Source organism: Rubrivivax sp. A210 (assembly GCF_904426505.1).
Taxonomy (GTDB): domain Bacteria; phylum Pseudomonadota; class Gammaproteobacteria; order Burkholderiales; family Burkholderiaceae_C; genus Rubrivivax.
The window spans coordinates 1-57216 of record NZ_CAJGBN010000004.1 but is presented as its reverse complement, the minus strand read 5'-3'; the positions used below and the strand labels follow the sequence as shown (position 1 = coordinate 57216).

The following is a 57216-nucleotide window of genomic DNA, read 5'->3' as shown; positions in this document are numbered from 1 at the left end:
GCCCTGGGCGGCGGCGAGGTCGATGTCGCTCTTGGCGTTCTTCATCGCCTCTTCGGCGATCTTCTTGGCTTCCAGCGCCTTGGCCTCGTCGAGATCCTTGCCGCGGATGGCGGTGTCGGCCAGGACGGTAACCGTGCCCGGCTGCACTTCGAGGATGCCGCCGGCAACGAAGACGAACTCTTCCTCGTCATTGTCGGCGCGCTGGATGCGCACCGCGCCCGGCTTGATGCGCGTGATCAGCGGCGTGTGGCGCGGCAGGATGCCGAGCTCACCGTTCTCGCCCGGCAGCGCGACGAACTTGGCCTCGCCGCTGAAGATGCTCTCTTCGGCGGAGACGACGTCGACGTGAATGGTGGCCATGTTTGGAATCCCGCTACTGTTGAAAAAGGTTCAAGAACCAAGCAGACGGATGTCTGGCTAGGCGCGCCCCGCAGCCGTACACCCGTACGGCGAGGAGCGCAACGACGCCAGGCGCCCGTATGCGCCGGTTATTGAATCTTTTTCGCTTTCTCGAAGGCCTCGTCGATGGTGCCGACCATGTAGAAGGCCTGCTCGGGCAGCGCGTCGCACTCGCCGGCCGCGATCATCTTGAAGCCGCGGATGGTTTCCTTCAGCGGCACGTACTTGCCCGGGCTGCCGGTGAACACTTCGGCGACGTGGAAGGGCTGGCTCAGGAAGCGCTGCATCTTGCGTGCGCGGCTCACGGCCAGCTTGTCTTCGGGGCTCAACTCGTCCATGCCCAGGATGGCGATGATGTCGCGCAGTTCCTTGTAGCGCTGCAGTGTCGATTGCACGGCGCGGGTGGTCTCGTAGTGCTCGGTGCCGACCACGTTGGGGTCGATCTGGCGGCTGGTGGAGTCCAGCGGGTCGACCGCGGGGTAGATGCCCAGCGAGGCGATGTCGCGCGACAGCACGACCGTCGCATCCAAGTGGGCGAAGGTGGTGGCAGGCGACGGGTCGGTCAGGTCGTCCGCAGGCACGTAGACGGCCTGGATGGAGGTGATGGAGCCCACCTTGGTGGAGGTGATGCGCTCCTGCAGGCGGCCCATTTCCTCGGCCAGCGTCGGCTGGTAGCCCACGGCGGAGGGCATGCGACCCAGCAGCGCGGACACCTCGGTGCCGGCCAGCGTGTAGCGGTAGATGTTGTCCACGAAGAACAGCACGTCGCGGCCTTCGTCGCGGAACGACTCGGCGATGGTCAGGCCGGTCAGGGCCACGCGCAGGCGGTTGCCCGGGGGCTCGTTCATCTGACCGTAGACCATGGCCACCTTGGACTGGCTCAGGTCCTCCTGCACCACGACCTTCGAATCACTCATCTCGTGATAGAAGTCGTTGCCCTCGCGGGTGCGCTCGCCGACGCCGGCAAACACCGACAGGCCGCTGTGCGCCTTGGCGATGTTGTTGATCAGCTCCATCATGTTCACGGTCTTGCCGACGCCGGCGCCGCCGAACAGACCCACCTTGCCGCCCTTGGCGAAGGGGCAGATCAGGTCGATCACCTTGATGCCGGTTTCCAGCAGTTCCTGGCTCGGGCTCAGCTCGTCGTAGGCCGGGGCCTTGCGGTGGATTTCGGCGGTCAGCGTCTGGTCGACCGGGCCGCGCTCGTCGATGGGGTTGCCCAGCACGTCCATGATGCGGCCCAGCGTGGCCTTGCCCACCGGCACGGTGATGCCGGCGCCGGTGTTGGTGACCATCAGGCCGCGGCGGATGCCGTCCGACGAACCCAGCGCGATGGTGCGCACCACGCCGTCGCCCAGCTGCTGCTGCACTTCCAGCGTCAGCGCCGTGCCTGCGAGCTTCAGGGCGTCATAGATGCGGGGCATGGCGTCACGCGGAAATTCCACGTCGACCACCGCGCCGATGCACTGGACGATCTTGCCTTGTGCTTGAGTGCTAGCCATTTTTCGTGTCCTTCAAACTTGATTCGCTGAATTCGGTGTTCGGTTGGCGTGGCATCAGCCGCTGATGGCCGCCGCGCCGCTGACGATCTCGGACAGTTCCTTGGTGATCGCCGCTTGCCGGGTCTTGTTGTAGATGAGCTTGAGCTCACCGATCAGCGTGCCGGCGTTGTCGGTGGCGGCCTTCATGGCCACCATGCGCGCGCTCTGCTCGCTGGCCATGTTCTCGGCCACCGCCTGGTAGACCAGGGCCTCGATGTAGCGCGTGAGCAGGTCGTCGATGACGGTGGGCGCATCGGGCTCGTAGATGTAATCCCAGCCGTACTGCTTCTTTTCGGCCGCCGTCTGCTCAAGGCGCTGCGGTGCCAGCGGCAGCAGCGGCTCGACCATGGGCTCCTGCTTCATCGTGTTGATGAACTTGGTGAAGCAAAGGTACACGGCGTCGAGCTTGCCGGCGACGAAGGCGTCGAGCATCACCTTCACCGGGCCGATCAGCTTCTCGAGCTGGGGCGCATCGCCCAGCTGCGTGGCGTGGCTGATGACGTTGCCGCCGATGCGGTTGAGGAAACCCAGGCCCTTGTTGCCGATGGCCACCGCCTGGATGGCGTTGCCGGCGGCCTGCACTTCCTTCATCTTGTTCGTGACGACGCGCAGCACATTGGTGTTGAGGCCGCCGCACAGACCCTTGTCGGTGGTCACGACGATGAAGCCCACCGCCTTGGCCGCCGGCCCGCCCTTGGCCACGTCGCGCATGTACGGGCTCTTGTACTCGGGGTTGGCCTCGGCCAAGTGGGCCGTGATGTTGCGGATCTTGTCGGCGTACGGACGCGCCGCGCGCATGCGCTCCTGCGCCTTGCGCATCTTCGAAGCGGCGACCATTTCCATGGCCTTGGTGATCTTCTTGGTGTTCTCCACCGATTTGATCTTGCCGCGTATCTCTTTGCCGACCGCCATGGTCTGTGCTCCTGGGTAGGGTCGGGGGCTTTAGGCGAACGACTTCTTGAACGCCGTGATGGCGTTCGTCAGCTCTTCCTCGGCGCCCTTGTCCATGGCCTTGTCGTTCTCCAGCTTGGCCAGCAGGGCCGCGTGGCTGCTCTTGAGGTGCTGGTGCAGGCCGTGTTCGAAGGCCAGGACCTTCTTGACCTCGAGGTCATCCACGAAGCCCTTGTTCACCGCGAACAGCGTGGCCGCCATCAGGCTGATGGGCAGCGGGCTGTACTGGGGCTGCTTGAGCAGTTCGGTGACGCGGGCGCCGCGGTCCAACTGCTTGCGCGTGGCGGCGTCCAGGTCGGAGGCGAACTGCGCGAAGGCGGCCAGTTCACGGTACTGCGCCAGGTCGGTACGGATGCCGCCCGACAGGCTCTTGACCAGCTTGGTCTGGGCGGCGCCGCCGACCCGCGACACCGAGATACCGGCGTTGATGGCGGGGCGGACGCCGGCGTTGAACAGGCTGGTTTCCAGGAAGATCTGGCCGTCGGTGATGGAGATCACGTTGGTCGGCACGAAGGCGGACACGTCACCGGCCTGCGTCTCGATGATGGGCAGCGCGGTCAGCGAGCCGGTCTTGCCCTTGACCTCACCCTTGGTGAAGGCCTCGACGTAGTCGGCATTCACGCGGGCGGCGCGCTCCAGCAGGCGGCTGTGGAGGTAGAACACGTCGCCAGGGTAGGCTTCGCGGCCCGGCGGGCGGCGCAGCAGCAGCGAGACCTGGCGGTAGGCGACGGCCTGCTTGGACAGGTCGTCATAAATGATCAGCGCGTCCTGGCCGCGGTCGCGGAAGTACTCGCCCATCGTGCAGCCCGAATAGGCCGACACGTACTGCATGGCCGCCGATTCCGAGGCCGAGGCGGCGACGACGATGGTGTAGTCCATCGCGCCGTGCTGTTCGAGCGCGCGCACCACGTTCTTGATCGACGAAGCCTTCTGGCCGATCGCGACGTAGACGCAGGTCATGTTCTGACCCTTCTGGTTGATGATCGTGTCGATCGCCACCGCGGTCTTGCCGGTCTGGCGGTCGCCGATGATCAGCTCGCGCTGGCCGCGGCCGATAGGCACCATCGAGTCGATGGACTTGAGGCCGGTCTGCACCGGCTGGTCGACGCTCTTGCGCGCGATCACGCCCGGGGCGACCTTCTCGATCACGTCGGTCATCTTGGCGTTGATCGGGCCCTTGCCGTCGATGGGCTGGCCGAGCGCGTTGACGACGCGGCCGATCAGCTCGGGGCCGACCGGCACCGAGAGGATCTGGCCCGTGCACTTGACGGTGTCGCCTTCGGAGATGTGCTCGTATTCACCCAGGATCACCGCGCCGACCGAGTCGCGCTCAAGGTTGAGCGCGAGGCCGTAGGTGGCCACGCCGGCTGCCGTGGCGGGGAATTCAAGCATTTCACCGGCCATCACGTCGGACAGGCCGTGTACGCGCACGATGCCGTCGGTGACGGACACCACGGTGCCCTGGTTCTTGATGTCGGCCGAAACGGCAAGGCCCTCGATGCGGCTCTTGATCAGCTCGGAAATTTCTGCGGGGTTCAGATTCATGTTGTTTCCTTCACGTCACGCGCACGGGGCGTCAGCGACCTTATGCGGTCAGCGCGACCTTCATTTGTTCAAGACGGGCCTTCACCGAGGTGTCGAGCACCTCGTCGCCGACGACGACACGGATGCCGCCGATCAATTCGGGAACGATCTCGACGCGGGCTTTGAGCTTGCGGTCGAAGCGCTTCTCGAGCATGGCCACGACTTCGGCTAACGCATCGCCCTCGATCGCGAAGGCGCTGTAGATGGTGGCATCCGACGAGCCCGAGCGCGCATTGACCAGGTGCTGGAACTGCGCCGAGATCTCGGGCAGCGCCGCCAGGCGGCCGTTCTCGATGACCACGCGCAGCAGGTTCTTCACGCGCTCGCCGAGCTGCGTCTTCGTCGCCGTCGAGACGATGCCGAAGACCTGGTCGACGCTGACACGCGGGTTGTCGGCGAAGCTTCGCAGCGCTTCATCGGCAGCCACCTGGGCCGCTTCGGAAAGCTGCGTCACGGTCGATTGCGCGTCGGTGATGGACACTGACTTGAACAGCGCCTCGGCGTAGGGGCGCGCCAGGGTTGCCAGCTCGGCCATGGTTACAGCTCGGCTTTCAGGCGGCCGAGCATGTCGGCGTGCGCAGCGGCGTTGACTTCCTTGCGCAGGATGGCCTCGGCGCCCTTGACGGCGAGCCCGGCCACCTGCTCGCGCAGGATCTCGCGCGCCTTCATCGACTCCTGCTCGGCCTCGGCACGGGCAGCAGCGACGATCTTGGCGGCTTCTTCGCTGGCGCGGCCCTTGGCGTCTTCCACCATCTGCTGCGCCAGGCGCTCGGCATCGGCCAGACGCTTGGCGGCGTCGTCACGGGCAGCGGACAACTGGGCTTCGACGCGCTTGTTGGCCGCGCTCAGCTCGGTCTTGGCCTTGTCGGCGGCGCTCAGGCCGTCGGCGATCTTCTTGGCGCGCTCGTCGAGCGCGACGGTGATCGGTGGCCACACGAATTTCATCGTGAACCAGACCAGGATCAGGAACACGATCATCTGGACGATGAGGGTACCGGTGATGCTCACTTTTATGCCTCGGTCACGGTGACGGGAGGGCAGCGAAGCCGTGCGGCTTCGGCGCCCACGATTGCGGCAAGCTCAGCGCTTACTTCGCACCGCCGGCGGCAGCCACGGCCGCCGCGATCTGGCCCAGGAAGGGGTTGGCGGTGGCGAACCACAGCGCGATACCGGTGCCGATGATGAAGGCCGCGTCGATCAGGCCGGCCAGCAGGAACATCTTGGTCTGCAGTTCGCCCATCAGCTCGGGCTGGCGGGCAGCCGATTCGAGGTACTTGCTGCCCATGATGCCGATGCCGATACAGGCACCGACGGCGCCCAGACCGATGATCAGGCCGGCGGCGAGGGCGACAAAGCTGATGACTTCCATGATGACTCCAGTTGAGTGAGTTTGAGTTGGGAAAGGGAAAACGGAAAACAGCGAACAGCAGGGGGAGAAAAGGAAAGCCGCAGCTCTCAGTGGTGATCGTGGGCCTGGCCGATGTACACGAGCGTCAGCATCATGAACACGAAAGCCTGCAGGGTGATGATCAGGATGTGGAAGATGGCCCAGGCCGAACCGGCAATGACATGGCCGATGGCCAGCGCGATGCCGGTGCCCAGGCCGACCGAGGCGAAGGCCCCGCCCATCAGCGCGATGAGCAAGAAGATCAGCTCGCCGGCGTACATGTTGCCGAACAACCGCATGCCGTGCGAGACCGTCTTGGCGACGAACTCGATGATCTGCATCAGGAAGTTGAAGGGAGCCAGCGCCCAGTGGGCACCGAAGGGCGCCGAGAAGAGCTCGTGAACCCAGCCGCCGAAGCCCTTGATCTTGACGTTGTAGACCAGGCAGGTGATGAGCACGCCCAGCGACAGGCCCATGGTCACCGAGAGATCGGCCGTAGGCACGCTGCGCATATAGGCATGGTGCGGGTCATGGCCCATGGCGCCGTAGATCTTGGTCCAGATGAAGGGCAGCAGGTCGACCGGCAGCAGGTCCATCGCGTTCATCAGGAAGATCCAGACGAACACCGTCAGGGCCAGCGGCGCGACCAGCTTGCGGCTCTGCGCGTTGTGGACGATGCCCTTGGCCTGGGTCTCGACGATCTCGACCAGGATCTCCACCGCGGCCTGGAAGCGGCCCGGCACGCCCGAGGTGGCCTTGCTGGCAGCGCGCCACAAGAAGAAGCAGCCGAGCACGCCAATGACGATGGAGAAGAGCATCGAGTCATAGCTCACCACCGACAGGTCGAAGGGGCCCACCAGCTCCTTGTTCCGCCAATGCGTCAGGTGGTGAACGATGTACTCGCCGGCCGTCGGGCCGTGCTCGGTAGCATGAGATTCTGCTGCCATGTGTTTTCGTCTCGTCCGTTCAGCCGTTGATGCGGCCGCGCCAAGCCAGCGCGACCCAGTACACCTTGATGCACAGCACCAAGCCCACCAGCAAGGCTGGCCAGCTCAGGGGCTGCACGAGCTTCGGGGCCAGCACCAGCATGACCACCGAAACCGCGATCTTGACAAACTCCCACAACATGAAACTGACGGCGCTGCCACCAGGCGACATGCTGCTGAGCCGGCTGGTCATGCCGCGCGCCATCAAGGCCCCCGGCACCACCACCGTGGCGGCGCCGTAAAGCACCGACCACGCCAGCTCCAATCTTTGTGTGACCAGCGCCGCCAGCAGCGCCGCCACCACACCCACCGCAACCTGCACAGCCACCACCCGCCACGGCGACAGTGACGGCAGGCGCTTGCGCAACTGCGATGCTTCCTCCTTCGTCAGCGGCTTGAACCGCGCCGCCCCTCCCTGGCCGTCTGCCTCATCTTCGTCCCAGCGTTCGTTGCGGAGCTTCCGGTCGATCGCCATGGTGGGTGAGGTCAGCAAAGCCTCGGAATTATACGAACAAACCCGCAGCCCTCTGCTTTCCATCAAAGATCGAGGGATTTCTTGGCGGTCAGGCGGCCCTTGAGGGCCCGGCAGGCTGCGACCGGGCGGCGGACAATGCAGGGCTCGACGGAACCCGCACCGCCGCCCCGCATCCAAGCCTTCCGCATGAAGACCACCCTCGCCGGCCTCGCCCTCTTCGTCGCCCTGGCCGCCCTCGCCGGCACCGGCGCCCATGCCAGCCCCGGCGCCGTCGTCACCACGCCGCAGGTGCGCGCCGAACTCGTGGCGCACGCGCCCGAGGGCGTGCAGGCCGGCAAGCCCATGTGGCTGGGCCTGAAGATCGAGCACCAGCCGCACTGGCACACCTACTGGAAGAACCCGGGCGACTCCGGCCTGCCGACGACACTGAACTGGCAGCTGCCCGCGGGCGTTGCCGCCGGCCCCATCGAGTGGCCGACGCCGCTGCGCCTGCCCATTGGCCCGCTGATGAACTTCGGCTACGAGGGCACGCTGTTGCTGCCGGTGGCGCTCGCCGTGCCGGCCGGCTGGAAGGGCGAGGCGCTGGACATCAAGCTGCAAGCCACCTGGCTGGTGTGCAAGGACGTCTGCATCCCCGAGAACGGCGACTTCGCACTGCGCCTGCCGGCCCAGGCCGCCACCGCCGGCCATGGCGCGCTCTTCGAGGCCGCACGCGCCGCCACGCCTCAAACGCTGGCAGCGGCGCAGGCCACGGCCACGGTTGAGCCCGGTGCGCTGCTGCTGCGCGTGGCCGGCCTGCCCGCGGCCTGGCAGGGCCGCGAACTGCGCTTCTTTCCCGAGACTTCGGGCTTGATTGCCAACGCGGGCCTCCAGCAGGGCCGCTGGCAGGGTGCCGAATGGACCGCCCGCGTGCCGCTGGACGAGCAGCGCACCGACGCGCCCAACGCCATCCCCGCCGTGCTGGCGGGCGACGGTGCCGCCGGCGTGCAGTTGCAGGTGGCGGTGACCACGCCCTGGCCGGCTGCCGCCGCGCCTGGAACACCGGGCGCGGCACCCGCGCCAGCGGCCGCACCCGCACCACCGCCGCAAGCCGACGCCAGCCTGGCGCTGTCGCTGGGCCTGGCCCTGCTGGGCGGCATGCTGCTCAACCTGATGCCCTGCGTCTTTCCGGTGCTTTCGCTCAAGGTGCTGGGCTTTGCCGCCCATGCCGCCGAGCCCGATGCGCGACGGCGCCTGCTGGCCGGCGGCATCGCCTACACGGTGGGCGTGGTGCTGTCCTTCGTCACGCTGGCCGCCCTGCTGCTGGCGCTGCGCGCCGGCGGCGAGCAGCTCGGTTGGGGCTTCCAGCTGCAGCAGCCGGCGGTGGTGGCGGTGCTGGCGGCGCTGTTCACGCTCATCGGCCTCAACCTCGCCGGCGTCTTCGAGTTTTCGTCCGTGCTGCCCAGCGCCTGGGCCAGCGCAAGGGCGCGGCATCCGGTCGTCGATTCGGCGCTCACCGGCGTGCTCGCGGTGGCCGTGGCCTCGCCCTGCACGGCGCCCTTCATGGGCGCCTCCCTGGGCGCGGCCGTGACCCTGCCGACGGCGCAGGCGCTGGCGGTGTTTGCCGCCTTGGGCCTGGGCATGGCCCTACCCTATCTGGCGGCCAGCGCCTGGCCGGCGCTGGCGCGGCGGCTGCCGCGGCCAGGGGTGTGGATGGCGCACTTCAAGTCGCTGATGGCCTTCCCGATGTTCGCCACCGTGGTCTGGCTGGTCTGGGTGCTGGGCCAGCAATCGGGCATAGACGGCGCCGCGGCGCTGCTGGGCCTGCTGGTGGCACTGGCCTTTGCGGCCTGGGCCCTGGGCTCGCCGGCGCTGGGGCCGCGCGCCCGCGCCGGTTTCGGCGCCACCGCGCTGGCGCTGCTGGCGGTGGCGCTGTTCTGGGCCGTGCCGACGCTGCGCCACGAGGCCCAGGCCCAGGTGACGGGCGCGGCCGACGAGTGGCAGCCCTGGTCGGCCGAGCGCGTGTCCCAGGCCCTGGCCGAGGGGCGGCCGGTCTTCGTCGACTTCACCGCCGCCTGGTGCGTGACCTGCCAGTTCAACAAGCGCACGGCGCTGGCCGACCGCCAGGTCAAGGCCGATTTCGCGGCCGCCCGCGTGCTGCTGCTGCGCGCCGACTGGACGCGCCGCGACGCCGCCATCAGCGCCGAACTGGCGCGCATGGGCCGCAGCGGCGTGCCGGTCTACGTCTTCCACGCTCCGGGCGCGCCGGCGCCTGTGCTGCTGAGCGAAATCTTGAGCACCGACGAACTGCGCCGCACGGTCGCTGCCCTGCCCCGCACCTGACCCGGAGACCGAGCATGAAGACCCTGATCGCCGCCACCGTGCTGGCCGTGGCCTTTGCCCAAGGCAGTGGCGCCCGAGCCGCCGCCGCCGTGGGCCAGCCCGCGCCCGCCTTCAGCGCCGTCGACACCACCGGCAAGACGGTTCAGCTGTCCGACTTCAAGGGCCGGCATGTGGTGCTGGAATGGGTCAATCCCGAGTGCCCCTTCGTCGACAAGCACTATGGCGCGGCCAATATGCAGGCGACGCAGAAGGACGCCACCTCCCAGGGCGTGGTCTGGCTGGCGATCAACTCCACCACCCCCGAGCATGGCGACTACAAGAAGCCGGCCGAGATGGCGCAGTGGATGAAGGCACAGAAAGCCGCCGCCAGCGCCACGCTGATGGACAGCGACGGCCGCATCGGGCGCGCCTATGGCGCCCGCACGACGCCGCACATGTACATCGTCGACCCGCAGGGCAAGCTGGTCTATGCCGGCGGCATCGACAACCGTCCCACCGCCGACCCGGCCGACATCCCGGGTGCCACCAACCACGTCAAGCTGGCGCTGGCCGAGGCCCTGGCCGGCAAGACCATCAGCCAGGCGGCGACGCGGCCTTATGGCTGCTCGGTCAAGTACTCGAACCTCTGAGGCCTGGCGGCCTCAACCCCGGGCGAAGTTCACCGGCAGGCCTGGCACGTCCACGCGCGTGGCCAGCACGCAGCCGGCCAGCGGCTGGGCCGCGAGTTCGGCTGCGGGGCGGTTGTGGCGGGCGGTGGTGATGTAGAGCGTGCGCAGGTCGGGCCCGCCGAAGCAGGGCATGGTGGGACAGCGCACCGGCAGCCTCAGCTCCTGCAGCAAGCGGCCGTCGGGCGCCAGGCGCAGCAGGCGCTGGCCCTCGAACATCGCGCACCAGTAGGCGCCCTCGGCGTCGACCGCGGCGCCGTCGGGGCGGCCGCCGTAGCTGGCCAGCTCCTGGCCGGGTTGCCGCAGCGCAAACTCGGCCAGCACGCGCTGGCGCGAGATCGTGCCCTCGGCGCCATCGAAATCGAAGGCGAAGATGCGGTGCGAGGTGGTGTCGCTCCAGTACATCGTGGCGCCGTCGGGGCTGAAGGCCAGGCCGTTGCCCACCGTGATGTCGCCGGCCATGCGCGCGAGCTTGCCGGCGGCCCAGCGGTAGAGCGCGGCCCGCGGCGGCTGGCGCGGCTCATAGAGGGTGCTCACCCACAGCCGGCCCTGGGCGTCGGCCTTGCCGTCGTTGAAGCGTTCTTCCTGGGGCTGGTAGGGCGGCTCGGCCAGGGGCTCGCGCTGGCCGGTCTCGGGGTTGAAGCGGTGCAGGCCGTCGCGCTGGGCCAGCAGCAGGTCGCCGCCGGGCAGGGGCGCGCAGCAGCCGGCCTCGCTATCCAGGGGCCACATCCGGTGGGCAGCGCTGGGCGGGTGGTAGCGGTGCAAGGCCTTGCCGGGGATGTCGACCCAGTAGAGGCAGCCCTGCTCGGGATGCCAGAAGGGCGATTCGCCGAGCAGCGCCGGCGCCAGCGGCAGGGCCTCGAACGCCATCGTCAGGCCTTGTCGATTTCCAGCTTCATCCAGGCGTCGAAGGTGGTTTTCGGCGCCAGCGCGCGCAGGCCATGGGCCGCCGGGTTGGACATGTGGATGGCGTTGCTGACGTGGCTGACCGGCTCGACGCAGTAATAGGGCTTGGTGTCGGGCGTGTAGACCACCAGGTAGGGCAGCGACGACGTGAGGCGCAGCGAGAGCTTCTCGTCGCGGATGCGCGCCGGGCCGCGCCAGCCTTCGAAGCAGTTGTCGAAGGCCAGGTGGGCGACATCGCCGTCGATGCCGGGCTGGGGCACCTGTCGCGTCGGCAGGCCGCTGGCATCGCTTTCCCAGCGCTCGCTGATCTCGATGTGCAGGCGGCTGCGGTGGCGCTTGGGGAAATACGGGTGCCAGCCCAGGCCGGCCGGCTGGGGCTGGTCGGCCAGGTTGGTGAAGGACAGGTGTACCTCCAGCGATCCCGGCGTCAGCACGAAGCGCTGGCGTGCCTCGAAGGCGAAGGGCCAGTGGGCGTCGGCGGCATGGGCGTAGCGCAGCTCGGCCTGGTCATCGCTGGCCGAGACGCGCTCCCAGGCGCGCAGCCAGGCCACGCCGTGCAGCGAATGCGGGCTGTCGTCGAAGTTGGGCGCCGTGGTGTGGTCCTGGCCCTGCCAGCGGAAGCGCCGGTAGCCCAGGCGGTTGGAATACGGCGCCAGCGGGTAGCAGGCCGAGGCGCGCGCCGATGCCAGATCGGCCGCTTCGCTGCTGCGCAGCACCTCGGTGTCGCCCAGCCAGAGGCCGGCAATGGCGCCACCGAGTTCGGGCCGCAGGGCCAGGCGAAGCTCGCCCTGGCGCAATTCGAGAGGGGGGATGCTCATCCCCCGATGATGCCGCAAGCCGCAGGCGGCCCCGCCGCTACCAGCGCGAACCGAGCGCGTCGAGCTCGGCCTTGAGGTAGTGCGCGCCTGGAATCGGGTTGAAGTAGTAGGGTGGAATTTCCTCGAAGCCCAGCGATTCGTAGAGGCCGCGAGCGGCCTCCATCTCATCCAGCGTGTCGAGCAGCATGCAGGAATAGCCGGCCTGCGCGCCCAGGTCCATCAGGCGCTGTGCGATCAGGCGACCCAGGCCCAGGCTGCGAAAGGCGCGCGGCACGTAAAGCCGCTTCATCTCGCAGGCGTTGACGTGGTCGGTGTCGCGCAGAGAGCGCAGCGCACCGCAGCCGGCCGGCCGGCCGTCGACCAGGGCCAGCAACAGCGCCCCGGCCGGCGCCGCGTACTCGCCGGGCAGCGCCGCAAGCTCTTCATCGAAGCGTTGGAAGCACAGGTCCACCGTCAGCGTGCCCGCGTATTCGCGGAACAGCGCGCGCACGTCGTCCAAACGGGCCGCGGTCTCGACCTGGAGCACCTCGATGCGGGGCTGCACGATCCGCGCGTCACCCTTCACGGCCTCATCCTCCCTGCACCGCCACCCAGTAGGCCCCCACCGCGCACAGCGCGACGATGAGCACCGCCAGCACGCGCTGCGGCGTGCCGTCGGCGCTGGCCGGCGTGCCCGGCGGCAGGCGCTTGTCGCCCAGCACCATGGGCCGGACCAGGTTGACGCGCTTGCGGCGCAGGTAGTAGACGATGGCCGCGATGTGCAGCGCCACCAGGCCGAGGATGATCCACTGGCCCCAGGTCTTGTGCCAGCTCGTCGCCACCTCGGCAGTGGCGGTCTCGACCAGGCGGTTGAGCGGGCCGGAGTAGGCGATCTCGTCGTCGGCCACCAGGCCGGTGGCCACCTGCAGCGCGAGGATGGCAAGCAGGCCGAAGACCGAGAAGCTGCCCAGCGGGTTGTGGCCCACGTCGAGGTGCTCGCCCGGCTTGACCTGGCCGCGCAGGTAGCGCAGCACCGTGGCCGGCGCGTAGATGAAGCTGGCAAAGCGCGACCAGCGCCCGCCCACCAGGCCCCAGACGACGCGGAAGGCCAGCAGCGTGAGCACGACATAGCCGCAGCGGAAATGCCAGTCCATGGCGCCGCCGCCGATCTTGGCCGTCACCACCGAGGCGACGATGCACAGCGCCAGCACCCAGTGGAAAAGGCGGGTGGGCAGATCCCACACGCGCACGGGCTGGTAGGAGCGTTCGGGCATGGTGGCGGATCGGTACGGTGAGGGGCGCAACCATACCGCGACTTGGGTGCGGCGCGCACTCCCTCACCGCTTACCGGGAGTTACCCTTGGTCCTGAAATTGATGCGCTGCCCCGGGCGTAAACGCTCCGTACACTCGCGCCGGGTGTGCCAAGCAGCACGCAGTTCACCTACCCAAACACCTTTCTTTCGGAGTATCCCGATGCAGCGTTTCATCCTGGCCGCCGCCACCGTGGCCGGCCTCGCCACCGCCCTGCCCGCCGCAGCCCAGTTCCAGAAGCCCGAGGACGCCGTCAAGTACCGCCAGAGCGCGATGTTCGTGATCGGCCAGCACTTCAGCCGCGTCGGCGCCATGGTGCAGGGCAAGGCGCCTTATGACGCCGCCGCCGCCGCCGCCAACATCGAGGTCGTGGCCAGTCTCGCCAAGCTGCCCTTCGCCGGCTTCGTCGAAGGCACGTCCAGCACCGAGAAGGGCAAGGCCAAGGCCGCCATCTGGAGCGACCGCGCCAAGTTCGACAGCGGCGCCAAGGCGATGCAGGACGCGATGGTCAAGCTCGTCGCTGCCACCAAGTCCAACAGCCTGGACACGCTGAAGCCGGCCTTCGGCGAAGTCGGCAAGACCTGCAAGGGCTGCCACGACGACTTCCGCAATCAGTGATCGCGGCGCGCCTGCGTCGGCGCTGAACCGGGCCCGCTTCGGCGGGCCTTTTCGTGCCGGCTCCAAAAGTCTTAAGCACAGCGTGACAAAAATGCCTTGTGGCGGCATCAGAATCGTGTTGAGCCCGCAACCGACAGCCCCGGAGAACCCATGAAGCCCGATCTCGCCTCCCTGCCCCGCCGCCACCTGCTCGCCGGCAGCGCCAGCGCCCTGGCCGCGGCCGGCCTGGCCACCTTTGCGCGCGGCGCCGCCGCCCAGACCGCCGCCGCTGCGCCCAAGCCGCTGCCGCCCTTTGCCGGCTGGAAAGACGCCGCGAGCATGATCGTCCACAGCGGCACCACCATCGAGACCCGGCGCAGCGCCTTCGGCAACGGCGTCATCACGCCGGCCGACCAGCTCTACATCCGCAACAACCTGCCCGCGCCCGATGCCGCCATCGTGGCCGACCGCAATGCCTGGGAGGTGAGCATCGCCGGCGTCAAGAACCCGCGCACGCTGACGCTGGCCGAACTCAAGACCCTGGGCGTCGAGAGCGTGGCCATGGTGCTGCAGTGCTCGGGCAATGGCCGCGGCTTCTTCCCCAGCAAGCCCAGCGGCACGCCCTGGCAGGTGGGCGCCGCCGGCTGCGTGATGTGGAGCGGCGTGCCGCTGCGCTGGGTGGCCGAGGCCCTGGGCGGCGTCGCCGACGGCATGAAGTTCATCACCGGCACTGGTGGCGAGAAGCTGCCCGCGGGCGTGGACCCCAAGAGCGTGGTCGTCGAGCGCTCGGTGCCGCTGGCCGCGATGGCCGACGCGCTGCTGGCCTGGGAGATGAACGGCGCGCCGCTGCCACTGGCCCACGGCGGCCCGCTGCGCCTGATCGTGCCGGGCTATACCGGCGTCAACAGCATCAAGTACGTCAAGCAACTGGCCTTCACGGCGCAGGAGACCGACGCCCGCATCATGTCGCACGGCTACCGCCTCTCGCCCCCGGGCGGCAAGGGCGATCCCAGCCAGCCCTCGGTGCAGGAGATGGGCGTCAAGTCCTGGATCAACACGCCCACGGCCGAGAGCGGCACGCTCAAGGCCGGCCTGGTGCAGGTGCTGGGCGTGGCCTTTGGCGGGCTGAATCCGGTCGCCAAGGTCGAGGTCTCGCTGGACGGCGGCAAGAGCTGGAGCGTCGCCCGCTTCGTCGGCCCCGATCTCGGCCGCTACGCCTGGCGCCAGTTTGCGCTGGCCACCAAGCTGCCGGCCGGCAGCTTCGTGCTGGCCAGCCGCGCCACCGACAGCGCCGGCAATGTGCAGCCCGAACAGCGCTTCGAGAACGCCGGTGGCTACAACAACAACAGCTGGGCCGACCACGCGGTGAAGGTGACGGTGGCGTGAAGCTGGGCGCAGCCGCTTTCTCGTTGATCCTGGCGGCGGCCTGCACGGCGCCGGCCGTGCAAGCCACCGATGCCGCCGCCCAGATCGAGCTGGGCCGCCGCCTCTTCACGCAGGACGCCGTGCCGCCCTGCGCGCTGTGCCACACGCTGGCCGATGCCGGCAGCGCCGGCGCGGTGGGGCCGGTGCTGGACGAAATCAAGCCCGATGCCCGCCGCGTGGCCACCGCGCTGCGCAACGGCGTCGGCGCCATGCCCTCGTTCCGCGAGCGCCTGAACGAGGCGCAGATCGAGGCGCTGGCCGCCTACGTGTCGAAGGTGACGGGCGGGGCGCCCTGACGCCGGCTCTGGCCGGCGACGCTCAGTTGAGGGCCGGATGGCTCAGCAGCAGGATGCGGGTGGATTCGTTCCGGGCAGGATGGTCGATGCGGTCGCGCACCGCCAGTTGCCCGGGCGGTCCAGCCACCAGGATGCGGCGTGAAGCCTGGTTGTCGGTGGGCGCATGCAGCCTGGCCAGCAGGCTGCTTCGGCCGGCATCGGCCACGAGCAGGTCAAAGTCAGATCCGAAGGTGTGCGTGATGCAGGCCAGCTTCGGTGCGGCCAGCGGCCAGCATTCGGCCGCGCCACTGATCTGGCCCAGCGGCGCTAGGCTGCCCTCGGCATACAGGCGGTTGCCCAGGACCAGCCCGCTGGCGCTCCTCTGGAGGGACCGCAGGTAGAACTGCGGCACCGCACTTGGAAGCACCTGGCGCTCGGCCAGACCGTCGGCCAGCACCTCGATGCGTCGCAGGCCGAATTCGGTGGTCTCGTTGTTGAGGCCATACAGCCAGCCGCCGTCGGCGCCGAACGCGATGACGTTGGATCCGGTGTGGCCGGCTGTGCGTTGCGGCATAGCTTGCAGGTTGCGCACCAGCAGCACACCGGCATGGCGCGGGCTCGAGCCGGTGTAGGCCAGCGACACAGCCACCACCCGCGGATCCACCGGGGATGCGGCCAAGGTCTCCGTGACATAGGGTCCGAAGATGGAATCGGCCGGCAGCCGCACGCGGCCGATCTCGGTAAGGCCGGGCAAGGCCAGATGCAGCAACTCGCTGCTGCCGTCCAGCGCCACGTAGAGCGAGGCGCCATCGGCCGCCAGTGCCATCGCACCGGGCTCCGAGCCCACCACGGCCGAATAGTTGACGGCGCCGCTGGCCGCATCTATCACCGCGATGCGGTTGCCTTGTCCCAGCACGCTGCCGGGCACGCTGGCGTAGTAGCGCAGGCGCGCGGCGTCGTACACCAGATCCCGGTTGGTGACAGCCAGCGACCGGATCTGGCTGATGGCGTTGACATCCAGCGGATCTGCCCCGCCTATGCGCACCGACGCCAAAGCCAGTGTGTAGGGCGGAAAGACATCGTTGCCGTCCGCTCCCAGCGAGCGCACCCGCTCGCGCACCAGGCCCGCGCCTTTGACCAGCCAGTCATCCACCTCCACGCGGGCCGTCGCGTTGGCACTGCCGCGCTTGGACGGAATCACCGTGAGCAGCAACTCGTCGCGGATGTGCAGCGCCTCGACCTCGCCGTAGGGGCCGGCAACCGCTTCGTAGCCCAACATGGTTTGGCGGAACTGGAATTCGAAACTCTCGTTGACACCATCACCGTCCAGGTCGCGCCCGAAGTCGCCACTGCGAAACTGCACGCGGGTGGACCCGATACCGTGGAACGGGCTGGGGTACTGCGTGATCTCGCCGATGACCGCAATGGCGCCGGCCGGCAATTGCGTGTTGGCCAGACTGGCCAACACCCAACCGGCCGCATCCAGCCTGTAGGTGGTGGAGTCGGGCGCGAAACCTTCGTCGGTTTCCACCACCTGCAGGCTGTCGCGACCCGGCGTGGATTCAATCCTTGTGCCACCCAAGCGCTGGCCGGCGTCATCCAGGCGGTTGTAGACCCATTGCCCGGCGGCACCCGTAGGCAAGAAATCCGCCGGCCCCAGCGCCATGCGCGCTGCGGTGGGATTGTCGTCGCGAACCACCGTGGCCTGGGGCTGACGCGGGCCGTTGTCGACCGCGGTCGAGGCCTCGACGGAAGCACCCCCGCCACCGCCGCAGGCCACCAGCGCCAACAGGCCTGCGACCGACAACAGTGCCTTGACATGAGCTCGAAGCAGCAGCATGGATCCTCCGTTCGGGCCCGATCCATCCACCCCGATGGCCGGCCTCTAACGGCGATTGTGTCAGCCCCGGCCTGCGGCCGGCTCGGCAAAGCCGAGCACGACCCTGCGGGTCATGGCTGACTTCTTCTGGTGATCGCTCACATCCGCTGCGCGGATATGAGCGCTCCCCGATATCGTCAGCCCCGGCCTGCGGCCGGCTCGGCAAAGCCGAGCACGACCCTGCGGGTCATGGCTGACTTCTTCTCAATCTTGGTGACCACCACGTCGCCGATCTCGGCCGTGTTGTCGACGTGCGTGCCGCCGCAGGGTTGTTCGTCGACGCCCTCGATCGCTATCACGCGCACCCGGCCTTGGCCCGATTCGGAACGCGGCGGCTGCACGCGCATGCTGCGCACCAGCTGCGGGTTGGCGTCGAGCTCGGCCTCGCTGATGGACCGCTGGTGCACCGGATGGGCCTCGGCCACCAGGCGTGCGATGCCGGCGCTGAGCGCCTCCCTGTCCAGCGGCTCGGCCATGTGGAAATCCAGCCGCGCATAGCCGGCGGTGATGGAGCAGCCGTCCACCGGATGCGGCACCAGGGCGCACAGCAAATGCGTGGCGGTGTGGAAGCGCCGGTGGGCCTGGCGCCGCGCGCCATCAATGCGCGCCACGACGCGGGTGCCGGGCGCAAAGGCGGCGAGATCGGCGCCGGCCGCCGGCACATGGGCGATGTCGCCGGCGCGCGCCTTGTGCTTGCGCGTGTCGACGATGGCCAGTTCGGCGCCGCTGTCTGCGGCCACCAGCACGCCGGCATCACCGGCCTGGCCGCCGCCCAGCGGGTAGAAGACGCTGCGGTCCAGCACCAGGCCCTCGTCGTCGATGGCGACGACCGTGGCCTCGCACTTGAACAAGTTGGCATCGTCGCGGAAGAGTTCTTCGGTCATGCTCGATTGTGCAGAGTGATCTCGCCGCGCGGCGTGGCCAGAGTGGCCTGCAGTGCCGGGCCGGGGCCGGCGGCGTGAGGCACGCCGCTCACCTGCAGCAGCGCCTGCGCCGCCGCCGGCACGCCGCGCAGTTCCAGCCCCCGCAGCGCGACGCCGGATGGCGCCATGCGCGCCGTTGGATGCACGCCCTGCCAGGCGATCAGCGTGGCCAGCGCGCCGCCGCACAACAAGTGGCCATCGGCGCGCAGAACAATCGTCCAGGCCAGGCGGCCGGTAGGTGTCTCGCGGCTGGCGGCCACCGGCTCACCCGGGTCCAGGCCCAGCGCCGCCAAGCCCAGGCGATGCTCGTCGAGCCGCTCGCTGCGCGCGACGAAGTGGACGAGCCGCGGCGCCCGCGCCAACTGCGCCTGCAGCGCCGGCTCGTCGAGCCCGAACCAGCGCACGCGGCCGGGCGGTGGCGCCTCGGGGTCGATGGCGATGATCTCCAGGTAGCAGGCGGGAAAGTTGGCACTCGAAATGTCGAGCAGCCGGTTGTGCGTACTCATCAGCGCGTGCCGGCCGCCGGGGCCGGGTGTCGCGCCCAGCGTGGCCTCGCACCAGGCCACGCCCTGCTCCAGGCTGGCCGCGGCGACGACCAGGTGGTCGACGCGCGCCGGCGCCATCAGAGATCGACCTCGCCGGCGATGCAGGCGACGACGTCGCCGCCGATCCAGATGTCGGCGCCTTCGCGCTCGACGAAGACGCGGCCGGCCCGGCCCAGCGCCGCGCCCTGGGCCGCGACGTAGCTGGCTGGCGCGAGGCCAGCGCCAATCAGCCACTGCGCCAGGCTGGCATTGAGGCTGCCGGTGACAGGGTCTTCGGACACACCCAGCGAGGGCACGAAGGCCCGCACCTCGAACAGCGTGTCCTGGCCGGCCGGCTGAGCGCCCACGAGTCCCAGCTTGAGATCGCCCAGCACCGCCCAGTCGGGCCTGACGGCCAGCACCTGGGCGGCCGAGCGCAGCATCACCGCGCACCAGCCAGGGCCGTTGTCGACCCACTGGTGCTGCAGGATGTCGTCCAGGCCCAGGCCCAGGCCGCGTGCAATGCACGCCAGCAGGTCGGGCTCGACCGGCCCCGTGCGACGCAGCGGCGGTGCCGCAAAGGCCAGCCGGCTGCCGCTGCGCCTGATGCGCACCAGGCCGACGCCGCATTCCTGCACCACCACGCCGGCCTCGCGCGGCTGGCCGCCGCCCGCCAGCCAGGCGTGGCAGCTGCCCAGCGTGGGGTGGCCGGCAAAGGGCAGCTCGCCGCCGGGGGTGAAGATGCGCACGCGGTAATCGGCCCCAGCGGCCGCCGCTGCTTCAGTGGGCGGCAGCAGGAAGGTGGTCTCGGAAAGATTGGTCCAGCGCGCGAAGGCGGCCATCTGCGCCTCGCTCAGGCCCTGGGCGGCATGGACCACGGCGAGCGGGTTGCCCTTGAGCGGCACGGCGCTGAAGACATCGAGCTGGTGGAAAGCGCGCTTCATGATGCAAGGGTCTCCTTCAACACCTGGGCGAGGGCGGCGATGCCGGCTTCGATCAGCGCGGGCGCCACGGTGACGAAACTCAGGCGCAGCGTGTTGGCGTGGCCGCCGCCGGCAAAGAAGGGCGCTCCCGGCACATAGGCCATGCCGGCGGCGACGGCGCGCGGCAGCAAGGCGGTGGCGTCCAGTTGCGGCGGCAGCTCGACCCAGAAGAACATGCCGCCGGCCGGCACGTTCCAGCGGCAACCCGCGGGCATGTGCTGTTCCAGCGCCACGCGCATGGCGTCGCGGTGACTCTTGTAGCGGGCGCGGATGGTGGGCACATGGCGCGCCAGGAAGCCGTCCTTGATGACCTCGTACACGACGCGCTGGTTGAAGCCCGGCGTGTGCAGGTCGGCCGCCTGCTTGGCCTGCAGCAGCTTGGGGTAAAGCACCGCAGGTGCCAGCACATAGCCCAGGCGCAGGCCCGGCACCAGCACCTTGCTGAAGGAGCCGAGGTAGACGGCGCCATCGCCCAGGCGCGCCGCGATGGGCGGCGGCGGCGGCGCGTCGTACCAGAGCTCGCCATAGGGGTTGTCCTCCACCACCGGCAGCCCGATTTCCAGCGCCCGCTCGGCCAGCGCATCGCGCCGCGCCGCGCCCAGGCAGCGGCCGCTGGGGTTCTGGAAATTGGGCAACAGGTAGAGAAAGCGGGCGCCGCGCGCCGCGTCCAGCGCCGCCGGCGTCGGGCCTTCGGCATCGCCCTCGATCTCGGTGAACTCGGGCTCGTAGGGCGCGAAGGCCTGCAGCGCGCCCAGGTAGGTGGGGGCCTCCACCGCGACGCGGCTGGCGGGGTCGACCAGCACCTTGGCCACCAGGTCCAGGCCCTGCTGCGAGCCGGTGGTGATGAGCACGCGGTCGGCGCTGGCGCTCAGGCCCTGGGCCGAGAGTTCGTCGGCGACCCAGGCGCGCAGCGGCGCAAAACCTTCGCTGGCGGCGTACTGCAGCGCCTCGCGCGGCGTCTCGCGCAGCACGCGGGCGGTGGCCTCCTGCAGCGCCGCGACCGGAAAGCTCTCGGTGGCCGGCAGGCCGCCGGCCAGCGAGATGATGCCGGGCCGCTCGGTGATCTTGAGGATCTCGCGGATGGTGGAAGGATTCAGCCGCTCGGCGCGGCGGGCCATGTGCCAACTCGTCATGCAGGACGCTCCCCAGGAAGAACACGCACCGGCGGCGCCGGCACGCGGACCGGCATGCGCCGGCCGACAAAGACGACGGCGATCACCGCCAGCGAGAACAACAAGGTCAGGGGCTCCAGTGTCTCGCCCAGCACCGGCACCGCGAAGAGCAGGGCCAGAAAGGGCTGGAGCAACTGCACCTGGCTCACGCGCACCACGCCGCCCAGCGCCAGGCCGCGGTACCACGCGAAGAAGCCCAGCCACATCGAGAACACCGAGGCATAGGCAAATCCCAGCCAGGCCGAGGCGCGCACGGTGGCCTGCGGCCACAGCATCAGCATGGCCGGCAGCGTGAGCGGAAGCGCGCCCACCAACAGCCAGCAGATGACCTGGGGCGCCGGCAGCACGGCCGAGACGCGTGCGCCAGCCACATAGCCCACCGCGGCCGAGCCCACCGCCAGCAGCAGCCAGCCGTCGGCCGGCACCAGTTGGCCGCTGCCCTTCCAGGCCGCGAAGGCCAGCACCAGGGCGCAGCCGGCTACCGCGCAGGCCCAGAACCCGGCCGAGGGCCGCTGGCGCAACGCCAGCGCCGCCACCACGGCCGTGGCCAGCGGCAGCACGCCGGTGACGACGGCGGCGTGCATGGCATCCACCTGCCTCAGCGCCAGCGACAGGAACAGCGGAAAACCCAGCACCGTGCCCAGGGCGCTGAGCACCAGCGCCGGCAGGTGGCGGCGCTGCGGTCGGGGCGCGCGCACCGCCAGCAGATAGAGCACGCTCAGCAGCCCGGCCACCGCGGCGCGGCCAGCGGTGACGAAGGCCGGCGGCAGCTGCGGATCGTCGCTGCCGCCCACAGCCAGACGGGTCATCGGCAGCGTCATCGCGAAGATCACCACGCCCAGGGCGCCCAGCGCGTAGCCGCGGCGGAGGTCGGTCTGGGCAGGATCGTGGGCGCTGGGCATGGCCTCAGTTTAGGCGACAGCATCGATACAGAAGCAGTACATTAACAGCCACAGATCAGCAATCTGTACCGATGATGACAACCACACAGAGCGCGCCAGACACCCCCAGCCCTTCCGATCACCCGCTGCTGCCGCGTGCCGCCGGGGCCACGCTGGCCGAGCAGCTGGCGGCGCGCATCGCCGAGCGCATCGCCCAGCGCCTGCTGGCACCGGGCGCCCGCCTGCCCTCGGTGCGCGACTGCGCCACGCGCCAGGGCGTGAGCCCCAGCACCGTGGTCGGCGCCTACGACCTGCTGCAGGCGCGCGGCCTGGTGCAGGCGCGTCCGCAGCGCGGCTTCTTCGTGCGCGAGAGCACCGCCCCGGCGGCGCCGGCCGCGGCACGCTCGGCCCTGCCGGCGCCGGTGGACGCCACGGCGCTGATCCGCGGCATGTTCCAGGCCCAGGGCAGCCTTTCCGCGCCCGGCATGGGCACCCTGCCCGAGGGCTGGCTGGACGCGCCGCTGCTGCAACGCGCGCTGCGCCGCGTCTGCGCCGATCCGGCGGCGTGGCTGCGTTATGGCGAGCCGGCCGGCGACGCGACGCTGCGCAACGCGCTGTCGCGCCGCCTGGCCGACATCGGCATCGCCGCCGCGCCCGGGCAGATCGTCACGGCCGTGGGCGCCACGCATGCGCTGGACCTCGTCGCCCGCACCCTGCTGCAGCCGGGCGACGCGGTGCTGGTCGACGAGCCCGGCTGGGCTGTCGAGTACGCCCGCCTCACGCGCATGGGCGTCAAGCTGCTGCCGGTGCCGCGCGGCAGCGGCGCCGACGGCGGGCCCGACCTGGCGGTGATGGAGGCGCTGCTGCGCGAGCACCGGCCGCGCCTGTACGTCACCGTCTCGGTGCTGCACAACCCCACCGGCCAGACGCTGACGCCGGCCCAGGCCCACCAGGTGCTGCGCCTGGCCGAGGCGCACGACTTCACCGTCGTCGAGGACGACACCTACAGCTGGCTGGCGCCGGCCCACGCCACGCGCATGGCCCAGCTCGACGGCCTGCGCCGCACGGTCTATGTCTCGGGCTTCTCGAAAATCCTGGTGCCGCAATGGCGCGTGGGCTATGCCGCCGCCGCGCCGGCCCTGGCCGAGCGCCTGATCGACACCAAGCTGGTGACCACGCTGACCACGCCCGCGCCGCTGGAACATGCCGTGGGCCTGTGTCTGCAGCAGGGCAGCCTGCGCCGCCATGCCGAGCGCGTGACGGCGCGCCTGGACGCGGCGCGCGAGCGCACGGTGGCGCTGGCGCGCGGTGCCGGCTGCCGCTTCGTCACGCCGCCGGCCGGGCTCTTCGGCTGGATCGACGTCGGCTGCGACACCGAGGCCCTGGCGCTGGTCCTGCTGGACGAAGGCTGGCTCACCGCCCCCGGCACCCTCTTCCACGCCACGCCAAGGCCGACGACGCTGATGCGCATCAATTTCGCCAGCGCGCAGGAGCCACGCTTCTGGCAGCGGCTGGCGGCGCTGCGGGCGGGATAGTTGCGTTGACGGCCGGCGCCGTGCTTGCCGTGAGCCGACACGCGGGCGATGATGAGAACCACCGGCCAGGGTAAAGCGCAGAAGGAGCAGGCAGTGACGGCAGTCGAGGCACAGTTGATCGAGCGGCTGAAGAAGCTGCCGCCCAGCCGCGTGGCCGAGGTGGCAGACTTCGTCGAGTTCCTGGCCGCTCGCGAGGAACGCGCGGCAGCGGCGCAGCGACTCACCGAGGGCCTGGCGCGTCTGGACGCGCTGAGTCTGCCTGGCCTCAGCGAAGACGAGGTCGAGGCCGAGATTCAGGCGGCGCGGCAGCAAGGGCGCACGACGCTGGCCACCTGACCCGGTCCTCGCCCGTGCGCATGGTGTTGGACACCAACCTGCTCGTCTCGGGCGTGATCGCCGCCGGCTTGCCGCGGCGGCTGATCGATGGTGCAAAGGCCGGCGAATTCGAACTCTGCACCAGCGAGGCGCTGCTTGCCGAGTTGCTGCGGGTGCTGATGCGCACCAAGTTCGCTGCCAGGCTGGCCCAGGCCGGGCTCACGCCGCAGGGCCTGGTCGACGATCTGCGGCGCATTGCCGTCGTGGTCTCACCCGCGGAGACCCCGCGCATCGTCCCCACCGATCCTGATGACGATCACGTCATCGCCGCGGCCGTCAGCGGACAGGCCGATCTCATCGCCTCGGGCGACAAGCGCGACCTCCTGCCGTTGGGCAGCGTGCAGGGCATTGCCATCGTCACCGCCGCAGAGGCCGTCGCGCGACTGGCGGCGCGTGGGTCGCCGCATCGGGGCTGAACAGCGCCGCCACGCGCTCGCGCATGCGTGCCGGCACGCTGCCGGCCAGGGCCACGGCGGGCGGGCTGGCCAGCAGGGTGGCAAAGGTCTGCTGCACCTGATCGGGCGTCACCGCCTGCAGGCGCGCCAAGTGTTCAGCCGTGCTGCGCGGGCGGCCGTGGGTGTAGACCTCCTGCACCGCCGCCTCCAGCCGCCGCGCCGGCTGCTCGTGAGCCCGCAGCGCGCGCACGACGAGCTGCTGGCGGGCGCGCTCGAAGGCCACGGCGTCGGGCGCCTCGGCCTGCTGGCGCAGCAGGCGGGCGATCTCGCCCAGGCATTCTCCGGCGCGCTCGGGCGCGGTGCTGGCCTCGACCACGAACTGGCCAGTCAGCGCCAGCAGATCGGCCGAGCAGGCGGCGTAATAGGCCAGGCCGCGGCGCTCGCGGATCTGGTCGAGCAGGGGCGAGCTCATGCCCTCGCCGAAGACCGCCGCCGCCATCACATAGGGCAGATGGGCGTCATCGGCGAGCGTGGGCGCCTGGAAGCCCAGCACCATGTGGGTCTGACCACTGCCGGCCATGCGGCGCAGCTTGAGCCCGCCATGCCAGGCGGGCGCGGCCACCGCGTTTTCGGCACCTGCGGCCATGGCGCCGAAGCCGGCCTCCACCACGCGCAGGCAGCGGTCAGGATCGAGGTCGCCGGCCAGCGCCACCACCACGTTGCGCGCCGTGTACTGGCGCGTCACGTAGGCCAGCAGGTCGTCGCGCGTGAAGCGGGCGATGTTGGCGCGCCGGCCGATGACCGGCTGGGCCGCCGCGTGCAGGCCCCAGCAGGCGCGGTCGAAGAGCTGGAAGGCGATGGCCTCGGGGTCTTCGTCGTACTCGGCCAGCTCCTGCAGGATGACCTGGCGCTCGCGCTCCAGCTCGTCGGCCGGGAAGGTGCTGTCCAGCACGATGTCGGCCAGCATGGGCACGAAAACCTCGAGGTCGCGCGCCAGTCCGTCGATGTGGAAGGCCGTGTGATCCTTGTCGGTGTGGGCATTGACCTCGGCGCCCAGGCGCTCGGCGTCGAGGTTGATGCACTGGCAGTCGCGCGTGCGCGTGCCCTTGAAGGCCATGTGCTCGACGACGTGGCTGATGCCGTTCTGGCCCGGGGCCTCGTGGTGGCTGCCGGTGCGCACGAAGAGACTGAGGCTCAGGGTCTGGCGCCAGGGCTGGGCCAGGGTGACGACGCGCAGGCCGTTGGCCAGGGTGGCCAGCTGCGGCTCCGAGGCCGGGATGTCGATGCCGCCGCTCATCCCTGGCGGCTGCCCAGCAGTTCCCAGCGCTCCAGCGCCGCCATCAGCTCGCCCTCGATGGCCTCGGCGCGCTGGCCCAGCGTGGCGGCGCGCTGGGGCTCGCGGCCGTAGAGGCTGCCGTCGGCGAGCTGGGTGTGGATCTCGCTCTGCTCGGCCTCCAGCGCTTCGATGCGCGCCGGCAGGCCGTCGAGCTCGCGCTGCTCCTTGTAGCTGAGCTTGGCCTTGGCCGGCGCCGCCGAGCGCGCCGGGGCCGCGGCAGCGCCGGGAGTGGACGCTGACGGCGCCGCCGCGGCTGCCACCTTGGCGCGGCTGCGCTGCAGCTTCCAGTCCTCGTAGCCGCCCTCGTACTCGCGCCACAGGCCCAGGCGGCCGCCGAAAGCGGCGTCGCCTTCCCAGGCGATGGTGCTGGTGACCACGTTGTCGAGAAAGCGGCGGTCGTGGCTGACCAGGAAGACGGTGCCGGCATAGCTCTGCAACAGCTCTTCCAGCAGCTCCAGCGTGTCGATGTCGAGGTCGTTGGTGGGCTCGTCCAGCACCAGCACATTGGCCGGCAGCGCGAACAATCGCGCCAGCAGCAGGCGGTTGCGCTCGCCGCCCGAGAGCGTGCGCACCGGCGAATTGGCGCGCTCGGGCGAGAACAGGAAGTCGGTGAGGTAGCTCATGACGTGCTTGCGCGTCGCCTTGGGCCCTTCGCCGATCTCTATCCATTCGCTGCCCGGGCTGATGGTGTCGGCCAGCGTGGCGTCGAGGTCGAGCGCGGCGCGCATCTGGTCGAAATAGGCCACCTGCAGCCGCGCACCCTGGCGAATCTTGCCGCTGGTGGGCTGCAGCTCGCCCAGGATGAGCTTGAGCAGCGTCGTCTTGCCGCTGCCGTTGGGGCCGATGAGGCCGACCTTGTCGCCGCGCAGGATGGTGGCGGTGAAGCCCGTGATCAGCTGCTTGTCGCCGAAGCGCATGCCCACATCGGTGAGCTCGGCGACGATCTTGCCCGGCGGCAGGCCGCTGCCCACCTCCAGCCTCACCTGACCCAGGGTGTCGCGGCGCGCGGCGCGCTGCTCGCGCAGCTTCACCAGGCGCGCGACGCGGCCGACGCTGCGCGTGCGCCGCGCCTCGACGCCCTTGCGTATCCACACCTCTTCCTGCGCCAGCAGCTTTTCGGCGCGGGCATTGGCCAGCGCCTCGTCCTGCAGCTCGCGCGCCTTGGTCGCCTCATAGGTCGCGAACGAACCCGGATAGCTGCGCAGCTGGCCGCGGTCGAGCTCGACGATGCGCGTGGCGACGGCGTCGATGAAGGCGCGGTCGTGCGAGACCAGCACGAGGGCGCCGCGCCAGTCGCGCAGCAGCTCCTGCAGCCATTCGATGGCGTCGACGTCGAGGTGGTTGGTGGGCTCGTCCAACAGCAGCAGCTCGGGCGCGGTGACGAGGGCGCGTGCCAGCGCGACGCGCTTGCGGGTGCCGCCCGAAAGATCGTCCACCACCGCCTCGGGAGGCAGCCGCAGGCGCTGCAGCGCCTGCTCGACGCGCTGCTCCCAGGTCCAGCCGCCCAGAGCCTCGAGCCGGGTCTGCAGGGCGTCGAGATCGTCTTCCGGCGCGTGGCGCTCGAAGCGTTCGCGCAGCTCGCGCGCCTCGGCCACGCCTTCCGACACCGCCTCGAAGACCGTGTGGCCGGGGTCGAACAGCGGCTCCTGCGCCACGTAGACACGGCGCAGCCCGCCCTGGAGCTGGAGCTGGCCATCGTCGGGCTTTTCCAGCCCGGCCAGGATCTTGAGCAGGCTGGACTTGCCGGCGCCATTGCGGCCGATCAGCGCGACGCGCTCGCCGGCCTCCAAAGCCAGCGCGGCGCCGTCGAGCAGGGGAACGTGGCCGTACGCGAGATGGGCGTCGGCAAGGGTGAGCAGGGCCATGCCGGCATTGTCAGGCCTGGGTCATGGCCCCAAGCCGGCCCCGGCTCAGAAGCGCAGGCGCAGGCCCACCGAGGCGGCGTTGACGAGCACGGTGCCGGTGTCGGGCGCGTCACCACGCGTCACGTCCCAGGCCAATTCGACCGAGATCTGCGGCGTGACGATGAAGCCGATGCCGAGGCCGAAGGTGGGCTGGAATTCACTGGCCGTGGTTCGGTCGCCGAAGCGGGTGCGCGTGTAGCGGGTGTCGGCCAGGCCGGCGCGCAGCAGGCCTTCGGCGACCTCGCCAAAGCGCATCAGCCAGCTCGCGCTGGCGCCCAGGCCCTGCAGGCGCAGGCTGCCGCCGGGGTCATTGGTGTTGCCGCGGCCGAAGTCGCTCCACCAGCCCTCGACGGCAAAGGTGCCGAAGCGATAGCCGAAGCCCAGCTTGCCGCTGGTGGCGCGGGCGTTGCTGCAGTCGGCGAAGATGTAGCAGTCGTAGTTGTAGTCGCTGCGGCCGACGGCGGCGACCATGAAGGGGCCGGCGCGCGGCGCGCTCTGGGCCTGGGCGGCGCAGGCGGCGGCGGCCAGGGCGCCGGCCAGCAGCCAGTGGCGGCTCGGAAGTTTCGGCTTCATCGTCAAGCTCCCGCGGCCGGGATTGCTGCCGCTGCGACCTATCGTAGCCCCACGCTCAGGCGCCGGCCAGCGCACGCGTGGCGGCGCGCTGCCAGTCGCAGTCGCCGCCATGGGCCTGCTGCTCCTCGCGGCAGGCGTCGACGAGCTTGATCACATGGTCGTCGGCCTGCGCCAGCGCCGCCGCCACCAACTCGTCCCAGGGCCGGGGGTCCGGCAGCGCGCCATCGGCCGCGCCGCTGGCCGCCACCGCCGCGGCGAAGGCGCGCCAGTAGCTGCGCAGGGCCGGCAGGGGCTCGTCGACGAAGGGCAGCAGCAGGCGCATCGCGTGGGCGCTGGTCACCAGGTGCAGCGCCGTGAAGCCGCCGCTGGCGGCATGGATGCGCGCCGCCAGCCGCGCCAGGCGGGCCAGGCCCTGCTCGGCCTGCTCGCCGGGCTTCCACTGCGCCACCACGGCGTTGAAGCCGGGCTGGGCCGCGGCGGCACGCATGCGCTCGAAGATCAGCCCGCCGCTCGTGGCCGCCGCCGGCAGGCGGGCGAGCAGACGCGCCGGGTCGGCCACGCGGCCGGCCGCCTGATGCTGGCCCAGATCGAGCCAGCGGCAGGCCCAGTAGGCCAGGGCATCGGCCAGCTCATCTGCATGGCCGGCGCGCAGCGCCGCGGCCACACGGATGAGGCCGTGGAAGGCCGCCGCGCCCACGCCCGGCATCAGCTGGGGCAGGGCCTGGGCAAGCACGGCATCGACGCTCTCGTACTGCAGCCATTGGCCGAACAGCGAGCGGTAGGCCGGCCAGGCCGCCACATCGCCCAGGCGGCCGGCCCAGGGGTCGCCGGCCGGCCATTCCTCGCGTGCCGGCGCCGGCCGCAGGCGGGTGCTGTAGCCGGCCGCAAACTGCTGCAGCCGCGCCTCGTCGGCGCCCAGCGCAGCCAGGGCCGTCAGTGCCATCGGCAGGTGGTTGGACAGGCCGCTGGCGTATTCGGCATCCCAGCCTCGGCCGGCGTCGATCAGCGCGTGCAGGCTCACTGCAGCGCCCGCTCCAGCGCATCGACGAACATCTTCGCCACGTCAAAGCCGCTCTGCTGCGTGATCTCCTGGAAGCAGGTCGGGCTGGTGACGTTGATCTCGGTGAGGCAGTCGCCGATCACGTCCAGCCCCACCAGCAGCAGGCCGCGCGCCGCCAGCACCGGGCCTAGGGCCTCGGCGATGGCGCGGTCACGCGCACTCAGCGGCTGGGCCACGCCCTTGCCGCCGACGGCCAGGTTGCCGCGGATCTCGCTGCCCTGGGGGATGCGCGCCAGCGCATACGGCACGGCCTGCCCGCCTATCACCAGCACGCGCTTGTCGCCCTTGACGATCTCGGGCAGGTACTTCTGCACCATCACCGTCTGCGCGCCGCCGCGGTTGAGCGTCTCGATGATGCTGCCGAGGTTGAGGCCATCGGCGCCGACGCGGAAGATGCCCATGCCCCCCATGCCGTCCAGCGGCTTCAGGATGATGTCGCGGTGCTCGGCGTGGAAGGCGCGGATGGCGGCCTCGTCGCGCGCCACCAGGGTGGGGGCGATGAACTCGGGAAACTCGAGGATGGCCAGCTTCTCGGGGTGGTCGCGCAGCGCCTGCGGCCGGTTGAAGACGCGTGCGCCCTCGCGCTCGGCCTGGCCCAGCAGGTGAGTGGCGTAGAAGTACTCGCTGTCGAAGGGTGGATCCTTGCGCATGATCACCGCGCCGGCGTCGCGCAGGGCCAGCGGCTCCTCGCTCAGCACGGTGAACCAGTCGTGGGGATCGTCGGTGTGGCCGGTCAGGCGGATGGCGCGTGCCGCGGCCGTCACCGGGGCGCCGCGCTGCCAGCGCAAGTCCTGCGGGCCGCAGGCCCAGATGGCGTGGCCGCGGGCGGCGGCCTCTCGCATCATCGCGAAAGTGCTGTCCTTGTAGGTCTTGAACGTTTCCAGCGGGTCGGCAACGAAGAGCAGGTTCACGGCGTCGGGCCTCTCGGGCGGTGGGGCCGCCACTGTGTCACAACAGGCGGCGCGGCGCCGATGGCGGCAGGCGCAGGCGCTGCACCCCCAGCGCCAGCACGCCGGCCACCACGCCCCAGAAGGCCGCGCCGACGCCCCACAGCGTGAGGCCGCTGGCGGTGACGAGAAAGGTGATCAGCGCCGGCTCGCGCTGGCCCTCGTCGCGCATCGCCGCGGCCAGCCCGCCGCCGATGGTGGACAGCAGGGCCAGGCCCGCCACCGCCAGCACCAGCTCCTTCGGAAAGGCCGCGATGAGCCCCACCACCGCACCGCCCAGCAGGCCCACGACGATGTAGATCACGCCGGCCGCGGCGCTGGCCACCCAGCGCCGCGCCGGGTCTTCGTGGGCCTCGCGCCCCATGCAGATGGCCGCGGTGATGGCCGCCAGGTTGAGGGCATAGGCACCGAAGGGCGCCAGCAGCAGCGTGGCCAGGCCCGTGGTGGTGATCACCGGCGACACCGGCACGGCATAGCCGGCGGCGCGCTGGGCCGCCACGCCGGGCAGGTTCTGCGAGGCCATGGTGACCACGAAGAGCGGCAGCGCCACGCCAATGGCCGCCGCCAGGCTGAAGCGCGGCGCCGTGAACACCGGCACCGCCAGCGCCCACTGCACGCCCTCGAAATGCAGCTGGCCGCGCGCCAACGCCACCGCCACGCCGGCCACCAGCACCGAGGGCACGGCATAGCGCGGCCAGAAGCGGCGGCCGATCAGGTAGACGGCGAACATCACGCTGACGAGCGTGAACTCGCGCTGCAGCGAGGCAAAGGCGTCGAAGGCGAAGCGCGCCAGCACGCCGGCCAGCAGCGCCGCCGCCAGCGCCTGCGGGATGCGGTCCATCACGCGCGCAAACCAGCCGCTGGCGCCGGCCACGGTGATGAGGGCGGCGCAGAGCATGAAGGCGCCCACGCCCTCGGCCATGGGCACGCCGGCGCCAGCGGTGACCAGCAGCGCCGCGCCGGGCGTGGACCAGGCGGTCAGCACCGGCTGGCGGTACCACAGGCTCAGGCCCAGGCTGGTGGCGCCCATGCCCAGGCCCAGGGCCCAGATCCACGAGGCCGTCTGCGCCGGCGTGGCGCCCAGCGCCGCCGCGGCCTGGAAGACGATGACCACCGAGCTGGTGAACCCCACCAGCACGGCGACGAAGCCCGAGACCAGGGCCGGAAGCGAGAACTGCTTGAACATCGGGCCAGCATAAGCGCTGCGCGCGGTGCTTCAGATCGCCCCAGAATGGCCGAAAACCATGAGCCAATCAGGGCCCGAGACCCGCCGGCCCCGTCAGCAGGCTTGCACAGGAGCCCGGTCCATGACGAACTATGCGCGCAGCCTCATCGAGGCCTCGCTCGACCCCCTGGTGACGATCAGCGCCGAGGGCAAGATCACCGACGTCAACGAGGCCTCGGTGCAGGTCACCGGCGTGGCGCGCGAAAGACTCATCGGCACCGACTTCAGCGACTACTTCACCGAGCCGGCACGCGCCCGCGCCGGCTACGAGCAGGTGTTCTCGCAGGGCTATGTGCGCGACTACGCCCTGGCCATCCGCCATGCCTCGGGCCGCATCACCGACGTGCTCTACAACGCCTCGGTCTACCGCGACGACGACGGCCATGTGCTGGGCGTGTTCGCCGCCGCCCGCGACGTGACGCAGCAGAAGCAGGCCTCGCAGTACGCGCGCACGCTGATCGAGGCCTCGCTGGACCCGCTGGTGACCATCAGCGCCGAGGGCAAGATCACCGACGTCAACGAGGCCTCGGTGCAGGTCACCGGCGTGGCGCGCGAGAAGCTCATCGGCACCGACTTCAGCGACTACTTCACCGAGCCGGCGCGCGCCCGCGCCGGCTACGAGCAGGTGTTCTCGCAGGGCTATGTGCGCGACTACGCCCTGGCCATCCGCCACCGCTCGGGCCGCATCACCGACGTGCTCTACAACGCCTCGGTCTACCGCGACGACCGCGGCCGCGTGCTGGGCGTGTTTGCCGCCGCCCGCGACGTGGCCGAGCAGCGGCGGCTGGAGCAGATCCTGCTGGCGCGCAACCTCGAGCTGGAAGAAGCCAAGAACCTGGCCGAGGCCGCCAATCGCGCCAAGAGCGCCTTCCTGGCCAACATGAGCCACGAGCTGCGCACGCCGCTCAACGCCATCACCGGCATGGCCTACCTGATACGCCGCGCCGGCGTGGCGCCGCAACAGGCCGAGCGGCTGGAGAAGATCGATGCCGCGGTGATGCACCTGCTGGAGACCATCAACTCGGTGCTCGACCTGTCCAAGATCGAGGCCGGCAAGCTGGTGTTCGAGGAGGCCGAGATCAATGTCGGCACCATCGCGGCCAATGTCGCCTCGATGCTGCTGGACCGCGCCCAGGCCAAGCGCATCGCCTTCCGCGTCGAGACCGAACCCATGCCGCAGGCGCTGCTGGGCGACAGCACGCGGCTGCAACAGGCGCTGCTGAACTACGCCGCCAACGCGGTGAAGTTCACTGACAGCGGCCGCATCACGCTGCGCACGCGCGTCGAGCAGGATTTTCCCGACAGCGTGCTGGTGCGTTTCGAGGTGCTGGACACCGGCATCGGCATCGCGCCCGAGGCCCTGGGGCGGCTGTTCTCGGCCTTCGAGCAGGCCGACAACTCCACCACGCGCAAGTTCGGCGGCACCGGCCTGGGCCTGGCCATCACGCGCAAGCTGGCCGAGCTGATGGGCGGTGCCGCCGGCGTCGAAAGCCGCCAGGGCGCAGGCAGCACCTTCTGGTTCACGGCCCGGCTCAAGAAGAGGATCGCCCACCACGGCAAGCCGCCCGAGACGGCCGTGCGCCACCTGGCCCATGAGACGCGCCGCCAGGCGCTGCAGGGCCACCGCGTGCTGCTGGCCGAGGACGACCCCATCAACCAGGAAGTGGCGCGCATGATCCTGGAGGACGCCGGGCTGCTGGTGGACACCGCGGGCGACGGTGGCGCCGCCGCCGACATGGCGGCGCGCGGCAGCTATGCGCTGGTGCTGATGGACATGCAGATGCCCCACCTCAACGGCCTGGACGCGACGCGGCTGATCCGCGCCACCGACAAGGGCCGCGCCATCCCCATCATCGCGATGACCGCCAACGCCTTTGCCGACGACCGCGCACGCTGCCTGGACGCCGGCATGAGCGACTTCCTGTCCAAGCCCGTCAACCCCGACGAACTGCTCGAAACCCTGTGGCGCTGGATCAGGCAGGCGGCCGCAGCCGGGTGATGCGGCAAGGCGGGATGCGGCGGGCCGGGGCCGCGCCTTCCTACAATCGGCAGCATGCGCCCTTTGACCGTTCGCACCCTCTCGCCGCGATGAGCCGGCATCCGCTACCGCCGGCCGCCACGCTCGGTGGCAGCCCCGACGATGTCGAGGCCCAGTTCTACGAGGCCCTGCAGCGCGGCGATCTCGACCGCATGATGGCCGTGTGGGCCGACGACGACGAGATCGTCTGCATCCACCCCGGCGGCCCGCGCGTGGTGGGGCCCATCGCCATCCGCGCCAGCTTCGAGGCCGTCTTCGCCCAGGGCGGCGTGCCCGTACAGCCCCAGGCGGTACACCGCCTGATGCTGCCCGGCAGCGCGCTGCACCACCTGGTCGAGCGCATCGATGCCATGGGCGAGGACGGCCCCCAGACCGGCTGGGTGCTGGCCACCAACCTCTACGTCAAGACGGCCCAGGGCTGGCGCCTGGCCGCCCACCACGCCAGCCCCGCCATGGTGCAGGAGCCGACGACGCTGGCCGTCACCGTCGAGCCACCGTCCACACTGCACTGAGGCGCCGGCGCGCGGCCCTGCCCACCCCACCACTTGTCAGCGACCCCTGCCTTCGACGGCTTCAACTACCGCGCCCCGCGCTGGCTGCCCGGCGGCGATCTGCAAACCCTCTGGGCCGCCACGCGGGCGCGCCGCCATGACGGCCGCGCCGCGGTCTGGCAGCGCGAACGCTGGGCCACGCCCGACGGCGATTTCGTCGATGTCGACCACCAGGCCCTGCCTGCCGACGGCGGCAGCGGACCGCGCCAGCACCTGGTGCTCTTCCACGGCCTCGAGGGCAGCAGCGCCAGCGCCTATGCCCAGGCCTTTGCCAGCATCGCGCGCCAACGCGGCTGGGCCTTCAGCGTGCCGCATTTCCGCGGCTGCTCGGGTGCGCTGAACCACGCGCCGCGCGCCTACCACTCGGGTGATTTCGAAGAAGTTGGCTGGATGCTGCATCGCCTGCGCCAGCACAGCGCCGCGCCGCTGCTGGTGGCCGGGGTCTCGCTGGGCGGCAACGCGCTGATGCGCTGGGCCCAGGAGGCGGGCGAGTCCGCCGCCGCCAGCGCCGCCGCCGTGGCCGCCATCAGCGCCCCGCTGGACCTGGCCGCCGCCGGTGCTGCCATCGACGCCGGCTTCAACCGCCAGGTCTATGCGCGCAACTTCCTGCGCACGATGAAGCCCAAGGCGATGGCCAAGTGGCAGCAGCACCCGGGCCTGTTCGACCGCGAGCGCGTGGCCGCGGCACGCACCATCTTTGAGTTCGACGACGCCTTCACCGCACCGCTGCACGGCTTTCGCGGCACGGCCGACTACTGGGCGCGCGCCTCGGCTGCGCCCCACCTGGGCCGGCTGCGCATCCCGGCACTGCTGCTCAATGCGCGCAACGATCCCTTCGTGCCGGCGGCCTCGCTGCCGCACGACGGCGGCCGCTGGGCCACGCTGTGGCAGCCGGCCCAGGGCGGGCACTGCGGCTTTCCGGCGGGCGGCTTTCCGGCCCAGGTGCTGGCCATGCCGGCGGCGGTATGCGGGTGGCTGGCGGTACACGCGGCCAGCCTGTCGTGACGGGCCGTCTGTAGTACCTTCGCGGCCATGGACGAGATCGTCGCCGCCGCGCTGCGCAAATGGCCCAACGTGCCGCACTGCCACGGCTGGCTGGCGCTGGACGCACGCGGCGACTGGTACATGCGCGATGAGCGCATCCAGGCCGCCGGCCCCTTTCCGCGCGTCAAGGGCAGCCGCATCCTGCACGACAAGCTGCTGGGCTTCATCCACCGCAACTACGCCGCCGATGGGCGCGGCGCCTGGTTCTTCCAGAACGGGCCGCAGCGCGTCTACGTCGAGCTGGAAGCCGCGCCGTGGGTCTGGCGCATCACGGCTGCGCCCGGCTGGCCGGTGCACAGCCACACCGGCGCCGCGGCGGGCGTGGTGCGCGCCAGCTGGATGGATGAAACGGGCCGGCTCTTCCTGCATACCGAAGCCGGCTTCGGCCTCGTCCACACGCTGGACACCGGCATCGCGGCCGAGGCCATCGAGGCCGGCGAGAACCCAGCCTGGCAGCCGCGCGAACTGCCCTTCGCCGAGATGCCGGCGCGCTTCGGCTACTGCCTGCGGCCCGCGCCCTGAGGGGCGCGGCGCGGCTTCAGCACCAACAGCTCAGGGCGCGCTGGCCGCCGAGGCGGCGGGCGCCGGCGGCTCGGCAAACTTGGCGCCGCCCTGGTTGGCCATGTAGACCACGGCGCGGCCGATCTCGTAGGCGCTGAACTCGCCGCCGCCCTGGGGCGCCATCGCACCCTTGCCCTTGAGGGCCGAAGTCAGCAACGCATCGAAGCCGTTCTTGACGCGCGGGCCCCAGGCGGCGGCGTCGCCGAGCTTGGGCGCGCCGGCGGCGCCGGTGGCATGGCAGGCCGCGCACTGGCCCTTGAACACGTCTTCGCCGCCACGCGCCGGGCCGGCATTGGCCGGATCCTTGATGACGATGGAGCCCACGCGCTGCAGCCGCTTGCCCACCGCCTCGGCCTCCAGTCCGTCGCTGCCGGCGCCCGGCTTGGCACCCATGTCGACGAAGTTCACCAGCATGATGATGACGATGATGGGCACCAGGAAAGACGCCACCACCGCCACCACCAGCTGCTTGGGCGTGCGTATCGGGCCCTCGTGGGGACCGTCGTCGTGGGGCGTGCCGTCTTGCGCGTGGGCGTGGGGATCGCTCATGAAGTCCTCGGTCGGGGCGGGCAAAAGCGGGCGATTATAGGCAGCGCCCCCAGGGCCACCGCCCGGGTTTTCGCGGCCTCGCGCCCCAGGGCGCTAGAATCCGCGGTCCACCCGGCGACCGTGGTGAAGTGGATATCATGCGGCCCTCCGAAGGCCACGTCGCAGGTTCGATTCCTGCCGGTCGCACCAGGCGCTACGCTTGCGTGAGAGACATTCGCGGCGGGTCTGCCACATGATGGCTGATGCGCGGTAAGCCCGCTCATGGCTTTGCCACCCCAAGCGGCGACCGCCCTCCCTGCCGTACCAACGACAAAGCCGCTGCGGGCGATGCCCGACCAGCGGCTTGCTTGTTTCAGGGCCTCGCATTCTGGGCCTCGGTTCAACGGCGAACATAGCCGGAACATCTGCGCGTCGCCAGATTGCACGCCGTCGCCTTCCGGATAGCCGCCAGGCGGTGAGCCTCCTCGGCCTCGCGCCGCGCTATCGCTTTGGTCGTCGTCGCCAGCAGCATGGCGAGCAAATCCGACAGAAGCAGATTCAACCGGCCCAAACCCAGCTTCACCCTATCCAACCCTATTTGATTGACCTAGACTCTGCGCAACTGCCGCCGAACGGGCGATCAAACCACCTGGACGAAGTCATGGACGACCGCTGGCTATCCGTCGATGAAATCGCCGACTACCTCGGCGTGGCCAAAGACACGATCTACACCTGGGTGACCTCCAAGGGCATGCCGGGGCACAAGGTCGGGCGCTTCTGGAAGTTCAAGAAGGAAGACGTGGACGCCTGGGTGCGCGAGGGCGGCGCCGCTGCCAGCAGCGATGACTTTGACGACCGGGAGCCGCGCAATGCCTAAGCAGCGCTCCGCACAGGACAACAACGACATGAGCGACCCTGACCAAGAAACCCCGGCGCCCGAGAGCGCGCTCGAAGAGGGCAAGGTCTTTGACTACATCACCGGCAACCCGGTGAAGGACAGCGACAAGGAGCAAGTGCGCCAGCGCATCGCGCGCGCCATCATCCATGAGTACGGCATTGCCGCCGAAGACATGCAGCCCGACTTCAAGGTCAAGGCGGATGGCAAGAATCGCAAGCTCGATATCGCCATCTTCAAGCCCGGCACGGCACATACCGCAGACAACCTTTACCGGGCCGTGGTTGTAGAAAAGGAACCCAGGCTCGGCACCAAAGGCGCGTACCGCATGCGCGACCCCGACGAAGCCCGCAAAGAGTTCGATGTGCTGGAAGCCGTGATGGCCGAAGTCGAGAGCTGCGAATACGGCTTGTGGACCAACGGCCTGGAGTTCTTCTTCTTCAAGAAGGCGGTCACCCGCTTCGATACCAAGTTCAAGCCCATCGGCGACTGGCCTTTGGGTGACGACAGCTTCAGCGTCGAAGGCCGCTCGATGGGGCGCCTGCGTCGTGCCGATCCGGTGATGTTGCGCACCGCGTTCCGCCGCTGCCACAACTACATCCACGGCAACGAAGGCATGCCCAAGGACGCTGCCTTCTGGCAGTTTCTGTACCTCATCTTCTGCAAGATGCATGACGAACAGCAGCCCAACGACGCGCGTCGCTTCTGGGTGGGGCCGTTCGAGCCGTTCGAGGCCGCCGGCCGCGAGCAGATCCGCCTTCGCATCAAGCCGCTCTTCGAGGCGGTGAAGAAGAAGTACGGCGGCCTCTTCAAGGGCAACGAAGAAATCACCCTGTCCGACCGGGCCCTGGCCTTCATCGTCTCGGAACTGGCCCGCTACGACTTCGGCCGCACCGACGTGGATGCCAAAGGCACGGCCTACCAGGAGATAGTGGGTACCAACCTGCGCGGAGATCGCGGCCAGTACTTCACGCCGCGCGGTGCCATCAGCCTGGTGGTCAAGATGCTGGCCCCCAAAGAGCACGAGCGGGTGCTGGATTCGTCCTGCGGCACGGGCGGCTTCCTGGTCGAAACCCTGAACTACCTGAACAAGGTCTTTCACGAAGAAAAGCGCATCAAGGCTGGCGACGAGAACACCGAGGAGTTCGTCTCCATCCGTGACCGGCTCGCCAACTACGCGGCCAAGAACCTGTTCGGCGCCGACTTCGATCCCTTCCTCGTGAAGGCCGCGCAGATGAACGTGATGATGGCGGGCAATTCGCTCGGTCAGCTGTATCACATGAACTCGCTGGAATTCCCGCGCGGTGACCTGCCCGGCGTGGCCCCGGCCAAGCTCAGCATACCGCTGGGCAGCATCGATGTCTTGATGACCAACCCACCGTTCGGCTCGGACATCCCGGTCACCGAGAAAACCATCCTGGAACAGTACGAGCTGGCACGCCGCTGGGAGCGGCAGGGCGATGGCTTCGTGATGACCCATGCCCTCAAGCCGGCGGTCTCGCCGGAAGTTCTGTTCGTCGAACGGTGCGTGAAATGGCTCAAGCCGGGCGGCCGGGCGGGCATCGTCTTGCCCGATGGCATCCTGGGCAACCCCGGCGACGAGTACATCCGCTACTGGATTCTTCGCCACTGCTGGGTGCTGGCCAGCATCGACCTGCCGGTGGAGTCCTTCATCGTCGAGGCCAACGTCAACATCCTCACCAGCCTGCTCTTCCTCAAGCGCAAGCCTGCCGAGGTGATTCAGGCAGAAGACCTGGGCCAGAAGAAGGATTACCCCGTGTTCATGGCGGTGGCCGAGAAGGTGGGCTTCGACCGCCGTGGCAACACGCTCTACAAGCGCCACCCGGACGGCGAAGAAATCCTCCGCGACGTGAGCCACGAGGAGAAGGTCCGCATCGGCGGCGGCCTGCAGGTGCGCACGCTGCACCGCAAGGAGCGAATCCTCGACGACGATCTGCCCGAAATCGCCAAAGCCTACGGCGAGTTCCGCGCCCAACACCCGGAGCCCGGCAAATGATCACGCGCCTCGAAGCCACGCGCTATCGCTGCTTCGAGCAGCTGGGCGTGGACATGTCCGCATTCCAGGTCATCGTCGGCGCCAACGGGTCTGGCAAGACCACCTTGATCGATTTGCCCAGCCTCTTCGGCGAACTGCTGCGCGCCGACAACATTGCCTCCGTCTTCACCTTGAAGCGGGGCAACCTGCCCGCGCGGGCGGCCGCGCTTCGCGAGCTGGTGTTTGCGGGGCGTGGTGACGATTTCTCCTTGGCACTTGAAGTCGAGCTGCCCGAGGATCTGCGCCACGCCTGGGCCGATGCCTTGCTCGCCAACATCAAGAGCAAGCGCCAGCAAGAGGTGTTTCGCAACTCACCCGCCAAATGGCCTGGTCACCTGCGCTACGAGTTGCGCCTGGAGGTCTTCAACGAGCGGGAACTCAACGTCAAGAACGAATACCTCTTCGCCTACCCGCCAGCCGCCGCACCTGATCGGTCCGTGGGCGGCCTGCTGGGCGAAGCCAACCAGGACAGGGAAGATTGGCACTTCATGCTGCGCCGCGAGTACGGCGGCCCCGCCGTTTTCGTCGACGAGGCCAAGACCGGCCTGCGCGATGCCGATCGGGAAGACAAGGTTCGCATCAAGCCGGGCCTGCTCGCCATGTCGGCCGTGAAGTACAAGCCCGACGCCTTCCCCGCCGCGGGCTGGCTCTACGAGCTGTTGACCGAGAAGGTGGTGTTTCTGGCGCCGGAGTGGGAACAGCTGCGCGCCGCCAGCGCAACGGGGCAGGAAAAGACGCTGATCGCCTCCGCCCTCAACCTGCCTTGGCTGGCCTTGAACCTCAAGCGCCAAGGCCTGCCCGACGAGGCCACGGCCGAGGAACAGAAGAGCTATCGCAGCCGCGACTTCAATGACTGGGTTGACCACGTCAAGACCGCGCTGCCGCAAGTCGAAGACATCGACATCAAGGAGCGCGAGGAAGACCATCGCGCCTATTTCAGCCTGCGCTACAGCGGCGGCTACAGCGTCACTTCCAGCGGCCTGTCGGATGGCACCTTGCGGATTCTGACCCTCACCCTGCTCGCCTACCTGCCCGATGCCCCCCGGCTGGTGGTCACCGAGGAGCCCGAGAACGGCATCCATCCCAGTGCCATCGAGGCCATCCTGCAATCTCTGGAATCGCTGTACGGCAGCCAGGTCTGGATTTCTTCCCACTCGCCCGTCGTTCTGGCAGCCAGCAAGCTTGAGCAATTGCTGTGCGCCCGGCAGACCCCCGAAAACGGCGTGGTGGTCGTGGCCGGTGAAGCGCACCCGCGCCTCAGAGACTGGCGCGGCGGCATAGACCTCGGCAGCCTGTTCGCAGCGGGGATTCTGGGATGAAGCGGGACTGCCTCTTCTTTGTTGCCGACAAGACCATGCGCGAGACCTTTCTGGGTTTCCTCGGCCGCGAGGACCGCGCGGCGCAACTGGGCTGCGGCCACTTCGCCTTTGATGCCGCGGAAGACCTTTTCTTCGCCGCGGGGCAAAACGACCCCGGCTTGAACACCCGGGCGGGGCTGCTGTTGAGCCCCTTTTTTCACAGCCACCGCAAGGCCGTCGTGGCGCTCGACTGCGACTGGGTGGGTTCCCCCGGACAGGCCCGGATCATTCAGAACGTCAGCACGCAACTGCACCAGGGCGGCTGGGCACCCGAAGACGTGATCGTCATCGCCATCGACCCGGAGCTGGAACAGTGGATCTGGCAAGACTCGCCCGTGCTGGCCGAAGAATTGCGCCTGCATGCCCCGGGTGGACTCAAGGCGACGCTGGCCCAGCGCGGCCTGTGGCCCGAAGACGCCACCAAGCCGCCGTCCCCCAAGGACTTGTTCAACCGGCTGCGGCGGGAGAACAACGTCAAGCTGTCCTCCTCCATCTTCAAGCGGATTGCGACCCGGGTGCCCGTGGCCCGGTGCGAAGACGCTGAGTTCCGCCGTCTTGTGGCGCAATTGCAGGCGTGGTTTCCGGCGGCGGTGCCGGCATGAGCTTCGTCAGTTTCAAGAACGCTCGCATCGTCCGCGCTGCCTGGCTCGGTGAAGGCGGGCGGCGGCTTGATTGCAATCCGTATATGTCGGGTGCGCTGGAGGCGAGGGAAGCACTAAAGCAACTCACATGCAAGAAGGATCGACTGAGTGACGTGACTCTAAGCATGTTTGACTCCGGCCGCGAAAGTCGAACCTGGGTAGACGATTCACGGTATGGGGTTCGTTACATGGGAAGTTCGGCTATTGGCCTATCTGACCTCTCAAGCCTGCCTCTGATCTCGAAGAAACAAGTAGCCAAAAACCCGAAGTTGCTGGTCGAAGGAGAGTGGTCATTGATCACTCGATCTGGAACCATCGGGCGCATGGCGTATGTTCGACCCGATATGGTGGGCCTTGCATGCTCCGAGGATGTATTGCGCGTTGTGCCCGACCCAGAGCGCATTCCACCGGGCTACCTGTATGCCTTCTTGTCCAGTCGCTATGGCGTGCCCTTGGTGGTCTCTGGAACCTATGGCGCCATCATTCAACACATCGAGCCTGAGCACATCGCCGATTTGCCTGTGCCGAGATTTGACCCAACGACCGAAGAAGTAATTGCGGCCAAGGTCGATGCGGCGGCACAAGTACGCACCCAGGCGGTCGAACTGTTGCACGCGGCTTCCAGTCGTCTGTACAAGAGGCTTGGCCTCAAGCAGCCAACTTCAGTCGCATTATTGCCAAAGCCAGACTTCAGCGCAGTTTCCAGCGAACTCTTTAAGGATCGAGGGGATGCGTACTACTACAGCAGCCGCAATGCGGAGTCCCGTGCCGCGTTTGATGGCGTGGCGGTAAGCCGTATGTTGAGCGGGGTAGCCGAGGTCTTCATTCCTGGCATCTTTAAGCGGCTGTATGCGTCCGACCCGCAGTTCGGTAGCCCCTACATCACGGGAGGGGACGTGTTCGAACTGGCACCCACCTCTGAAAAGTACCTGATGAAGCGCTTGGCTGCTGAATATCGCTTGCTATTGCGAAAAGGAATGATCGTTGTGCAGGAGGCCGGTCAGCTTGGTGGCTTGATCGGACGCTCGGTGATGGTTGGTGGCTATCTCGATGGGTTCTCCTGCAGCAACAACATGATTCGGATCGTCCCGGAAGACGACATCGACGGTGGCTATCTCTTCACGCTGCTCTCCGGCGAGCACGGGGTTCGGCTGCTGTCGCGAGAAGCTGCGGGCTCCAGCATTCCTCACACCGATGAGCATCGTGTCAAGCGGATTCATGTGCCGTGGCCTTCGCGGGAGGACCGAGAACACATCGGTACCCCTGCCATTCAAGCCCGCGAACTGAGGGATCAGGCCTGCGTTTGGGAGCGCGAAGCACGAGACATGCTCGAAGCAAGAATTCAGCGAGGGGAGTGAAATGGCCAAAGTGATCCCGATAGGCCAGCCGGTCAACGACGCCGAACGCACGGCGATTGCCTACCTTCGGGATCGCTTGCCAGACAGCTATGTGCTGCTGCACAACTTCGAGATCGAGCGCCAGGGCGAACGCTTCGAGATCGACATCGCGCTGCTGACGCCGCACGCGCTGTACCTCATCGACGTGAAGGGCACGCGCGGCAGCATCGATGTGTACGGCAACAAGTGGTACCCCGAGGGACGCGCGCCCTATCCGTCACCGCTGGGCAAGCTGAGCGGGCACGCCCGCACGGTGAAGGGCCTGGTGACCCAGGCCAATCCGGGGCGGCTTGAGCTGGACGGCATCTATGTGGATGCGGCCATCCTGCTGACCGCGCCCGACGCGCACCTGATCGACCGCGAGCAGCTGGACGCGGACCGCACCGTGAAGCTCAAGGATGCCGAGCGCTACTTCAAAGACGCCACCCGCATCCCGTCGCGCTTTTCCAGGAGCATCCTGCAGCAGCAGGGGTTGATCCTGCACGCCTTGAAGGTGGTCAAGCCTGCCAAGGCCGTGCAGCGCTTCGGGCACTGGGAAGTCAAGGAGAAGCTGGGCGCGGCCCAGGCCTACACCGAGTTCCGGGCCGAGAACGCCTTTGCGGGGGGCACGGCCCGCCTGCGCGTGTACCAGGCAGACCCCTACCAGCCTGAAGAGGTGCGCAAGGCCCAGGTCAATCGCATTGCCAATGCCTACCGGGCGCTGTCCAGACTGCCCCTGCACCCCAACATCGTCGCCGCACGGGATTTCTTCCCGACCGACGACGACAAGTCCTTCATCCTGATCCTGGACGATGCGCCCGGCCAGGCCCTCACCGTGCACATGGCCAGGCCGCAGCTGACGCTGACCCTGGATCAGAAGTGGCGTGTCGCCAAAGACCTGCTGGCCGCGCTGACCCATGCACACCACCACGGCGTGGTGCATCGCAATCTGGCCCCGGGCGCGATCTTGATCGGCCAGGACGGCACCACCCGCATCACGGACTTCGATTTCGCCAAGCCCAGCGCGGACCGCAGCCTCACCATCGCGGCGGACATCATTGATCTGGTCGAGCGGGCCTATGTGGCGCCCGAGGCGTTTCGCGAGCCCGGCGCAGCATCCACGGCATCGGACATTTTCTCGGCGGGCGTCATCCTCTACGAGCTGTTCACCGCGGAACGCCCCTTCGCGGGCGACCCCACCACGGTATGGGACAGGGCGGGCGAGTTCCTGAGCAAACCCTCGGCACTGCGGCCGGAACTGAATGACGCCTTCGACGCATGGCTGCAAAGCCTGTGTGCCTTTGACGAGCACCAGCGGCCACCCGCTTCGAGCGCGCTGGCCGCATTGAATGCCCTGCTGCAACCGGTGGCGCTGCCGGCGGCCGGGCCCGCCGAAGCGCCGAGGTCCGCCCCCATTGAAGCGCCGGATGATCAAGCCGACTACTTGAACCTGCCGGCCGGCTACCGGCTGACCCACAAGTTCATCGTCGAGAAGAAGCTCGGGCGCGGCAGCTTTGGCGTGGTCTACAAGGTGATCGATACCTTGGGTGATGTGGCGCGCACGGTCAAGCTCATCGTCAGCGACCGGCACTCGACCCTGGACCGCCTGAAGAAGGAGTACCGCCACCTGGCGCACATCCCGGAGCACCCGCATGTGGTGCGCGTGCTGGATGCGGATGTGATTCCGGGCCGCGACATCCCCTTCCTCGTGTTCGAGTACGTGGAGGGCTCGGACGTTGGCGACATGATTCAAGAACGCCTGCTGTCGCCCGAGGATGCGCTGGAGCTGGGCAAGCAGGTGATTGAAGGCCTGGTGCACTTGCATGCGCAGGGCTTCCATCACTGCGACATCAAGCCTCGCAACCTGCTGTGGACCCAGCGGGGGGCGAAGATCATCGACTTCAATGTCTCGGTGCGAGCCGATGACAAGGAGTCGCGCGGCGGTGGTTCTCGACGCTATCTGCCGCCGGACTTCGACCCCGAGGTCATCCCGCACAACGGCGAGCGTGCAGACCGCGATCTGTATGCCCTGGGCCTGACCTTGTACGAGGCCCTGACCTCTCGCTACCCCTGGGACACGACCGAACCGCCCATCAACAAGCCCGCGCCAGACCCGCGCGAGCTGTCGGGCTTTGCCGATCTGGCGCCAGAGCTGGTCGCCGTGGTGCTGAAAGCCATTGCTCCGCGCCGGGCCGAGCGCTATGCCAACGCCACGGACTTCCGCGACGCCCTGGTGCAGCTGCGCCATGCGCGGCGCATCCAAACGCTGAGCCTGGCGGCGGTGGCGGCCGCGGCCGGCAGCGGCCATGCCGCGTTGGCCGAATCTGCGCCCAACAGCAACGCCTTTGTCTCGCATCTGCTGACGCTATACAGCCAGAGCCGCCGTAGCAATGCCGGCACACGGGGCATGGATGCCCTGGGCTTCTCTGCCTATGTGGACACGGCACTGGATCGGGCCTTGCTGCCCGCGGTGCTGCAGGGCGAGTTTCGGTTGGTACTGATCTCGGGCAATGCCGGCGATGGCAAGACGGCCTTCCTGCAACGCCTGGAAAAGGAGGTTGAAGCCCGCGGCGGCTCGGCCCATCGCGGCCTGCCCAATGGCAGCGAACTGAGCTTGGACGGCAAGCGCTACCTGATCAACTACGACGGCAGCCAGGACGAGGGCAACAAGGACAACAACCAGGTCTTGCTGGATTTCCTGGCCCCGTTCAAGGGCAGTGATGCCCGCGCCTGGCAGCCTCGAGAGACGCGCCTGATAGCGATCAACGAAGGCCGCCTGGTGGACTTCCTGGCCGCGCACGAAGGCGAATTTCCGGCGCTGACGGCCCTGGTCAGGCGGGCGTTCTCCACCGGTGAAGCCGACGCGGGCGTGGCGGTGGTGAACCTGAACCTGCGCAGCGTCGTGGCTGACGCCGACGGCGGCTCGATTCTGGAGCGCACGCTGCAAAGCATCGTGCAAGCCAGGAACTGGACCGCCTGCGAGCGCTGCGATTTGAAGGACAGCTGCTACGCCCTGCACAACGCGCGCAGCTTCCAGGACGAGATTGCCGGCCCGCGCCTGCTGGAACGTCTCAAGACCCTGTACACCATGGCCCATCTGCGCGGGCGCCTGCACATCACGATGCGCGACCTGCGCTCGGCCCTGTCGTTCATGCTGATCGGCAATCGCGACTGCGGCGAGATTCATGCGATGTACGCGGCCGGCAAGCACGGCGACGTGGCACGCAGCTTCTACTTCAACAGCTGGATGGGCGGCGGGCAGCCCACTTCGGATCGGCTGCTCACCTTGCTGAGCGGCCTGGATGTGGGCAAGCAGGAAGACCCGCGCTTTGACCGCGGGCTGGACTTCGTGCAACCGGATGACCGCGCCCTGTTCCGCTTCGAGCGCCGGGGACAGTTCGACTTCGAGGTGTTGAAGCGCCTGTTCGGCGACTTGCCGCGTGGGCTGTCGGATTCGTCGGTGCGTCAGCGTGCGCGCAAGCACAGGGAGTACGTGGCGATGGCTCGCCGCAAACACTTCTTCGAGCGACGCGACACAAGCTGGGAGAAGATGCTGCCTTACCGCTCGGCCAAGCGCATGGTAGAGATCGTTCGGGGCGCAACGCCCATTGCCGAACTTACGCGCGAAATTCTGCACGCGATCAACCGCGGCGAAGGGCTGCAGCGACCCGAGCGCCTGGGAGCCAGCCTGGCCCTGCAATTGCGGCAGGTCGAACACGGTACGGTTCGCAGCTACCGGCTCTTTCCGGTGGAGGGTTTTGGACTGCAGGTGCAAGACTTCGCGGCCAAGGCTCGCTTCGTCGAGCATCTGCCCACCGGGCTGCTGCTGAAGTTCCAGGGCCAGGGTGCAGGCGCCATCACGAGCGAGCTGATCATCAACCTGGACGTGTTCGAAATGTTGGTGCGCCTGAATGAAGGCTACCGGCCCAGCGTCGAGGAAATGCAGGGTTTCTATCTCTGTCTTGGCGTTTTCAAGAACAGCCTCAACGCGCAGCCCTATCGTGAAATTCTGCTGACCACGACCGGGCACGATTTCTATCGCCTGGCCCGCCATGACGACGGCCGCGTGGAAATGCGTTTGCTGCAAGGGCCGGTGACGGCGACGCGCAAGAAGGAAGCCCAAGAACACGGCTCCAGGGGGAACTGATGGCATTGCAGAAGAAAGACCGGGAGTTCCGACTCCCGAAAATCAGCCATCTCGACTTCAAGACCATCGAGATGGATCGGGTGCTCACGGGCTTATTCGAGCGCCTGGAGCACGGTGGCTATCCCAGCGTGTTTCGCGACAAGCGCGAGCTGACCGTTGACAAGTTCGTGGACGACATCCTCGACGCCCGCGACAAGTTCCTGGGCTTCGCGCAGCACCGGGACATGGTGGAGCGTTGGGTGGAGACCCACCTGATGGACATCGTCAACCGGGGCAGGAAGAACGCGGCCGTGGCCGGCCCACGTCCCCTGCATGGCTACACCTACCGCTTTCGCAACCCCAAGCATTCGCGCGACTACGGCGCGGCCCAGCACCTCTACCAGATGCTGCACCACGCCCGGGGTCTTTCGGGCCACAAGGCCATCGAGCACCTGAAGGGCTTCTTCTTCGATGGCTTCGACAAGCTCACGCGCGAGTTGAACGACAAGGCATTGACGGACATCGAGACGGCCACGCTGCTGCACTTCTTGTCCCAGCGCAAGGACACGGCAGACACGCGTGCCGGAGGCGACCGCTTCGCACCGGTGTGCATCGGGTCGGCGGACCTGATGGCCGAGGACATCCAGCGACTGCTGTTCTACAAGCCCTTCATGCCGCGCTCGGTGATGGTGGAGTACCTGAAGGTGCTGCTCTCCTTCCACCTGGCGCTGTATCACTTGCGCTTGTTAAAGCTGCTGCCTGCCTGGCAGAAGCTGGAGGGTGCGAATTCGCTGTGCGCCGAGTCGGCCTGCCCGATGAAGCCGCGGCAGCCGCGTGATCCGCAGGGGGATTGCCCCTACAAGCTGGGCCTGTTTGTCGATCTCTCCGGCAGCGCGGATTCGGCAACGGCGACGCTCGCCGAGCGCAGTGCCGATGGGTATTACCGGCACATCCCAAGCTTTGTCCGCGCCTACTTCATGGCCAAGAAGCTCGACGAGTTCTCCGAGCATCTGGTCCGGCGCGGCAAGCTGATTCGCCCCTTGAACACGGTGTTCTCGGTTGGCGAGCTGTACGGGCTGCAAGGCGTGCCTTTCGCGGAGGAGCGCGACAAGTTCTTCGGTGAGCGCCTGGCCGGGCTTCTGGAGTCCCTGTCGGAGGGTGATGCGGGATTGGATGGCGAGGTCGAGGCCATCACCAGAATGGGGCTTTCGGATTTCGAAACCTACATCGAGATTCTGTTGGCCATTCGCGGCGCCTTTCACCGGAAGTACATCATCGAGTCGCTGGATGCGACGATGCTGAAGAACAAGTCGGGTGCGCTGCTTGCGCAAACCCGCGCACGCAACGCGCCACGACGCTTCACGCTCGAAAGCCGCTTGCTGGAGGTGCTTCTCCAGATCGCGGTCTTGCGGCCGGGAGGGGAGCAAGGCTACTTCACGGGTGAAATGCGGATCGATGATCTGCTGCGCTTCCTGCGCGAGCGCTACGGCCTGTGCATCGATCAACTGCCGCCCGGCGAAGGCTTCGCCACGCCCACCATCGACGAGCGCAAGGCCTTGCGGAGCAACGTGCAAGCCTTCACGGGGCGCCTGCGTGAAATCGGCTTCTATCGAGACCTGTCCGACGCCTATGTGACGCAAACGGTGGTGCCGCGCTACACGATTGCAGAACGGGCGGAAGGAGCGCGCACATGAGCCAGGGACTGCGTGAACTCACCAGCCAGGAACTGAACGCCGCACTTGAATCGGTGCTGCTGCCCAAGCTGTCCAGGCTTCTGGCGGCCCGAGACCTCGGGCATTGCATGCGCGTCACCGATTTGGATCGTGAGCTGATGATTCGCTTGGCAGGCGGCCTCCGTGCGGCCGTTCCCTCAGCCAACGTGGTGGTTCTGGCAGACGACAGCCTCCGTGCAATGGCACCAGAGCTGGCCGTCAGCAGCACCAAGCTGGTGGAGCTGCGAAACCCCCTGCCCGATGACGAGCTGCGACCACCGTTGATGGTGTTCGTACCCAACGATCTGCGTGCCTCGGCAGAAGACTCCTTTGGCGTAGCGACGTTTGAAGAGGTGTCGATCGAGGGCGCCTACACCGAGCTGAATGCTCAGCTGGTGACGCAGGTTCCGGTCCATCTCCGTGTGGCCGTCGAGGCCTGCTTGGGTGAACTGCGCCGAAGCGAGGCCCGCTGGCAGTTTGCCGGCGATGCGGCAGTGGCCCGGTATCTGCTCACCTGCCAGGTCAACGACTTTGATCAGGATGCCATGGGCGCGGCGCTTTTCGAGCTGGCTCTGGTGCCCGATTTCGAGCTGTTTCAACAGGCCGAGCGCGCGCCTGCACGGATCTCACGCAACCGCGAGTGTGTGGAGCGCGTCACCTGGTCCAACAAGACCGAGCGCGTGCGCGCCCTGGACTTGGGCCTGCTTGACCCCGTGTTCTGCCGGCAGCTGGGTGAGTTCTTTTCGCGCGTCGGTGTTGCCAACCCAAAGGATTGGACTTCGCTGATCGTCCGCGACCGCTTGCATTGGCCTCTGGCTTTCAACAAATGGCTGTTTGAGGACGGGGGCGTCAACCCGGACGCGATCTTTATTGGTGATGTCGTCCTGCCCGACTTGCCGGTGGTGAAGGCTGACAACCAAGACCCTCGTCTGGCCGAGTTGATGGGTCACAGGGTGTTGCCCATCTCGAAGACCGGACTGAAGAAGTTCAGTGTCGCGTTCCGGGTCGATCCCGTGCCATCGAAGGTGGAGGGCTTGTCCCGCTTCGTGGCGGAGGTTGTTTCGCGCGACAACGGTCCAACCGGATTGCGTCGACGCAAAGCGGCATGGACCAAGGGCACGGATTCGGGTGTGATCTCCTTTCCGTCAATTGGCAAGATCGACTGGGAGGAAGGCTGGCACTTCGTGCGTGTGTATGCGGAAGCCGAAGACGGAGACCGCATTCCGCTCGCTGACGGCGAAGGCAACCCTGTTCGCTTCAACGGCGATGCGTCGGAGACGCATGTCAATGCCAACGAGAGCGACCTCTTCTACGTCGTCACCGACGACGAGGTGGAGGTGGAGCCTCCTCAGCGTGCGGTGCCGCGAGAGCCCAGCCTGATGCATGCGTTGCTGCGCGCGCGTTTCGCGGCGGTGACTCAGGATCGTGACCCCAGTTCCGTCACGATCACGGGGTGTGCGTGGGTGGAGCGAAGCAGCAAGGCCGCGACCAGCGGCGAAACGCTGGAGATTCGGCTAGGCAAGGAGGGAAAGGCGAACGTCTTGGTGTCTGGTGTATTGGCCAGCCTGGAACGTGCGTTTCTTGAGGATCCGGATGGCCTCAACCGATTGCGGCTTTCGGTCAGCGCCTCCGGTGTTGCCACGCGCGCCACGACAAGCTTCAAATGGCCCGCCTCGGACGAGGTGACGCGATTCAGAGAAGCTCGGGCCACGCTCTTTGGCGCCATCCTGCAAGGGGATCAGCGATTGATCATGCAGGCGAGCGATCTTCTGCACCTGCAGGAGCCGGCTCAAAACTATGCCGCCGCCTATCTGGCCTGGATTGATGCCGTTCTGGCCCGGTCCGGTTCAACCGACGCCGCGGTCGCGCGCCAGGCACTGGATGAGGCGCGCTGCGCACTCACCATCGATTCGGTGGCCCTGGTGTTGGAGGACTATCAAGGCAGGCGGCGAGACGTCGTGCTTCTCGGCCCGACGCATCCTCTGCGCGCGAACTGGCATGTCGCCTGGAGCCAGCTCGGACAGACCTGGGTAGAGCGAAGTCGGTCGAGCAGTCGTGAGTTCGTGGTCCCGACCCGCGACGCGGTGATCAAGCAGCTTGCGCCGGCCGCTTTTCCTCCGGTGCTTCCGTTCGGCGAGGAATTGGGTCGCACGGCGCTGGCCGTGGACAGCATCAGCCCGTTCTGGTCACTGTATGCCGCAACCGACGAGAAGGATCCCCGGGGTCTGATTGGGGAGGTGTGTGCAGCGCTCGGTTTGCCCGAGCCTGCCATCGGGGGGGCGACCATCGACAGCGCCTATCTAGCGGCGAGGGTACAGCGCTATCTGATTCAGCACCCCTATGTCGAAACCCTGACGATCAACGCTTTCAACGCTGGTCGAGCAGCCGCCCTGGCCGAGATACTGCTGACACTGCAGCGTCACCCCGAGTTTGCTGATCTTCGCTACGACATCAGGCTGTTCGTCCTCGATCCGGCGGCCCCATCGACTGGGGACGCTTTGCTGGAGTTACTGGCCCCGGACTCCGGAACCAGCGCGAAGGAAGCGGATGCATTTTCAACGCCAACGGACAGCCATCTGCGCCCTAAGCTGCGCTTGGCTGTCCGCGCGATCAAGGAGTTCCGAGACGAACCGGACTCGCATGCAGCACATCTGTCCTTCCTGTTTGACTTGTTTCCCGCCGAGGAGATTCGCGCCGTAGACGTCCACGACTCGGATGATTCCTCCTTTGTCCATGGCCTGGTTCAGCCCTTCGAAGTGGACTATCGGGAGGACGAGCAATCCATTACCTGGCTTCGGCGCCCACTGCATGGCGCCCCGCAGCCGATTGAGGGAGCCGAGGCGTTGTCTGATCTGATGGGGGGCATCTCACGCGCAGTATCGGTTGCCGTGGCGACCGTCGCACGCAGCCAGTACTTGCCCCATGCGCGGCCCGTGGTGGCATTGAGCCTGTCGGCCGACGAGCGTGCGATGCTCCATCAGGTACACGAGGTGAGCGATTGGGTGCTCACGATTGACCGGAACCTTGGCATCGAGTTCTTTGATCACCGCCGGCACTCCACGCGCCCAGACTATCTGATCGACCACTCTCCTGACATGGCGAATGCGATGAGCCATCGCTTGGCCATCACTTCGCGCTCGGTCGCCGAGCTGGAGTCACTGTTGGTGCCCATTCTGGGCGAGTATGGCCTGCCAAGTACAAGTCGGCACGCCTTGGTGATGCTGGATCAGTTGCGCTCGCTGTCGGGCCGCTTGGCCCTGAAGTTGTTGTCCTCGTCGACGCAAAGAGCCGAGGCGATGGGGCTTGCCCTTTCCCGCTTGTTCCTCGAGCATCAAGGCGTTTTCCAGAATCAGGTCGTGGTGCCCTTGGACGCGCATCTGGAGTTGTACAAGGCCCTCAGGCAGAACGCGGCAGAGATGGGGGATGAGGTCAACTTCAGGCGCACCGATCTTGCCCTGTTCGATCTTGACCCGGCCAGCCGCGAAGTGACTTGCAGGTTGGTTGAGGTCAAGTGCTACAGCCAAGTGGGCGATGTGGCGGCCTACGGCCAATTGAAGGCGTCGATTGCCGAGCAAATCACGCAGACGGAGCAAGTCCTCTCCTACCACTTCGACCCTAAGCGCGCTGAGGTGGATCGTCCGGATCGACCGATCAAGAACCGTGACCTCGCAGCATTGCTGGGTTTCTACTTGGATCGATCAGAGCGGTATGGCGTCGTTTTGCCCGAAGCTGCAGAGGAAGCGCACTACTTCTTGCGCCGCCTGGACCAGCGACCTTACACGCTGAAGTTCACGCGCAGCGCCGTGGTATTTGACTTCAGCAAACCAGGTACCGAGCCGGCCGAGCACGAGAACGGCATCGAGTTTTACCGAATCGGCAGTGACCTCATTCGGCAGCTGGTCGAGTCGGCAGTGACCGATTCCGAGACCATCGCCAACTTGCTGACGTCCCGGCCTGCAGATGTGGCGCGGGAAGTCACCCAGGAACTGCTGCGCCGCAGAGAGTTGGCACCAGCCGTGCCGACATTTGAAACCGCGGCGTTTCTGAGTCGACCCCGTGATCGCACTTTGGCATGGGAAGACAGCCCACGTGAGACCTATCGGCCGCCCGAGACCATCCCCGCGCCGAAGGCGCGCGAGCCCCGGCCTTTGTCAACGTTGACCCCTGCAGCGATCACACCTGCCCAAGCATTGATCGCAACTCCGGAACCAACGCCACCCGCTGCGGACGATCAGAACCTAACTCTGGTGCCAGAGTTCGAGGCGGTGGTGTCAGCGGCAGGCCCAACCATTGCCCCTCGAGCTTCGGCTGGCCACTCTCCCGAGACCCAGGTTGCCTACGACATCATGCTCGGCGCCACCGGGACAACGCCTCAGTACGGCTTGCTGGGCGAGGTGTCCGGGCGCAAGGTTGCGCTCGACCTCAATCAGACCCACACCATCAGTCTGTTCGGCGTTCAGGGGGGCGGAAAGAGCTACACGTTGGGCAGCGTCGCGGAGATGGCCTCGTTGGCAATCCCTGGCATCAACTGCCTGCCCGAGCCGCTGTCCACGGTGATCTTCCACTACAGCCCGACCATGGACTACAAGCCCGAGTTCACGTCGATGGTGGACGCGAACAGTGTTGAAGATCAGGTTCGGGCGCTGAAGGAAGCGTATGGCGCGGAGCCGAAGGCGCTCGACGATGTCTTGTTGCTCGTGCCCGCGGACAAGATAGAGGAGCGGCAGGCGGAGTACCCGGATATCGAAGTGCTGCCCTTGCAATTCTCGGCCTCGGAACTGAAGGCATCGCACTGGAAATTCCTGATGGGAGCCGTAGGCAATCAAGCCACCTACATCCGCCAGATCATGCGCATCATGAAAGCCATGCGCGACGACATTTCTCTTGAAGGACTCCGCGCAGGTGTCGAGGCGTCGTCGATACCAGAGCATTTGAAGGAATTGGCTCGCATGCGCCTGGAGTTGGCGGCCGACTACATCAATGATTCGGCTTCGCTCACCGAAGTCGTCAAGCCCGGGCGATTGATCATCGTCGACCTTCGGGATGAGTACATCGAGAAGGATCAGGCTCTAGGGCTCTTCGTCGTGCTCCTGCAGCTCTTTGCTGATGCACGGATCGATGGACGCAACTTCAACAAACTGGTGGTGTTCGACGAGGCCCATAAGTACATCGAAAGCCCGGATCTGGTCGCCGGGCTGATCGAAGTGGTTCGAGAGATGCGGCACAAGGGCGTCAGCATCATGGTGGCCAGCCAAGACCCGCCGTCCGTGCCGGTCAGCCTGATCGAACTGTCCAGCCAGATCATCCTGCACAAGTTCAACTCGCCCGCTTGGCTGAAGCACATTCAGAAGGCCAACGCCGCGCTGGGCAATCTGACGCCTGAGCGCATGGCCTTGCTGAAGGCGGGTGAGGCCTACGTCTGGTCAAGCAAGGCGACGGACGAGTCCTTCTCGAAGGGTGCCGTCAAACTGCGCTGCAGGCCTCGCGTCACGCAGCATGGTGGGGCGACCCGGGTTGCGGTCAAGGCGTGATTGGGTCGTCCACTGAAGAGTGGCGTCGTCGCGGCCGGGAACCGCCAGCGTGCCCCCTGAAGGGATTCAGTTCCTGGCAGGCTTCGAGTCACTTCGCAGCGTCGATCAAACCGCCGCCAAGCCCACACCCCACGCCCCTACCTCCCCCCCACGCTGAACACCGCCACCGAGCGCACCAGCTCGTCGGCGCGGCCCTTGAGGCCGTGCGCCGCGTCGGCCATGTTCTCCACCAGGCGCGCGTTCTGCTGCGTCATGCCGTCCATCAGCGTCACCGCTTCGCCGAGCTGGGCCACGTCCTCGCTCTGGCGCTGGCTGGCGCTGCTGATGGTGCCCATCAGCACCGTCACCTCGCGGATGCTGGCGACGATCTGGCTCATGGTGGAGCCGGCGCGGTCGACCAGTTCGCTGCCGCTCTCCACCCGCTCGACGCTGGCCGAGATCAGCGTCTTGATCTCCTGCGCAGCCTGGGCCGCGCGCCCGGCCAGCAGGCGCACCTCGCCGGCAACCACCGCGAAGCCGCGGCCCTGTTCGCCGGCGCGTGCCGCCTCCACCGCCGCGTTGAGCGCCAGGATATTGGTCTGGAAGGCGATGCCGTCGATGACCTGGATGATGTCGGCGATGCGGCGCGAGGCGTCGTGGATGCCCTTCATCGTGTCGACCACCTGGGCCACCACCTCGCCGCCCTTGGCCGCGATGTCCGATGAGGCGATGGACAGCCGGTTGGCCTGGTTGGCGCTGTCGGCGTTCTGGCGGATGCGCTGGCCCAGGTCCAGCACCGCGGCCGAGGTCTGTTCCAGCGACGCGGCCTGGCTGTCGGTGCGGCTGGAGAGGTCGACGTCGCCGCGCTCGATGGCGGCGCTGGAATCGGCCACGCCATTGGCCGCGCCGCGCACGCGCAGCACCACCTCGGCCAATTGCTGCTGCATGTCGCGCAGGGCCTGCAGCAGCCTGGCGGTCTCGTTGCGGCCCTCGCAGGCGATGGCCACGCCCAGGTCGCCGGCGGCCACGCGGCGCGCGATGCCCACCGCCTGCTCCAGAGGCCGCGTGATCGAGGGCACGATCAGGCTGCCCAGCAACACCGCCAGCAGCACCGAGACCGCGCCGGCGATGGCCATGCCGACGTTCATGCGCCACGCCACCGCCACGCCCGCGGCGGCCACCGAGCTGGCCTGCGCCACCTGCTGCTGGCGAAAGCGGTCCAGCCGCTGGCCCAGCGTCGCGCTGTCCTGGTCGAAGCCGGCTTGGCCGTCGCTGCCCTTCATCAGCCGATTGCCCGCCTCCATGCCCTGCTCGATGTAGGCCGCGGCCATGGCCTCTCCGGTGGCCACCAGGCGCTTGAAGTCGCGCTCCAGCAGGTCCAGCTCCTGCAGCTGGCTCGGGTCGCCGTGGTAGAGCTGGCGAAACTTCTGCAGGCCGGCCATGAAGGTGTCGGCGGCGGCGCGGGCGTCCTTGTAGCCGGCCGGATCGTGGGTGGCCGAGACGTCGGTGAGGAACTGCTGCACGTCGGCGCGCGCCAGGTTCATCTCGTCGGCCACCAGCACGAAGGGCAGTCTCACCTCGTTCATCTCGCTGACCTGGCGCGACATGCCCGACAGCAGCACGCCCAGCGCGAGCAGGGTGATGCCGAAGATGCCGGTCAGGCAGGCGAAGGCGAGGCCGATCTGGGCCTTGATGCTGAGATTCCTGGTCACGCGCAGAACTCCTTCGGTCGGCAGGCACGGCCGCCCTCGCGCCGCACACCGGTTGCCGCCCACCCGGAAAGACATCGGCGGTCCGGGCCCGAACTTGAGCGCGGCGCCACCCCGGCCGCCCGCCGGGCGCCCTGGCCGCAGCGGTGCGGCATCCATGCCAACTGCTTGGCACAGGCGCAGCGGGCCGATGCCGCCGGAGGCCATGCCTTCTGCCACAGTCGGCCGGGCCGCCTGGCGCGCTGCGCGCCGGGTGCCGACGAGATCCCACCGCCATGACCACCGCCATCCGCCCCTTCTGCACCCGCCTCGCCTTCTGTGTGCTGCTGCTGCTGCCGGCCGTGCCGGCTTCGGCGCAGGAGGGCTCCGCGCCCGTCGTGCCGGCGCCCGAGCTGAAGCTGCCCGAGGCCAAGGATATGAAGCTGCAGGTGCCGCGTGCGGTGCGCGCCATCGACGCCGCGCTGGGCCAGGGCCGGCAGCGCCTGGCCCTGGTGGTGGGCATCGCCCGCAACGGCCCGCGGCTGGCCGTGGACAGCGCGCCGCGCGACGTCCGGGCGCTGGCGGCGGCGCTGCGCGCTGGCGGCTTCGTCGTGATGCTGCGCGAGGACGCCACTGCCGGCGAGCTGCGCGAGGCGCTGCGGGAGTTTCGCGAGCGCCTGCAGCCAGGCGGCCTCGGCTTCGCCTATTTCACCGGCCTGGGCGCCCAGGTGAACGGCCGCAACCTGCTGCTGGCGCGTGACACCGTGCTCGAAGGCCCGGGCCTGGAGGCACGCCTGGCGGCCCAGACCGTGCCACTGCAGGAGCTGGTGGACGCCCTCATCGGCACCGCCGACAGCCCGCGCCTGCTGGTCGTCGACGCCGCCTACCGCCACCCGGCGCTGGCCGCGCTGTCCCAGCCCGGCCTGGCCGAGCAGCGCCTGCCGCCGGGCATGATGGCCCTCTTCGGCCTCGGCCTGGGCGCGCTGCAGGACGTGCCGGCGGCCGCGCCCCTGCCCGAGCCGGCGCCCGCCGATCCGCGCGAGATCGCCGCCTCGCGCTTTGCGCGCGTGCTGGCCGGCACCTTGATCAAGCCGCGCATCACCGGCGCCGAAGCGCTGCGCGAGGCGCGCCGCGTCATCTTCGACGCCACGCTGGGCCTGGCTGCGCCCTGGGTCGGCGGCGACACCGACAACCGCGAGGAATTCGCCGAGCTGAAGCTGCTCGACGCCATGCTGCCCACCACGCCCGAGGAATACGCCCGCGAAGGCCTGAAGCAGGCGCTGCGCGCCGCCACCCGGCCGTCGCGCGTGGGCGAGCAGGCCGTGGGCGAGGTGCTGCAGCAGATGCCGCCGCCGGCCTCCGGCTCGCGCAGCGAGGCGCCACCCACGTCGGATGCGCCCCGTTCGACCGTGCCCGAGGCCCCCAATGTCCCCGGCAGCCCGGCCCTGGGCAGCGTGGCCAGCGCCGCAGGGACGGTGGCTGCCGTGGCAGGCACGGCCGCCGCGGTGGCGGCCGGCGTCAAGGCGGCCGAGGCCGCGGCGGCGGTCTCGGTGGCCGGCGCCGCGGTCAGCACCACCGGCACGCTGGCCGGCCAGGCGGTGGCGATGGCGACGCGCCTGGGCTCGGGCGGCGCCTCGGAAGAGCCGGCGCGGCAAGCGCGTCAACAGGCGGCAGATCGGAAGAGCGTCCGGTAGGGGAAGAGTGTAGCTCTCGGTGGGCTCCGTATCGTGAAAAAAAAAGCAGTGACGTAGGGAGAAGAGTGTGCTGGAGAGTAGGAGCATTGGGTGGCAAGCAGTGG

48 protein-coding genes and 1 tRNA gene (1 of these 49 only partly in view) are annotated in these 57216 nt (G+C 68.3%); 22 read left to right on the top strand and 27 right to left on the bottom strand.

The annotated features are described in order from the left end of the window. The 9 genes from JMV16_RS05250 to JMV16_RS05210 form a co-directional block, all read right to left on the bottom strand. Positions 1–360, bottom strand: partial view of a F0F1 ATP synthase subunit epsilon gene (locus JMV16_RS05250; RefSeq protein WP_201493128.1) — the 5' portion only. 57 nt of this gene lie to the left of the window's left edge; only the first 360 of its 417 coding nucleotides appear in the window; it begins with the start codon at positions 358–360; the stop codon falls past the left edge of the window. 128 nt (positions 361–488) lie between these two features. Next, positions 489–1901 (bottom strand): F0F1 ATP synthase subunit beta, encoded by a 1413-nt coding sequence (gene atpD, locus JMV16_RS05245; RefSeq protein WP_201493127.1) that lies wholly within the window; start codon positions 1899–1901, stop codon positions 489–491. 54 nt (positions 1902–1955) lie between these two features. Continuing rightward, positions 1956–2852: a F0F1 ATP synthase subunit gamma gene (atpG, locus tag JMV16_RS05240; RefSeq protein ID WP_201493126.1), complete on the bottom strand. Its 897-nt coding sequence runs from the start codon at positions 2850–2852 to the stop codon at positions 1956–1958. Positions 2853–2882: 30 nt separating this feature from the next. Further along, on the bottom strand, positions 2883–4436 hold the full coding sequence (gene atpA / locus JMV16_RS05235; RefSeq protein WP_201493125.1) for a F0F1 ATP synthase subunit alpha: 1554 nt from the start codon (positions 4434–4436) through the stop codon (positions 2883–2885). A 40-nt stretch (positions 4437–4476) separates the two neighbouring features. After that, the gene (locus JMV16_RS05230; protein WP_201493124.1) at positions 4477–5010 is read right to left on the bottom strand and encodes a F0F1 ATP synthase subunit delta; all 534 of its coding nucleotides are present in this window, start codon (positions 5008–5010) and stop codon (positions 4477–4479) included. A gap of 2 nt (positions 5011–5012) precedes the next feature. Next, positions 5013–5483, bottom strand: coding sequence for a F0F1 ATP synthase subunit B (locus tag JMV16_RS05225; protein WP_201493123.1), 471 nt, complete (start codon positions 5481–5483; stop codon positions 5013–5015). A gap of 79 nt (positions 5484–5562) precedes the next feature. Next, positions 5563–5844 carry a F0F1 ATP synthase subunit C gene (gene atpE, locus JMV16_RS05220; protein WP_284616067.1) on the bottom strand — a complete coding sequence of 94 codons (282 nt, stop codon included), beginning with the start codon at positions 5842–5844 and terminating at the stop codon, positions 5563–5565. Between the two features lie 86 nt (positions 5845–5930). Continuing rightward, positions 5931–6809, bottom strand: a complete 879-nt coding sequence (atpB, locus tag JMV16_RS05215) for a F0F1 ATP synthase subunit A (protein ID WP_201493122.1) — start codon at positions 6807–6809, stop codon at positions 5931–5933. Between the two features lie 19 nt (positions 6810–6828). Beyond that, on the bottom strand, positions 6829–7323 hold the full coding sequence (locus JMV16_RS05210) for an ATP synthase subunit I (protein WP_201493121.1): 495 nt from the start codon (positions 7321–7323) through the stop codon (positions 6829–6831). 186 nt (positions 7324–7509) lie between these two features. Between JMV16_RS05210 and JMV16_RS05205 the strand changes: the two genes are divergently transcribed. Together JMV16_RS05205 and JMV16_RS05200 are read left to right on the top strand one after the other, a co-directional pair. After that, the gene (locus tag JMV16_RS05205; protein WP_201493120.1) at positions 7510–9645 is read left to right on the top strand and encodes a protein-disulfide reductase DsbD family protein; all 2136 of its coding nucleotides are present in this window, start codon (positions 7510–7512) and stop codon (positions 9643–9645) included. A gap of 14 nt (positions 9646–9659) precedes the next feature. Next, entirely contained in the window at positions 9660–10274 is a 615-nt protein-coding gene (locus tag JMV16_RS05200; protein ID WP_201493119.1) for a thioredoxin family protein, read from the top strand. A gap of 12 nt (positions 10275–10286) precedes the next feature. Here JMV16_RS05200 and JMV16_RS05195 read toward each other — a convergent pair whose 3' ends face one another. Genes JMV16_RS05195 through JMV16_RS05180 form a run of 4 tightly spaced genes read right to left on the bottom strand, consistent with a single transcriptional unit; the run spans position 10287 to position 13287 of the window. Further along, positions 10287–11180, bottom strand: a complete 894-nt coding sequence (locus JMV16_RS05195; protein ID WP_201493118.1) for an SMP-30/gluconolactonase/LRE family protein — start codon at positions 11178–11180, stop codon at positions 10287–10289. A gap of 2 nt (positions 11181–11182) precedes the next feature. Further along, a complete protein-coding gene (locus JMV16_RS05190) occupies positions 11183–12034 on the bottom strand; it encodes an aldose 1-epimerase (protein ID WP_201493117.1) in 852 nt (283 codons plus the stop codon). A 37-nt stretch (positions 12035–12071) separates the two neighbouring features. Beyond that, on the bottom strand, positions 12072–12581 hold the full coding sequence (locus JMV16_RS05185; RefSeq protein WP_201493197.1) for a GNAT family N-acetyltransferase: 510 nt from the start codon (positions 12579–12581) through the stop codon (positions 12072–12074). Between the two features lie 22 nt (positions 12582–12603). Further along, positions 12604–13287: a cytochrome b/b6 domain-containing protein gene (locus tag JMV16_RS05180; protein ID WP_201493116.1), complete on the bottom strand. Its 684-nt coding sequence runs from the start codon at positions 13285–13287 to the stop codon at positions 12604–12606. Between the two features lie 200 nt (positions 13288–13487). Here JMV16_RS05180 and JMV16_RS05175 point away from each other — a divergent pair, with 200 nt between their 5' ends. The 3 genes from JMV16_RS05175 to JMV16_RS05165 all read left to right on the top strand — a co-directional run bounded on the left by JMV16_RS05175 (position 13488) and on the right by JMV16_RS05165 (position 15643). Beyond that, complete coding sequence (locus JMV16_RS05175; protein WP_201493115.1) at positions 13488–13943, top strand: c-type cytochrome; 456 nt, start codon at positions 13488–13490, stop codon at positions 13941–13943. A 150-nt stretch (positions 13944–14093) separates the two neighbouring features. After that, entirely contained in the window at positions 14094–15308 is a 1215-nt protein-coding gene (locus JMV16_RS05170; protein WP_201493114.1) for a sulfite oxidase, read from the top strand. Beyond that, positions 15305–15643 carry a c-type cytochrome gene (locus JMV16_RS05165; protein WP_236580366.1) on the top strand — a complete coding sequence of 113 codons (339 nt, stop codon included), beginning with the start codon at positions 15305–15307 and terminating at the stop codon, positions 15641–15643. The genes JMV16_RS05170 and JMV16_RS05165 overlap by 4 nt, the downstream gene beginning before the upstream one ends. A gap of 22 nt (positions 15644–15665) precedes the next feature. Here the strand turns inward: JMV16_RS05165 and JMV16_RS05160 are convergent, their stop codons facing one another. The 6 genes from JMV16_RS05160 to JMV16_RS05135 form a co-directional block, all read right to left on the bottom strand. Then, a complete protein-coding gene (locus JMV16_RS05160) occupies positions 15666–17462 on the bottom strand; it encodes a YncE family protein (protein WP_201493113.1) in 1797 nt (598 codons plus the stop codon). Positions 17463–17638: 176 nt separating this feature from the next. Then, entirely contained in the window at positions 17639–18385 is a 747-nt protein-coding gene (locus tag JMV16_RS05155) for an alanyl-tRNA editing protein (protein ID WP_201493112.1), read from the bottom strand. After that, positions 18382–19047, bottom strand: coding sequence for a VOC family protein (locus JMV16_RS05150; RefSeq protein ID WP_201493111.1), 666 nt, complete (start codon positions 19045–19047; stop codon positions 18382–18384). The genes JMV16_RS05155 and JMV16_RS05150 overlap by 4 nt, the downstream gene beginning before the upstream one ends. Beyond that, positions 19047–19895, bottom strand: a complete 849-nt coding sequence (locus JMV16_RS05145; protein WP_201493195.1) for a PhzF family phenazine biosynthesis protein — start codon at positions 19893–19895, stop codon at positions 19047–19049. The genes JMV16_RS05150 and JMV16_RS05145 overlap by 1 nt, the downstream gene beginning before the upstream one ends. Then, positions 19889–21064 (bottom strand): PLP-dependent aminotransferase family protein, encoded by a 1176-nt coding sequence (locus JMV16_RS05140; protein WP_201493110.1) that lies wholly within the window; start codon positions 21062–21064, stop codon positions 19889–19891. The genes JMV16_RS05145 and JMV16_RS05140 overlap by 7 nt, the downstream gene beginning before the upstream one ends. Then, a complete protein-coding gene (locus JMV16_RS05135; RefSeq protein ID WP_201493109.1) occupies positions 21061–22005 on the bottom strand; it encodes a DMT family transporter in 945 nt (314 codons plus the stop codon). The genes JMV16_RS05140 and JMV16_RS05135 overlap by 4 nt, the downstream gene beginning before the upstream one ends. Positions 22006–22076: 71 nt before the next feature. Between JMV16_RS05135 and JMV16_RS05130 the strand changes: the two genes are divergently transcribed. The 3 genes from JMV16_RS05130 (at position 22077) to JMV16_RS05120 (ending at position 24310) form a co-directional block, all read left to right on the top strand. Next, positions 22077–23519, top strand: coding sequence for a PLP-dependent aminotransferase family protein (locus JMV16_RS05130; protein ID WP_236580365.1), 1443 nt, complete (start codon positions 22077–22079; stop codon positions 23517–23519). Between the two features lie 93 nt (positions 23520–23612). Beyond that, a complete protein-coding gene (locus tag JMV16_RS05125; RefSeq protein WP_201493108.1) occupies positions 23613–23855 on the top strand; it encodes a DUF2281 domain-containing protein in 243 nt (80 codons plus the stop codon). A 20-nt stretch (positions 23856–23875) separates the two neighbouring features. Further along, positions 23876–24310, top strand: a complete 435-nt coding sequence (locus JMV16_RS05120; protein ID WP_236580371.1) for a putative toxin-antitoxin system toxin component, PIN family — start codon at positions 23876–23878, stop codon at positions 24308–24310. On the opposite strand, the gene JMV16_RS05115 is transcribed toward JMV16_RS05120, so the two are convergent. The 6 genes from JMV16_RS05115 to JMV16_RS05090 are packed head-to-tail and all read right to left on the bottom strand — an operon-like array spanning position 24252 to position 31295. After that, positions 24252–25586, bottom strand: coding sequence for a M16 family metallopeptidase (locus JMV16_RS05115; RefSeq protein WP_201493106.1), 1335 nt, complete (start codon positions 25584–25586; stop codon positions 24252–24254). The genes JMV16_RS05120 and JMV16_RS05115 overlap by 59 nt on opposite strands. Beyond that, complete coding sequence (locus JMV16_RS05110; protein ID WP_201493105.1) at positions 25583–27490, bottom strand: ATP-binding cassette domain-containing protein; 1908 nt, start codon at positions 27488–27490, stop codon at positions 25583–25585. The genes JMV16_RS05115 and JMV16_RS05110 overlap by 4 nt, the downstream gene beginning before the upstream one ends. A gap of 45 nt (positions 27491–27535) precedes the next feature. Continuing rightward, positions 27536–28102: an outer membrane beta-barrel protein gene (locus JMV16_RS05105; protein ID WP_201493104.1), complete on the bottom strand. Its 567-nt coding sequence runs from the start codon at positions 28100–28102 to the stop codon at positions 27536–27538. Between the two features lie 55 nt (positions 28103–28157). Next, complete coding sequence (locus tag JMV16_RS05100; RefSeq protein WP_201493103.1) at positions 28158–29123, bottom strand: questin oxidase family protein; 966 nt, start codon at positions 29121–29123, stop codon at positions 28158–28160. Next, positions 29120–30073: a glutathione synthase gene (gene gshB / locus JMV16_RS05095; protein ID WP_201493102.1), complete on the bottom strand. Its 954-nt coding sequence runs from the start codon at positions 30071–30073 to the stop codon at positions 29120–29122. The genes JMV16_RS05100 and gshB overlap by 4 nt, the downstream gene beginning before the upstream one ends. A 37-nt stretch (positions 30074–30110) precedes the next feature. After that, complete coding sequence (locus JMV16_RS05090; RefSeq protein WP_201493101.1) at positions 30111–31295, bottom strand: benzoate/H(+) symporter BenE family transporter; 1185 nt, start codon at positions 31293–31295, stop codon at positions 30111–30113. Between the two features lie 121 nt (positions 31296–31416). Here JMV16_RS05090 and JMV16_RS05085 point away from each other — a divergent pair, with 121 nt between their 5' ends. The 4 genes from JMV16_RS05085 to JMV16_RS05070 all read left to right on the top strand — a co-directional run bounded on the left by JMV16_RS05085 (position 31417) and on the right by JMV16_RS05070 (position 35489). Then, positions 31417–33333, top strand: coding sequence for a PAS domain-containing hybrid sensor histidine kinase/response regulator (locus tag JMV16_RS05085; RefSeq protein WP_201493100.1), 1917 nt, complete (start codon positions 31417–31419; stop codon positions 33331–33333). Between the two features lie 89 nt (positions 33334–33422). Beyond that, complete coding sequence (locus tag JMV16_RS05080; protein WP_201493099.1) at positions 33423–33884, top strand: YybH family protein; 462 nt, start codon at positions 33423–33425, stop codon at positions 33882–33884. Positions 33885–33917: 33 nt separating this feature from the next. Continuing rightward, the gene (locus JMV16_RS05075; protein ID WP_201493098.1) at positions 33918–34928 is read left to right on the top strand and encodes a YheT family hydrolase; all 1011 of its coding nucleotides are present in this window, start codon (positions 33918–33920) and stop codon (positions 34926–34928) included. A 27-nt stretch (positions 34929–34955) separates the two neighbouring features. After that, the gene (locus JMV16_RS05070) at positions 34956–35489 is read left to right on the top strand and encodes a DUF2946 family protein (RefSeq protein ID WP_201493097.1); all 534 of its coding nucleotides are present in this window, start codon (positions 34956–34958) and stop codon (positions 35487–35489) included. A 30-nt stretch (positions 35490–35519) separates the two neighbouring features. Here JMV16_RS05070 and JMV16_RS05065 read toward each other — a convergent pair whose 3' ends face one another. Beyond that, positions 35520–36077 carry a c-type cytochrome gene (locus JMV16_RS05065; protein ID WP_201493096.1) on the bottom strand — a complete coding sequence of 186 codons (558 nt, stop codon included), beginning with the start codon at positions 36075–36077 and terminating at the stop codon, positions 35520–35522. A 114-nt stretch (positions 36078–36191) separates the two neighbouring features. Between JMV16_RS05065 and JMV16_RS05060 the strand changes: the two genes are divergently transcribed. The 9 genes from JMV16_RS05060 (at position 36192) to mads8 (ending at position 53751) form a co-directional block, all read left to right on the top strand. Further along, positions 36192–36266 (top strand) — tRNA-Arg (locus tag JMV16_RS05060). A 451-nt stretch (positions 36267–36717) separates the two neighbouring features. After that, positions 36718–36933 (top strand): methylation-associated defense system helix-turn-helix domain-containing protein MAD1, encoded by a 216-nt coding sequence (mads1, locus tag JMV16_RS05055; RefSeq protein WP_201493193.1) that lies wholly within the window; start codon positions 36718–36720, stop codon positions 36931–36933. After that, a complete protein-coding gene (mads2, locus tag JMV16_RS05050) occupies positions 36899–38968 on the top strand; it encodes a methylation-associated defense system DNA methyltransferase MAD2 (RefSeq protein ID WP_201493095.1) in 2070 nt (689 codons plus the stop codon). Before mads1 ends, mads2 begins: the two co-directional genes overlap by 35 nt. Continuing rightward, positions 38965–40326 (top strand): methylation-associated defense system AAA family ATPase MAD3, encoded by a 1362-nt coding sequence (mads3, locus tag JMV16_RS05045; RefSeq protein WP_201493094.1) that lies wholly within the window; start codon positions 38965–38967, stop codon positions 40324–40326. Before mads2 ends, mads3 begins: the two co-directional genes overlap by 4 nt. Further along, entirely contained in the window at positions 40323–40967 is a 645-nt protein-coding gene (gene mads4 / locus JMV16_RS05040) for a methylation-associated defense system protein MAD4 (protein WP_201493093.1), read from the top strand. Before mads3 ends, mads4 begins: the two co-directional genes overlap by 4 nt. Then, on the top strand, positions 40964–42364 hold the full coding sequence (mads5, locus tag JMV16_RS05035) for a methylation-associated defense system restriction endonuclease subunit S MAD5 (protein ID WP_201493092.1): 1401 nt from the start codon (positions 40964–40966) through the stop codon (positions 42362–42364). Before mads4 ends, mads5 begins: the two co-directional genes overlap by 4 nt. A 1-nt stretch (position 42365) precedes the next feature. Next, positions 42366–46529 carry a methylation-associated defense system protein kinase MAD6 gene (gene mads6, locus JMV16_RS05030; protein ID WP_201493091.1) on the top strand — a complete coding sequence of 1388 codons (4164 nt, stop codon included), beginning with the start codon at positions 42366–42368 and terminating at the stop codon, positions 46527–46529. Beyond that, positions 46529–48202, top strand: coding sequence for a methylation-associated defense system protein MAD7 (gene mads7 / locus JMV16_RS05025; protein WP_201493090.1), 1674 nt, complete (start codon positions 46529–46531; stop codon positions 48200–48202). The genes mads6 and mads7 overlap by 1 nt, the downstream gene beginning before the upstream one ends. Beyond that, positions 48199–53751 (top strand): methylation-associated defense system ATP-binding protein MAD8, encoded by a 5553-nt coding sequence (mads8, locus tag JMV16_RS05020; RefSeq protein WP_201493089.1) that lies wholly within the window; start codon positions 48199–48201, stop codon positions 53749–53751. Before mads7 ends, mads8 begins: the two co-directional genes overlap by 4 nt. 137 nt (positions 53752–53888) lie before the next feature. Here the strand turns inward: mads8 and JMV16_RS05015 are convergent, their stop codons facing one another. Next, positions 53889–55442, bottom strand: a complete 1554-nt coding sequence (locus JMV16_RS05015) for a methyl-accepting chemotaxis protein (protein WP_236580364.1) — start codon at positions 55440–55442, stop codon at positions 53889–53891. Positions 55443–55714: 272 nt separating this feature from the next. On the opposite strand from JMV16_RS05015, the gene JMV16_RS05010 reads away from it, so the two are divergent. Next, the gene (locus JMV16_RS05010) at positions 55715–57112 is read left to right on the top strand and encodes a caspase family protein (RefSeq protein WP_201493088.1); all 1398 of its coding nucleotides are present in this window, start codon (positions 55715–55717) and stop codon (positions 57110–57112) included. Positions 57113–57216: the final 104 nt, after the last annotated feature.

Excerpts from the sequence above, each read along its gene's own strand:
- JMV16_RS05210 (WP_201493121.1), bottom strand. The coding sequence starts at position 7,323 with ATGGCGATCGACCGGAAGCTCCGCAACGAACGCTGGGACGAAGATGAG.
- JMV16_RS05205 (WP_201493120.1), top strand. The coding sequence starts at position 7,510 with ATGAAGACCACCCTCGCCGGCCTCGCCCTCTTCGTCGCCCTGGCCGCC.
- JMV16_RS05195 (WP_201493118.1), bottom strand. The coding sequence starts at position 11,180 with ATGGCGTTCGAGGCCCTGCCGCTGGCGCCGGCGCTGCTCGGCGAATCG.
- JMV16_RS05200 (WP_201493119.1), top strand. The coding sequence starts at position 9,660 with ATGAAGACCCTGATCGCCGCCACCGTGCTGGCCGTGGCCTTTGCCCAA.
- mads4 (WP_201493093.1), top strand. The coding sequence starts at position 40,323 with ATGAAGCGGGACTGCCTCTTCTTTGTTGCCGACAAGACCATGCGCGAG.
- JMV16_RS05115 (WP_201493106.1), bottom strand. The coding sequence starts at position 25,586 with ATGAGCGGCGGCATCGACATCCCGGCCTCGGAGCCGCAGCTGGCCACC.
- JMV16_RS05110 (WP_201493105.1), bottom strand. The coding sequence starts at position 27,490 with ATGGCCCTGCTCACCCTTGCCGACGCCCATCTCGCGTACGGCCACGTT.
- atpE (WP_284616067.1), bottom strand. The coding sequence starts at position 5,844 with ATGGAAGTCATCAGCTTTGTCGCCCTCGCCGCCGGCCTGATCATCGGT.
- JMV16_RS05175 (WP_201493115.1), top strand. The coding sequence starts at position 13,488 with ATGCAGCGTTTCATCCTGGCCGCCGCCACCGTGGCCGGCCTCGCCACC.
- mads3 (WP_201493094.1), top strand. The coding sequence starts at position 38,965 with ATGATCACGCGCCTCGAAGCCACGCGCTATCGCTGCTTCGAGCAGCTG.
- JMV16_RS05080 (WP_201493099.1), top strand. The coding sequence starts at position 33,423 with ATGAGCCGGCATCCGCTACCGCCGGCCGCCACGCTCGGTGGCAGCCCC.
- atpA (WP_201493125.1), bottom strand. The coding sequence starts at position 4,436 with ATGAATCTGAACCCCGCAGAAATTTCCGAGCTGATCAAGAGCCGCATC.
- JMV16_RS05135 (WP_201493109.1), bottom strand. The coding sequence starts at position 22,005 with ATGCCCAGCGCCCACGATCCTGCCCAGACCGACCTCCGCCGCGGCTAC.
- atpD (WP_201493127.1), bottom strand. The coding sequence starts at position 1,901 with ATGGCTAGCACTCAAGCACAAGGCAAGATCGTCCAGTGCATCGGCGCG.
- mads1 (WP_201493193.1), top strand. The coding sequence starts at position 36,718 with ATGGACGACCGCTGGCTATCCGTCGATGAAATCGCCGACTACCTCGGC.
- JMV16_RS05160 (WP_201493113.1), bottom strand. The coding sequence starts at position 17,462 with ATGCTGCTGCTTCGAGCTCATGTCAAGGCACTGTTGTCGGTCGCAGGC.
- JMV16_RS05010 (WP_201493088.1), top strand. The coding sequence starts at position 55,715 with ATGACCACCGCCATCCGCCCCTTCTGCACCCGCCTCGCCTTCTGTGTG.
- JMV16_RS05180 (WP_201493116.1), bottom strand. The coding sequence starts at position 13,287 with ATGCCCGAACGCTCCTACCAGCCCGTGCGCGTGTGGGATCTGCCCACC.
- JMV16_RS05065 (WP_201493096.1), bottom strand. The coding sequence starts at position 36,077 with ATGAGCGATCCCCACGCCCACGCGCAAGACGGCACGCCCCACGACGAC.
- mads2 (WP_201493095.1), top strand. The coding sequence starts at position 36,899 with ATGACTTTGACGACCGGGAGCCGCGCAATGCCTAAGCAGCGCTCCGCA.
- JMV16_RS05190 (WP_201493117.1), bottom strand. The coding sequence starts at position 12,034 with ATGAGCATCCCCCCTCTCGAATTGCGCCAGGGCGAGCTTCGCCTGGCC.
- JMV16_RS05155 (WP_201493112.1), bottom strand. The coding sequence starts at position 18,385 with ATGACCGAAGAACTCTTCCGCGACGATGCCAACTTGTTCAAGTGCGAG.
- JMV16_RS05085 (WP_201493100.1), top strand. The coding sequence starts at position 31,417 with ATGACGAACTATGCGCGCAGCCTCATCGAGGCCTCGCTCGACCCCCTG.
- JMV16_RS05070 (WP_201493097.1), top strand. The coding sequence starts at position 34,956 with ATGGACGAGATCGTCGCCGCCGCGCTGCGCAAATGGCCCAACGTGCCG.
- JMV16_RS05130 (WP_236580365.1), top strand. The coding sequence starts at position 22,077 with ATGATGACAACCACACAGAGCGCGCCAGACACCCCCAGCCCTTCCGAT.
- mads8 (WP_201493089.1), top strand. The coding sequence starts at position 48,199 with ATGAGCCAGGGACTGCGTGAACTCACCAGCCAGGAACTGAACGCCGCA.
- JMV16_RS05105 (WP_201493104.1), bottom strand. The coding sequence starts at position 28,102 with ATGAAGCCGAAACTTCCGAGCCGCCACTGGCTGCTGGCCGGCGCCCTG.
- atpG (WP_201493126.1), bottom strand. The coding sequence starts at position 2,852 with ATGGCGGTCGGCAAAGAGATACGCGGCAAGATCAAATCGGTGGAGAAC.
- mads6 (WP_201493091.1), top strand. The coding sequence starts at position 42,366 with ATGGCCAAAGTGATCCCGATAGGCCAGCCGGTCAACGACGCCGAACGC.
- mads5 (WP_201493092.1), top strand. The coding sequence starts at position 40,964 with ATGAGCTTCGTCAGTTTCAAGAACGCTCGCATCGTCCGCGCTGCCTGG.
- mads7 (WP_201493090.1), top strand. The coding sequence starts at position 46,529 with ATGGCATTGCAGAAGAAAGACCGGGAGTTCCGACTCCCGAAAATCAGC.
- JMV16_RS05090 (WP_201493101.1), bottom strand. The coding sequence starts at position 31,295 with ATGTTCAAGCAGTTCTCGCTTCCGGCCCTGGTCTCGGGCTTCGTCGCC.
- JMV16_RS05170 (WP_201493114.1), top strand. The coding sequence starts at position 14,094 with ATGAAGCCCGATCTCGCCTCCCTGCCCCGCCGCCACCTGCTCGCCGGC.
- atpB (WP_201493122.1), bottom strand. The coding sequence starts at position 6,809 with ATGGCAGCAGAATCTCATGCTACCGAGCACGGCCCGACGGCCGGCGAG.
- JMV16_RS05150 (WP_201493111.1), bottom strand. The coding sequence starts at position 19,047 with ATGGCGCCGGCGCGCGTCGACCACCTGGTCGTCGCCGCGGCCAGCCTG.
- JMV16_RS05230 (WP_201493124.1), bottom strand. The coding sequence starts at position 5,010 with ATGGCCGAGCTGGCAACCCTGGCGCGCCCCTACGCCGAGGCGCTGTTC.
- JMV16_RS05140 (WP_201493110.1), bottom strand. The coding sequence starts at position 21,064 with ATGACGAGTTGGCACATGGCCCGCCGCGCCGAGCGGCTGAATCCTTCC.
- JMV16_RS05120 (WP_236580371.1), top strand. The coding sequence starts at position 23,876 with ATGGTGTTGGACACCAACCTGCTCGTCTCGGGCGTGATCGCCGCCGGC.